Annotated in this window: 45 protein-coding genes and 1 pseudogene (1 of these 46 running past the window's edge); 16 read left to right on the top strand and 30 right to left on the bottom strand. The window is 39.4% G+C overall.

Going from position 1 to position 57,671, the window contains the following annotated elements; translation table 11 throughout:
• The 6 genes from metG to G504_RS0112175 all read left to right on the top strand — a co-directional run.
• Positions 1-1,625 carry the 3' portion of a methionine--tRNA ligase gene (metG, locus tag G504_RS0112205; protein WP_019670468.1) on the top strand. It extends 475 nt beyond the left edge of the window, so the window shows 1,625 of its 2,100 coding nt (coding positions 476-2,100); the start codon falls outside the window, past its left edge; the stop codon is at positions 1,623-1,625.
• Positions 1,626-1,629: 4 nt separating this feature from the next.
• The gene (locus G504_RS0112200) at positions 1,630-2,532 is read left to right on the top strand and encodes a histone deacetylase family protein (RefSeq protein ID WP_026348552.1); all 903 of its coding nucleotides are present in this window, start codon (positions 1,630-1,632) and stop codon (positions 2,530-2,532) included.
• Between the two features lie 191 nt (positions 2,533-2,723).
• Positions 2,724-3,662, top strand: a complete 939-nt coding sequence (locus tag G504_RS0112195) for a nucleoside hydrolase (protein WP_157473331.1) — start codon at positions 2,724-2,726, stop codon at positions 3,660-3,662.
• A 10-nt stretch (positions 3,663-3,672) separates the two neighbouring features.
• Entirely contained in the window at positions 3,673-4,572 is a 900-nt protein-coding gene (gene rbsK / locus G504_RS0112190) for a ribokinase (RefSeq protein ID WP_019670465.1), read from the top strand.
• Positions 4,573-4,583: 11 nt separating this feature from the next.
• A complete protein-coding gene (locus tag G504_RS0112185; protein ID WP_026348551.1) occupies positions 4,584-5,579 on the top strand; it encodes a GRP family sugar transporter in 996 nt (331 codons plus the stop codon).
• Positions 5,580-5,673: 94 nt separating this feature from the next.
• Positions 5,674-6,192, top strand: a complete 519-nt coding sequence (locus G504_RS0112175) for a ferritin (protein ID WP_019670462.1) — start codon at positions 5,674-5,676, stop codon at positions 6,190-6,192.
• A 72-nt stretch (positions 6,193-6,264) separates the two neighbouring features.
• Here G504_RS0112175 and G504_RS0112170 read toward each other — a convergent pair whose 3' ends face one another.
• Together G504_RS0112170 and G504_RS0112165 are read right to left on the bottom strand one after the other, a co-directional pair.
• A complete protein-coding gene (locus G504_RS0112170; protein WP_019670461.1) occupies positions 6,265-6,597 on the bottom strand; it encodes a single-stranded DNA-binding protein in 333 nt (110 codons plus the stop codon).
• 223 nt (positions 6,598-6,820) lie between these two features.
• Positions 6,821-7,402 carry a hypothetical protein gene (locus tag G504_RS0112165; protein WP_157473328.1) on the bottom strand — a complete coding sequence of 194 codons (582 nt, stop codon included), beginning with the start codon at positions 7,400-7,402 and terminating at the stop codon, positions 6,821-6,823.
• A gap of 283 nt (positions 7,403-7,685) precedes the next feature.
• On the opposite strand from G504_RS0112165, the gene G504_RS0112160 reads away from it, so the two are divergent.
• The 5 genes from G504_RS0112160 to G504_RS0112140 all read left to right on the top strand — a co-directional run bounded on the left by G504_RS0112160 (position 7,686) and on the right by G504_RS0112140 (position 15,366).
• The gene (locus G504_RS0112160) at positions 7,686-9,239 is read left to right on the top strand and encodes a M20/M25/M40 family metallo-hydrolase (protein ID WP_019670459.1); all 1,554 of its coding nucleotides are present in this window, start codon (positions 7,686-7,688) and stop codon (positions 9,237-9,239) included.
• A gap of 9 nt (positions 9,240-9,248) precedes the next feature.
• A complete protein-coding gene (locus tag G504_RS0112155; protein ID WP_026348550.1) occupies positions 9,249-10,538 on the top strand; it encodes a serine hydrolase domain-containing protein in 1,290 nt (429 codons plus the stop codon).
• A gap of 43 nt (positions 10,539-10,581) precedes the next feature.
• A complete protein-coding gene (locus tag G504_RS0112150; RefSeq protein ID WP_040444202.1) occupies positions 10,582-11,484 on the top strand; it encodes a DUF6807 family protein in 903 nt (300 codons plus the stop codon).
• A gap of 31 nt (positions 11,485-11,515) precedes the next feature.
• A complete protein-coding gene (locus G504_RS0112145) occupies positions 11,516-14,662 on the top strand; it encodes a VPS10 domain-containing protein (RefSeq protein WP_019670456.1) in 3,147 nt (1,048 codons plus the stop codon).
• Between the two features lie 341 nt (positions 14,663-15,003).
• On the top strand, positions 15,004-15,366 hold the full coding sequence (locus G504_RS0112140) for a hypothetical protein (protein WP_019670455.1): 363 nt from the start codon (positions 15,004-15,006) through the stop codon (positions 15,364-15,366).
• A 68-nt stretch (positions 15,367-15,434) separates the two neighbouring features.
• Here the strand turns inward: G504_RS0112140 and G504_RS0112135 are convergent, their stop codons facing one another.
• Complete coding sequence (locus G504_RS0112135; protein WP_019670454.1) at positions 15,435-15,908, bottom strand: CBS domain-containing protein; 474 nt, start codon at positions 15,906-15,908, stop codon at positions 15,435-15,437.
• A gap of 118 nt (positions 15,909-16,026) precedes the next feature.
• Between G504_RS0112135 and G504_RS0112130 the strand changes: the two genes are divergently transcribed.
• The 3 genes from G504_RS0112130 (at position 16,027) to G504_RS0112120 (ending at position 20,035) form a co-directional block, all read left to right on the top strand.
• Positions 16,027-18,303, top strand: coding sequence for a M28 family peptidase (locus G504_RS0112130; protein ID WP_026348549.1), 2,277 nt, complete (start codon positions 16,027-16,029; stop codon positions 18,301-18,303).
• Positions 18,300-19,109, top strand: coding sequence for an NAD(P)-binding domain-containing protein (locus tag G504_RS0112125; protein ID WP_019670452.1), 810 nt, complete (start codon positions 18,300-18,302; stop codon positions 19,107-19,109). The genes G504_RS0112130 and G504_RS0112125 overlap by 4 nt, the downstream gene beginning before the upstream one ends.
• A 221-nt stretch (positions 19,110-19,330) precedes the next feature.
• On the top strand, positions 19,331-20,035 hold the full coding sequence (locus G504_RS0112120) for a hypothetical protein (protein ID WP_019670451.1): 705 nt from the start codon (positions 19,331-19,333) through the stop codon (positions 20,033-20,035).
• A 90-nt stretch (positions 20,036-20,125) separates the two neighbouring features.
• Here G504_RS0112120 and G504_RS0112115 read toward each other — a convergent pair whose 3' ends face one another.
• The 4 genes from G504_RS0112115 to G504_RS0112100 form a co-directional block, all read right to left on the bottom strand.
• A complete protein-coding gene (locus tag G504_RS0112115; RefSeq protein ID WP_019670450.1) occupies positions 20,126-21,217 on the bottom strand; it encodes a DUF2652 domain-containing protein in 1,092 nt (363 codons plus the stop codon).
• Between the two features lie 142 nt (positions 21,218-21,359).
• Positions 21,360-22,949 carry an alpha,alpha-trehalase TreF gene (gene treF, locus G504_RS0112110; RefSeq protein ID WP_083930763.1) on the bottom strand — a complete coding sequence of 530 codons (1,590 nt, stop codon included), beginning with the start codon at positions 22,947-22,949 and terminating at the stop codon, positions 21,360-21,362.
• Positions 22,950-22,997: 48 nt separating this feature from the next.
• A complete protein-coding gene (locus G504_RS0112105) occupies positions 22,998-23,492 on the bottom strand; it encodes a nuclear transport factor 2 family protein (protein WP_019670448.1) in 495 nt (164 codons plus the stop codon).
• Positions 23,485-23,979 (bottom strand): hypothetical protein, encoded by a 495-nt coding sequence (locus G504_RS0112100; RefSeq protein ID WP_019670447.1) that lies wholly within the window; start codon positions 23,977-23,979, stop codon positions 23,485-23,487. The genes G504_RS0112105 and G504_RS0112100 overlap by 8 nt, the downstream gene beginning before the upstream one ends.
• A gap of 64 nt (positions 23,980-24,043) precedes the next feature.
• Here G504_RS0112100 and G504_RS0112095 point away from each other — a divergent pair, with 64 nt between their 5' ends.
• Positions 24,044-24,994 carry an NAD-dependent epimerase/dehydratase family protein gene (locus tag G504_RS0112095; protein ID WP_019670446.1) on the top strand — a complete coding sequence of 317 codons (951 nt, stop codon included), beginning with the start codon at positions 24,044-24,046 and terminating at the stop codon, positions 24,992-24,994.
• Positions 24,995-25,071: 77 nt separating this feature from the next.
• Positions 25,072-25,770 carry a hypothetical protein gene (locus G504_RS0112090; RefSeq protein WP_019670445.1) on the top strand — a complete coding sequence of 233 codons (699 nt, stop codon included), beginning with the start codon at positions 25,072-25,074 and terminating at the stop codon, positions 25,768-25,770.
• A gap of 5 nt (positions 25,771-25,775) precedes the next feature.
• Here G504_RS0112090 and moaC read toward each other — a convergent pair whose 3' ends face one another.
• The 23 genes and pseudogenes from moaC to G504_RS0111980 form a co-directional block, all read right to left on the bottom strand.
• Positions 25,776-26,225, bottom strand: coding sequence for a cyclic pyranopterin monophosphate synthase MoaC (moaC, locus tag G504_RS0112085; protein ID WP_240473045.1), 450 nt, complete (start codon positions 26,223-26,225; stop codon positions 25,776-25,778).
• Positions 26,207-26,650 (bottom strand): molybdenum cofactor biosynthesis protein MoaE, encoded by a 444-nt coding sequence (locus G504_RS0112080; protein ID WP_019670443.1) that lies wholly within the window; start codon positions 26,648-26,650, stop codon positions 26,207-26,209. The genes moaC and G504_RS0112080 overlap by 19 nt, the downstream gene beginning before the upstream one ends.
• A 96-nt stretch (positions 26,651-26,746) precedes the next feature.
• A complete protein-coding gene (locus tag G504_RS0112075; RefSeq protein ID WP_019670442.1) occupies positions 26,747-27,790 on the bottom strand; it encodes an adenylate/guanylate cyclase domain-containing response regulator in 1,044 nt (347 codons plus the stop codon).
• Complete coding sequence (locus G504_RS0112070) at positions 27,787-28,161, bottom strand: response regulator (protein ID WP_019670441.1); 375 nt, start codon at positions 28,159-28,161, stop codon at positions 27,787-27,789. The genes G504_RS0112075 and G504_RS0112070 overlap by 4 nt, the downstream gene beginning before the upstream one ends.
• A gap of 44 nt (positions 28,162-28,205) precedes the next feature.
• Complete coding sequence (locus G504_RS18650) at positions 28,206-34,031, bottom strand: ATP-binding protein (RefSeq protein ID WP_019670440.1); 5,826 nt, start codon at positions 34,029-34,031, stop codon at positions 28,206-28,208.
• A gap of 146 nt (positions 34,032-34,177) precedes the next feature.
• Positions 34,178-35,305 (bottom strand): DUF1214 domain-containing protein, encoded by a 1,128-nt coding sequence (locus G504_RS0112060; RefSeq protein ID WP_019670439.1) that lies wholly within the window; start codon positions 35,303-35,305, stop codon positions 34,178-34,180.
• Positions 35,306-35,314: 9 nt separating this feature from the next.
• On the bottom strand, positions 35,315-35,470 hold the full coding sequence (locus tag G504_RS19675; RefSeq protein ID WP_157473325.1) for a hypothetical protein: 156 nt from the start codon (positions 35,468-35,470) through the stop codon (positions 35,315-35,317).
• A 27-nt stretch (positions 35,471-35,497) separates the two neighbouring features.
• Positions 35,498-37,351, bottom strand: a complete 1,854-nt coding sequence (locus G504_RS0112055) for an alkyl sulfatase dimerization domain-containing protein (protein WP_205619670.1) — start codon at positions 37,349-37,351, stop codon at positions 35,498-35,500.
• A gap of 354 nt (positions 37,352-37,705) precedes the next feature.
• Complete coding sequence (locus G504_RS0112050; RefSeq protein ID WP_205619669.1) at positions 37,706-39,538, bottom strand: glycoside hydrolase family 3 protein; 1,833 nt, start codon at positions 39,536-39,538, stop codon at positions 37,706-37,708.
• Between the two features lie 289 nt (positions 39,539-39,827).
• Positions 39,828-39,929, bottom strand: a pseudogene (locus G504_RS20140) (hypothetical protein); the annotation flags it as partial.
• Positions 39,930-40,125: 196 nt separating this feature from the next.
• Positions 40,126-40,902 carry a hypothetical protein gene (locus tag G504_RS0112045; protein WP_019670436.1) on the bottom strand — a complete coding sequence of 259 codons (777 nt, stop codon included), beginning with the start codon at positions 40,900-40,902 and terminating at the stop codon, positions 40,126-40,128.
• Positions 40,903-41,319: 417 nt separating this feature from the next.
• Positions 41,320-42,114 (bottom strand): class I SAM-dependent methyltransferase, encoded by a 795-nt coding sequence (locus G504_RS0112040; RefSeq protein ID WP_019670435.1) that lies wholly within the window; start codon positions 42,112-42,114, stop codon positions 41,320-41,322.
• A gap of 231 nt (positions 42,115-42,345) precedes the next feature.
• Positions 42,346-42,966: a hypothetical protein gene (locus G504_RS0112035; protein ID WP_019670434.1), complete on the bottom strand. Its 621-nt coding sequence runs from the start codon at positions 42,964-42,966 to the stop codon at positions 42,346-42,348.
• A gap of 315 nt (positions 42,967-43,281) precedes the next feature.
• Positions 43,282-43,584: a HigA family addiction module antitoxin gene (locus G504_RS0112030; RefSeq protein ID WP_019670433.1), complete on the bottom strand. Its 303-nt coding sequence runs from the start codon at positions 43,582-43,584 to the stop codon at positions 43,282-43,284.
• A gap of 11 nt (positions 43,585-43,595) precedes the next feature.
• On the bottom strand, positions 43,596-43,877 hold the full coding sequence (locus G504_RS0112025) for a type II toxin-antitoxin system RelE/ParE family toxin (protein ID WP_019670432.1): 282 nt from the start codon (positions 43,875-43,877) through the stop codon (positions 43,596-43,598).
• A gap of 187 nt (positions 43,878-44,064) precedes the next feature.
• Positions 44,065-46,035: a serine hydrolase domain-containing protein gene (locus tag G504_RS0112020; RefSeq protein WP_019670431.1), complete on the bottom strand. Its 1,971-nt coding sequence runs from the start codon at positions 46,033-46,035 to the stop codon at positions 44,065-44,067.
• A gap of 136 nt (positions 46,036-46,171) precedes the next feature.
• Positions 46,172-47,869: an N-acyl-D-amino-acid deacylase family protein gene (locus G504_RS0112015; protein ID WP_019670430.1), complete on the bottom strand. Its 1,698-nt coding sequence runs from the start codon at positions 47,867-47,869 to the stop codon at positions 46,172-46,174.
• Positions 47,870-48,571: 702 nt separating this feature from the next.
• On the bottom strand, positions 48,572-49,927 hold the full coding sequence (locus tag G504_RS0112005) for a serine hydrolase domain-containing protein (protein WP_019670429.1): 1,356 nt from the start codon (positions 49,925-49,927) through the stop codon (positions 48,572-48,574).
• Between the two features lie 162 nt (positions 49,928-50,089).
• Positions 50,090-51,286 carry a M23 family metallopeptidase gene (locus tag G504_RS19260; RefSeq protein WP_083930761.1) on the bottom strand — a complete coding sequence of 399 codons (1,197 nt, stop codon included), beginning with the start codon at positions 51,284-51,286 and terminating at the stop codon, positions 50,090-50,092.
• Between the two features lie 125 nt (positions 51,287-51,411).
• On the bottom strand, positions 51,412-54,711 hold the full coding sequence (locus G504_RS0111995; protein ID WP_019670427.1) for a S41 family peptidase: 3,300 nt from the start codon (positions 54,709-54,711) through the stop codon (positions 51,412-51,414).
• 627 nt (positions 54,712-55,338) lie between these two features.
• Entirely contained in the window at positions 55,339-55,830 is a 492-nt protein-coding gene (locus G504_RS0111990) for an N-acetyltransferase (protein WP_019670426.1), read from the bottom strand.
• Between the two features lies 1 nt (position 55,831).
• Positions 55,832-56,113, bottom strand: coding sequence for a type II toxin-antitoxin system TacA family antitoxin (locus tag G504_RS0111985; RefSeq protein WP_019670425.1), 282 nt, complete (start codon positions 56,111-56,113; stop codon positions 55,832-55,834).
• Between the two features lie 268 nt (positions 56,114-56,381).
• Complete coding sequence (locus tag G504_RS0111980; RefSeq protein WP_019670424.1) at positions 56,382-57,179, bottom strand: class I SAM-dependent methyltransferase; 798 nt, start codon at positions 57,177-57,179, stop codon at positions 56,382-56,384.
• Between the last annotated feature and the right edge of the window lie 492 nt (positions 57,180-57,671).

Here is a 57,671-nt window from a genome sequence, read left to right as displayed (position 1 = left end):
ATGGCGATCAATGTGAAAACTGTGGTTCTTCACTTAATGCCACAGACCTGATAAATCCGAAATCAACAATCTCCGGGGCCATTCCAACCCTCAAAAATACAAAACATTGGTTCCTGCCTTTAGACAGATATGAAACATTTTTAAAAGAATGGATCATAGATGGTCATAAAAAAGATTGGAAACCCAATGTTTACGGGCAATGCAAATCATGGATAGATGATGGTCTAAAGCCAAGGGCCGTAACGCGAGATCTGGATTGGGGAATTCCTGTTCCCGTAAAAGGCGGTGAAGGGAAAGTACTTTACGTTTGGTTTGATGCCCCAATAGGATATATTTCATCTACCAAAGAATGGGCCGCCAGAACAGGCAAAGACTGGGAACTATACTGGAAGGCAAAAGACACCAAACTGGTGCACTTTATTGGCAAGGACAATATTGTTTTCCACTGTATTATTTTTCCCAGTATGCTAAAGGCCCACAAGGACTATATTCTGCCTGATAATGTCCCGGCCAATGAATTTCTTAACCTGGAGGGGAATAAATTATCTACATCTAAAAACTGGGCCGTTTGGCTTCACGAGTATTTGGAAGAATTCCCCGATATGCAGGATGTTCTGCGCTATACACTTACGGCAAATGCTCCGGAAACCAAGGACAACGACTTTACATGGAAAGATTTCCAGGCGCGCAATAACAATGAACTGGTCGCTATTTTTGGAAATTTTATAAACAGGGTTGTGGTGCTTACCAACAAATATTTCGATGGTGTGGTTCCTGAACCAAATGAATTTACACAAATTGATAAAGACACTTTAGATAATTTTAAAACATTCCCCGGGATTATTTCAGACTCCATTGAACGCTACCGCTTTCGTGAAGCAAGTCAGGAACTAATGAACCTTGCGCGCCTTGGCAATAAATATCTTGCAGACGAAGAACCGTGGAAGGTTATCAAAGAGGATAAAGAAAGGGTGCAGACTATTATGTATATAGCGCTTCAGATAGCGGCTGCACTTGCCGTTCTTGCCGAGCCTTTCCTGCCTTTTACTTCGTCTAAGCTGAAACGAATTTTAGCCGTAGAAGAAGCTTCAGCTCCTGAGAATTCAACTCTTGTTCAGCTCTCCTGGCCTGATGTATCAAAAAAAGAGAATCTTCTCCCCAATGGCCACCAAATTGGTGAGCCCGAATTGCTGTTCCGAAAAGTAGAAGACAGTGAAATAAATGCACAACTGAGTAAACTGGAAGCAACAAAAAAAGTCAACGAATCTGAAAACAAAAAGATTATGCCACAAAAAGAGACCATAAATTTCGAAGATTTTACCAAAATGGACTTGCGTGTGGGTACAATTCTGGAAGCAGAAAAAATGCCAAAAACTAAAAAGCTTATGGTTCTTAAGGTCGATACGGGAATAGATACGCGGACAATCGTTTCTGGTATTGCTGAAAGTTTTAGCCCCGAGGAAATCATAGGAAGACAAGTAACCGTCTTAGTTAATCTCGCCCCCAGGGCATTAAGAGGAGTAGAAAGTGAAGGCATGATCTTAATGACTGAAAATAAGGAAGGTAAATTAGTTTTTCTCAACTCAGATGAAAAAGGGGTTAAAAACGGAGAGACCATAAATTAAGATAGTGCTGAAGATAGCCTATCACCCCATTTACAATCATCCTTTACCGCAGGGGCATCGCTTTCCGATGATCAAATATGAGCTGTTGCCTCAACAGCTCATTTATGAAGGGACCTGTACTTCGGACAATTTTTTTGAGCCCTGCCTGCCAAACGACAAATACCTTGTTGCCGTACATGACCCGGTGTATTATTACGATCTGCTCAATCTGAAAATACCGTATAAAGAAGCACGAAAAATTGGTTTTCCGCTAAGTGAACAGTTGGTTGAACGGGAACGAATCATAGCAGACGGCACTATGAAAGCCTGCGAGTTTTCCCTTAAGAAAGGTATTGCAATGAATATTGCCGGTGGAACGCATCATGCCTTTTCCAGCAGGGGTGAAGCCTTTTGCATGCTAAATGATCAGGCTATTGGGGCCCGGTACCTTCAATCCAAAAAACTCGCGGATCAAATCTTAATTATTGATTTGGATGTACACCAGGGTAACGGTACTGCTGAGATTTTTAAAGATGATCCCTCGGTCTTTACTTTCTCCATGCACGGCGCCAATAATTATCCATTTAAAAAAGAGTCATCGGACCTGGATATCGCTTTAAAAAAGGGAACAACAGACCTGGAATACCTATCAGTTTTAAAAGATGCACTAACCAACCTTTTCAGGGAGGTCCGTCCGGAATTCGTCTTCTATCTTTGCGGTGTAGATATTCTGGAGACAGACAAATTAGGGACCCTATCCCTGTCTTTGGAAGGTTGTAAAAAGCGTGATGAATTGGTTTTGGAAAGATGCCTTCAATATCAAATACCTGTTCAGTGCAGCATGGGTGGTGGTTATTCCAGTGATATTAAAAAGATTGTGGAAGCCCATGCAAATACATTTCGATTAGCACAGCAGATGTATTTCTGAATCCTGGAAATAGATGACATAATCTTATCATTCCACTTTCAACTTATTTTGTATTTTAACCCCACAAACCAAACAGCACATATATGAAATTGAGGCTAAGTCAAATCACCAACATTACTTTCATTTTAGGCATTCTAATACTTAGCTTTTTCGGCAGCAGTTGTGTGAATAAAAAAAAAGACACAAAAACTATGGCAAAAACGAAAATTACGCCTTCTAAAATAAATGTAATTTTTGACACGGACGCCAATAACGAATTGGATGACCAGCATGCCCTGGCATATTTACTATTTAATGGCGATACTTTTAATGTTAACTCTGTTACTGTGAATGCTACATATAATGGCGGAGATATACAGGGCCATTATGATGAAGCGCTGCGGGTGATAAAATTATGTAATTTAAACCAGGAGATTCCATTGCTTAAAGGTGCTAATGGTAATTTTGCCGAAATAACGAATGCGTGGGATCCGGATAATTTTGATGGCCGGGAAGGAGTAGATGAAATCCTTGAGGCAACAGAACAAGATTCCTTAATTATTGTTGCAGTAGGCAAACTCACAAACATAGCTTTGGCTTTAAAGAAGGATCCCTCCTTTGCGGAACGAACCAAAATAGTTTGGCTTGGGTCTAACTATCCCGAACCGGGAGAATACAACCAGGACAATGATACTATAGCAATGAATTATGTGCTAAACAGCACCATACCCTTTGAAATGGTTACCGTGCGCTATGGCAAACCCTCCGGCACTGATGCCGTTAAGGTTACGAAGGAAGAAATTAATCAAAAAATGCCCGGTCTGGGTCCAATTGCCAAAGAGCCCATTATTGGCAGGCATGGTGGTTCTTTTAGTACTTTCGGAGACTATTCTGTAAGCCTGTTTGAATATATTGACTATCATGGCGATCCGCCCTCAAGACCACTTTTTGATATGGTTGCAGTAGCTATTTTAAAAAACAAAAGCTGGGGGGAGCCTAAACTAATTCCTGCTCCAATTTTTATTAATAATGAATGGATTGAACGCCCGGATAATCAGCGTAAAATTACAGTTTGGGAAAACTTCAAAAAGGAAGAAATCCTGGAAGATTTTTACAATAGCCTTAAGAACCCGGTTTTAGTTTCCAAATAAAAAAACAGAAATGCCAGAAATTGTTGTCGTTGGGAGTTCTAATACAGATATGGTGGTTAAAACGCCACGATTTCCTGAACCGGGAGAAACAATCCTTGGTGGTGATTTTTTTATGTTCCCCGGCGGAAAAGGTGCCAATCAGGCTGTGGCTGCCTCGCGTTTAGGGGGTAAGATAAATTTTATTTGTTGTGTAGGAGATGATATTTTTGGTGAAAATGCCCTTGAAGGATATAAAAAAGAAGGAATAAACATTAAAGGGGCTTTAATTGTAAAAGGTGAACCTTCCGGTGTGGCATTAATTACTGTAAATTCCGAAGGTGAAAACGAGATTGTTGTTGCATCGGGTGCAAATAACCTATTGACAAAAGCACATTTAAAAAGTGTATCTGGTCTACTCAAGGGCGCAGATATCATTTTAACTCAGTTAGAAACTCCTATCCCAATAGTTAGCCAATTGGCAGATCATTGCCGGGAATTTAATCAAAAACTGATCATTAATCCGGCCCCCGCCCGGAATCTGCCCAACGATATTCTGGAAGACTTATATCTTATTACCCCTAATGAAACTGAGACCAGAATTCTTACAGGCATCGAAGTTACAGACGAGTCATCGGCAATCGCGGCCTGCAAGGCCTTTTTTACAAAAAGGGTAAAAAATGTAATAATAACAATGGGCAGTAAGGGTGCTTTTTTTATGAATAGGGAATTACATTTTACAGTTAAATCGCAAAAAGTAAATGCAATAGATACCACAGCGGCAGGTGATGTATTTAACGGGGCTCTGGCAGTCTGTCTTTCACAAAATTTGTCCTGGAAAGAAAGTATCGAATTCGCCAATAAAGCGGCTGCAATATCTGTCACTAAAATGGGCGCTCAGACCTCCGCTCCTTTTGTCAATGAAATCAACTAATCTTAAATAATATGTTCATCATAGAATCGTACCCCATCGCTGTTTTCTTTTGTATTATTACCATGTTGGCCTGGGGTTCATGGGCAAATACGCAAAAACTGGCTTCAGCCGACTGGCGTTTCGAACTTTTTTACTGGGATTATGTTTTTGGGATAGTGCTTTTTTCGTTATTTCTGGCCCTAACTGCAGGAAATAGCGGGGATGCTGGTCGTCCTTTTTTGGAAGACTTGTTGCAGGCAGAGCCCGGGAATTTAGGTTCTGCTTTTTTGGGAGGAATTTTATTTAACGCAGCGAATATCCTGCTCGTTGCAGCAATTACAATCGCCGGCATGTCTGTAGCCTTCCCGGTTGGAATAGGCCTTGCATTAGTCATAGGTGTCGTTGTAAATTATCTGGATATTCCTGTTGGGAATCCGACTATGCTTTTTGGTGGAGTGGCACTTATCGTTATTGCTATGCTGCTTAATGCAAATGCTTATAAAAAACTTTCTGCAAGTCAGGACAAGGTTCCTACTAAAGGACTGGTATTAGCAATTATTGCCGGATTGTTAATGGGTTTCTTTTATAAATACGTGGCCAATTCCATGTTTCCAGAATTTAGTAATCCCATTGATGGAAAATTAAGCCCGTATACTGCTGTATTTATTTTTGCAATCGGAATTCTGGCCAGCAATTTTATTTTTAACACATTCCTGATGCGGAAACCATTCGAAGGAAAACCCGTAAGTTTTAAGGACTATTTTAATGGTGGTGGCAAAAACCACCTAATGGGTGTACTTGGTGGTGCCATTTGGTGTATCGGAATGTCTTTTAGTATTTTGGCATCAGACAAAGCCGGACCTGCCATTTCTTACGGTTTAGGTCAGGGAGCTACTGTCGTAGCGGCCTTATGGGGTATTTTCGTCTGGAAAGAATTTAAAGGCGCCCCAAAAGATGTTCCCAGGCTTCTCAATATAATGCTATTGGTTTATATAATCGGTCTGGCTTTGATTGTCCTGGCGAGATAATTATTTTCATTTATAGCTCTCAGAAATATTAAAATATTGTTGTTTTAAAAGTCCCTCATTACTAGATTTTGTAACTTTGATAAAAACAATTATCATGCTTTCAAAAAAAATGGAAAAAGCCCTGAACGATCAAATCAGGATTGAGGCAGAATCTTCACAGGTTTATTTGTCGATGGCTTCATGGGCAGAAGTAAAAGGGCTCGAAGGAATTTCTTTATTTATGTATAAACATTCCGATGAAGAAAGATTGCATATGTTAAAACTCATTAAATATGTAAATGAACGTGGAGGGAAGTCCACAATATCTGCGTTAAAGGAGCCCAAAGCTGTTTTTGATTCATTTCAAAAGATGTTTGAGGATTTATATGATCATGAAGTTTTTGTCTCCAAAAGCATCAATGAGTTGGTACATGTGGCCCTTGAGGAAAAAGATTATGCAACCCATAATTTTCTTCAATGGTATGTTGCCGAACAAATTGAAGAGGAAGCGCTTGCTCGTACCATTTTAGATAAAATCAACCTTATTGGAAATGATAAAGGGGGGCTATACCTTTTTGACAGGGATGTACAGCAAATTACTGTTGAAAGCGCAGCAGCAGGTGCGCAACAATAAAAAGAGGATCTTTCAGATCCTCTTTTACAGCGGCAATTAAAATTCCGCTTATTAAAATTCAGGGGATGGTAATTATTTTCCCAACATCACCAATTCATTGCATTTTATCTCGGTGATGTATCTTTTTTCACCTTCTTTATTTTCATAAGAGCGATGAACAAGCTTGCCTTCTACAGCCACCTCATTGCCTTTGGCCAGGTAATTTTCCACAATCTCCGCAGTTTTACCCCAGGCCACTACATTGTGCCATTGGGTATCTGTTACCTTTTCGCCTTTGCCGTTCTTGTAAATCTCATTGGTAGCCACTGAAAATTTGGCCAGTTTACCACCATTGTCAAGATTAACGATTTCAGGGTCCTGCCCCAGGTTACCAATCAACTGTACTTTGTTTCTAAGTGCGTTCATAATTTCTAATTTTAAGGATTAAACAGTTAATACTATCGGGTCTTATTCTCCGACACCACAAACATAGAACAGGGGTTTTGCGTTACTCGGTTAGGAAGTATTTATTTTCGTTTGTAAACGTTTGTAGTCGTTTGTAATCTTCTGCCCTGTATTACAACATAAATCGAAGTAAAAAGAAACCCCGCCTGAGGCGGGGTTAAATTGTTATTTAAATAATCCTTGGTCAGTCCAAATCTATACAAACTACTGAGTGAGCGATTAAATATACATCGCCTGATAATCCATCAACAGTATATGAATCCATAGCAACATTGTCCAAATTACCATGCTTATAGGGATATTGACCGGGGGCTACCGTGGGCACCTCTCTATTACCCCGTCTCTGCATTGGAAACTGATCATTTCCAATATAAAGATGTGTTTCCTTAAATACATAGCCATCCTCAGCTATGAAATCAACCTGAGCAACTCCATTGAAATAATTAAGTATTACTTTCCCGGCTACTTCACCTTTCGAGGTGTCACATTGACCTGCTCCGGCATAAATTCTATATGTGTGGTTCCCATTCCAGGATGCAACCGGACCTATTGTCCAGCCCCATCGGTTAAAGCCCTCGTCAAGAAAACATGCGGAGATCTCAGGAGCGCAGATTGCAAAACCCGTTTCACAGCCATCCTTTTCAGCATCCTCTTCAGAATTCTTTAAGTTGGTCGCATCCAATTCATTTTCCCCAAACTGTTCTGTGTCACAAGACACAAAAAATAACACCAGCCCAATTGTAAATAATAATCCAAGTTTTTTCATGATGTTTTTATTTTTAGTACCGTGCAAATTAGAATGGAAGTATTTCAATACCAAAAAAGTCCTTTCAATGGTTAAAAACATCCTTGATGAGCAGTTTTTAATGGCCTCCAACTTTCAATTTTCATTAAAAAACTCAGTTGGCCCACAATATAACAGCTGCCTATTTCGTAGGTCGAGATTGAAGTTTACACCGGGAAGCATAGTTTGATTTCGGAGAATGCCTGTCCTTATAAATGCAATTATTCCTATATTAGACTACTTTTCCAGAAATACACTTTGTAATATGTTAAGAATACCCCATCTGTTTATTTGTTTCTTACTATTAAACGTTACTCTTTTAATTGGCCAGTCCACAGAAGAAATCGTGGATCAAATAAAAAAAGAGGCCATTGAAAATTCCAGGCTGGAACAACTAGCTCATGAACTAATGGATGTTATAGGGCCCCGCCTGGTGGGTACACCCCAGATGGCTAAAGCCCACGACTGGGCCGTAGCTACTTTTGAGAAATGGGGAATAGATGCCCGTAATGAGGAGTGGGGTACCTGGAGAGGCTGGGAAAGGGGTATTACACATATAGATTTGGTTTCTCCCAGGGTAGCTTCCCTTCGGGGTATGCAGCTTGCTTGGAGTCCCGGCACTGCAGATTCAGGGATAACTGCTGAAGTAATTAACCTCCCGGCAGTGGAAGATTCACTGGCCTTTGCAAATTGGCTCCCTAATGTCAAAGGAAAATTTGTGACTGTTTCCATGAATCAACCCACCGGTCGTCCGGACTACAACTGGGAAGAGTTTGCTACCGAAGAATCTTTTGAAAAAATGAAAACCGAAAGGAAAGCACAGACCAGGGCCTGGTATCAACAAATAAGAAATACCGGATATAACACGGTTACACTAAACGGTGCTCTGGAACAGGCAGGTGCGGCAGGAATTATTGAATCCTATTGGTCCGAAGGTTTTGGTGCCAACAAAATATTTAATGCAAATACCAAAAATATTCCTGTAATAGACCTTTCGGTTGAGGATTACGGAATGATATACAGGATGGCTGAGAGTGGCAACAAGCCGGTATTAAAAGTAGTGGCCAAATCAAAAGAATTGGGCAGGGTCCCTACATTTAATACCATCGCCACTATCCCCGGAACTGAATTCCCTAAGGAGTACGTAGTTCTTTCTGCTCATTTTGATTCGTGGGATGGCGCAACCGGTGCTACCGATAATGGCACCGGTACCATTACGATGATGGAAGCTGCCCGTATACTCAAAGAAATATATCCTAACCCCAAACGTACAATTATAGTGGGGCTTTGGGGCGGTGAAGAACAAGGCCTGAATGGATCTCGTGCTTTCGTTGAAGACCGGCCCGAAGTTGTAAAAGGGTTACAGGCACTATTTAATCAGGATAACGGAACAGGCCGTGTTGTACAAATTTCCGGACAAGGATTCCTTGATGCCTACGATTATCTGGAGCATTGGCTTCAGGCTGTACCTCATGACATTCGAAAGCATATAGAAACTACATTTCCCGGATCTCCGGGTAGTGGAGGATCTGATTATGCCTCATTTGTTGCTATGGGGGTTCCCGCATTTTCCTTAAGCTCGCTAAGCTGGAGCTATGGAGATTATACCTGGCACACTAATTTAGATACTTACGATAAGATTGTTTTCGATGATGTACGGAACAATGCTATTCTAACCGCTATCCTTGCTTATATGGCTTCTGAAGACCCTGATAAAACCTCAAGGAAAAAGGCTACACTTCCAACAAATCTGAAAACAGGAATACAAAGAGAATGGCCCAAACCCCGATCTCCTGACAGGGCAGGCGGGCAAAATTAAAATTGAATTATGAGAAATATTAATGTCCTTTTTTGTTTGATGTTTACGGCAATGGTTTTTGCCCAAACCCCCTCTGTTAAAATTTCACCGGATCTTAGTCCGGCACCCCCGGCAACTGTTGGAATTTCTGATACACGGCTGAAGCGGATAGATGACATGCTCAAAAAAGCTGTTACGGATGGTGATATTCCCGGAGCCGTAGCTTTAATTGCAAGGGATGGAAAAATAGTTTTCCACAGCGCCTACGGCCTGGCCGATAATTCGGCAGGAATTAAGATTTATAATGATGCTATCTTCCGAATCGCTTCACAGACTAAGGCCATAACTTCAACTGCGGTAATGATGCTATGGGAAGAGGGCAAATTTAAACTGGATGATCCTGTTTCCAAATACATTCCCGAATTTAAAAATGCCCGGATTCTGGACACCTTTAATGAACAGGATACGACATATACCAGTGTGCCCTCAGAAAAAGAAATAACGATAAGACATTTGATTACCCATACCTCCGGAATTGGCTATGGGGTTATTGACAGTGATCCAAGATTCAAAGCAATTTATCATAAGGCCGGTATTACGGATCTCTTTACAACGGAAGATATTTCAATAGAGGAAAGTGTTAAGAAACTTGCCAGCCTTCCTTTACACCATACACCGGGCGAGAAATTTACATATAGCGAAGGCCTTGATGTGCTGGGCTACTTTATTGAAGTAGTATCGGGTTTACCCTTTGATCAGTTTCTCAAAACACGCATATTTGATCCATTAGGCATGACGGACACCTGGTTCTATTTGCCAGAATCAAAACATGATCGTCTGGTGAAAGTTCAGCACAAAGTAGACGGGGAATGGAAAAAATATCCGGTTACCTTCTATGATACAGATTACCCGATTAAAGGTGCCAAAAGATTTTTTTCCGGTGGAGCGGGTCTTTCCAGTACCGCAAAAGATTATGCAACTTTCCTTCAAATGTATTTGAATAAGGGAGAATTAAACGGCGTCAGGCTGTTGAGCCGAACCACCGTTAGAAGTATTATGGCTAACCAAATTGGTGATATCTGGAAAGACGGACCCAATCATTACGGATTGGCGTTTGGTGTGGTAAACCAAAAAGGAGAAGGTTCCGGTGGCATAGGCAGTGAGGGCACCTTTGACTGGGGTGGTTATTTTAACACTCAGTATTTCGCGGATCCTGAGGAGCAGGTCATTGGAATCCTCATGAAACAAACCCAGGGCACAACAAACGATAATACAGCCTGGAAATTCCGTCAGATGGTTTTTAGTGCTATCGATGACTAAACGGACGCAACCTTATAAGTTAGGATTTTACTGCCTCTGTTTTTTGGGCTTTTTGTTAGTGCCTTTATATGGAACTGCCCAATTAACCTATACCGAATCTGAGGCCGGCATACAAATAAAAGAAGGTGCTGAAAACGTACTTTTTTATCAAACACAAGCAAAATCACTCGACGGAGAATTTTCACGAAATAATTATATACATCCGCTCTATGCAATTGATGGATCTGTAATAACTGAAGATTTTCCTGAGGATCACCCCCACCACAGAGGTGTTTTTTGGGCATGGCATCAGGTGGTCATCGGAGATAAAAATATAGGAGATTCCTGGGAATGTAGAGATTTTATATGGAATATAGAGGAGTTTGAAATATCCAGGTCCGGCGAAAATCTTAACCTTATGGTTTCCACACATTGGGAATCTCCGCAATGGATAAACCCGGAGGGAGCTCAAAAACCCTTCTTGTTAGAAAATACGAAGATCAGTATATACCCAAGGAAAGAAAATTATAGGATAGTACGGTTTGAAATAGCACTATTAGCTCTTGAAAAGAATTTAAAAATAGGGGGCTCAGAGGATGAAAAAGGTTATGGCGGTTTTTCTGTGCGGCTGAAACTTCCGGAAGATATAAGGTTTTCATCCATCGAGGGTGTTGTTACCCCTCAAAACAGCGCAGTTGAAGCAGGAAGATGGATGAATATTTTTGGATCATTTACCAATAAAAATGCCCCTTCGGGAATTGCCATATTCTCTCACCAGGAATCTCCCGGGGATAAAGAAAACTGGATCTTAAGAGAAAAAGAAAGCATGCAGAATTGTGTGTATCCCGGAAGAAAAAGTGTCGCTGTGTCTACAATAAATCCTACTATTCTAAAGTATAGCCTCCTTATGTATGAAGGACAAATGTCAGGACGGGAGATACAGAAAATCTATAAAGAATTGAAGTAAACATTTATTATCTTACCACTTATTTTTTAATATGAAAACCATCCAACTATTTCTTGTCAGTCTGCTTCTGGTTCCTTTTGGCGTTCAGGCACAAAAACGTAAAACCAAAACGACTAACACTCATTTCGAGGTTCAGGATTCTCTTTATCATGGTCTGAAGTGGCGAAATATTGGACCATTCAGAGGTGGTCGTAGCGTAGCAAGCAGTGGTGTGGTTGGTCAACCCATGACCTACTATATGGGAGCCACCGGCGGTGGAATCTGGAAAACCACAGATGACGGTATTAGCTGGAAGAATATTTCCGACAAGTTTTTAAAAACCGGAACCGTTGGTGCCATTGCAGTTTCAGAAAGCAATCCAAATATTGTACTGGCAGGTATGGGAGAACACGCTGCCCGGGGAGTAATGACCTCCATGGGTGATGGGGTCTATAAATCTACTGATGCCGGAAAGACATGGAGGCATATTGGCCTGGATAAAACCCGCCATATTTCAGATGTGATAATACATCCGACAAATCCTGATATTGTTTTTATTGGAGCCCAGGGAGCGCAATATGGCCCTTCTGAAGACCGGGGAATCTACAGGTCAAAAGACGGGGGCACTAACTGGGAAAAAGTTTTATTTGTAAACAACACAACAGGGGCTTCTTCCCTGTCTATGGACATGAAGAACCCATTAATTCTATATGCGGCTTTCTGGGAACACAGCCGATATCCCTGGACCATGCAATCAGGCGGGAAAAATTCCGGTCTCTATAAATCCACAGATGGAGGTTCCACCTGGAATAAATTAAAGGACGGGCTGCCTGAAGAATTTGGAAAAGCCGGAATATCTGTTTCCCGGGCAAATCCGGAACGGGTATTTGCCGTGTTGGAAGCAGAAGGAAAAAAAGGCGGTGTTTACAGGTCTGATAATGCAGGTGAAAAATGGTCGCAGGTTAATAAAGACCGCATAAATATTGCGCGCTCCTGGTATTATATGGAAATATTTGCGGATCCTCAGGATGAAAATCTGGTTTATGTTTGCAATGCACCGGTAACCAAATCTATTGACGGCGGGAAAACATTTAGTTCGGTACCAACTCCTCATGGAGACAACCATCACCTATGGATAAACCCTCTGGATAATCAAAAAATGATCAATTCGAACGATGGAGGTGCCAATGTTTCCAATAATGGTGGCAAAAGCTGGAGCACACAGCAAAATCAGCCTACATCCCAGTTTTACAGGGTAATAACAGACAAGCTGGTGCCTTATAATGTATATGGTGGACAACAGGATAATTCTGCCATTGCAATTGCCAGCAGAACCAATGATGCGGGTATAGACTGGAAAGACTGGTACTCCGTTGCCGGATGCGAAAGCGCCTATCTGGCTTTTGATCCTGATAATCCTGAAATTGTTTTCGGCGGTTGTTATCAGGGGATTATAGAAAAATGGGTAAGAGCCTCAAGGGAAGGTAAACCCATTAAGGAATACCCGGAATTGGCTCTTGGAAATGCCCCGGAAAGCTTTAAATTTCGCTATAACTGGAATGCCCCGATAATAAGTTCCCCACATGACAGAAATACTATTTATCACGCTGGAAATGTAGTTTTTAAAACCACAGATGCAGGTATTAATTGGTCCGTAATTAGTCCTGATCTCACCCGAAATGACAAAAGCAGGCAAGGCCCCGGGGGTGGCCCTTACACCAATGAAGCAGCAGGAGGGGAAAATTATAACACCCTGATGTACCTGGTAGAATCGCCCCATGAAGAAGGAGTGCTGTGGGCCGGTAGTGATGACGGACTTATCCATATAACTAAAAATAGCGGAGAAAATTGGGAAAACGTTACTCCTGAAGGCCTGGAAGAAGGTATTATTAATAGCATAGAGGTATCTCCACACAATGCTGCCACAGCATATGCAGTGGTAATGCGTTATAAGTTTATGGATTTAAAACCATACATATTTAAAACTACTGATTATGGCAAAACCTGGTCTAAAATAGTACAAGGAATAACAGACGAACATACTTTTGTGCGCGTTGTTCGCGAAGATCCTAAGCGCCAGGGGCTTTTATATGCCGGTACAGAAACCGGATTGTATATTTCGTTCAATGATGGTTTAAACTGGCAGCATTTTCAGCTAAATTTACCTGTAGTCCCAATAAATGACCTTACAATTCAGGATAATGATCTCGTAGCCGCTACAGCAGGCAGATCATTTTGGATTTTAGATGATCTTGGGGCAATCCAGAATAGTTCAATGGATAATACTGCACTGTCTATCTTTAAACCTAAAGACACTTATTTGTTTTTTGGTGGAAGTTCGGACAAACCGGTTCCGGGCCTGGGTCAAAACCCTAAACAAGGGGTTACTTTTGATTATTATCTGAATGAGGACTCGGATAGCCTGAATCTTGAATTGCATGTACTTCATAATGGAAAGTTAATCAGGACCGTTACCAACAAAAACCAAAAAGAATTTAAGTCTTGGGCGGGCGGACCATCTAAACCGGCAGTCTTACCTTCAAAAAAAGGGTACAACAGATTTACATGGGATTTTCGAAAAGAAACACTCCCTGCAGTGGATAATGTATTTGTTTATGGAAATTATTCGGGTTCCCATGTAGCTCCGGGCAACTATGTCCTTCGATTGTCTTTAGAAGGCAAGGTGGTGGAGACGGAAGTAAGCATTCTGCCCAATCCAAAAGTAAAGACTTCCAAAGCTGATTTTGATGAACAACAGCTTGTATTGGATCAGATTGAAAATACAATTAAAAACATTCATGAATCCGTGGCAGTAATGCGTTCGGCAAAAAAACAATTGAAAACTTATGAAGAGCTGCTCAAGGAAAATGAAATTGCAACAGATCTCCTGGAAAAAGGAAAGGGACTAATTAAACGTATAGACAGCTGGGAACAAAACCTTATTCAGCCCAATCAGAAAACCTATCAGGATGTCATTAACTATAACAACCAACTCAATGCCCAATTAATGCATCTGAAAGGTTTTGTAGACAGTTCAGATCCAAAAGTAACGCAAGGTGCCAAACAAAGGCTGGCCGATCTTTTGGATGACTGGAAAACCTATGAGAATGAGAAGAAAGCCATAGTGAATACCGAAATGGCGTCCTATAACAAGATGTATACAGATTTGGGGTTACCTGCAATCATCCTCGAGGAGTAAAGCCTGTGGCCCTTTCATACAAAGGCGTAAATTTTACAGTTACCGCTTAAAATTATTCGCTTATAAGAGAACAAATTATTTGAAGTCAACTTTACAGAAGTTAACCAGAGCAATGCATAATTGGAATCATGGAATTTAAATGTATTCATTTTTGAGGAAACCAATCTGGTGCAGGCGTAATTTGATATAGTCCTCAATTTTAAAATTGAGCCTGATCAAAATCAACTTAAGAAGGCTAAATTCTTAAAAGAAGGAGTTGTGAGGTTGCCTGGAAAATACGATAATGTAGTAGTCCGGCTTACTCCAAACATTTATGGGAGTAGCCGTTTCTTATACCGAACATGGAACATCAGCAAGAAAAAAAATGTCTTGAATGCGGGGAAAAAATTAAAGGCCGGGTAGATAAAAAATTCTGCTCGGACTACTGCCGAAATGCGTATAATAATAAACTCAATAAGGATAGCAAAAACCTTGTAAGAAATATAAATAACCGACTTCGAAAAAACTATAGAGTCCTGGATAGTTTTACCCTAAAAGATGGTAAAACCCGCACTACTAAGACACGTCTAATGGATAAAGGTTTCGATTTTGAATATATAACCAATCTGTATACAACAAAAAAAGGCACTACCTATTACTTTGTTTACGACCTTGGTTACCTCCCTTTGGATAATGATTATTACATGATTGTTAAACGAGAATAGACAGAATACTCTAAGATATCCAAATCCCGATAAGGAAAAAGTCTTTCAGCCTTCTAAATTTAAAAGGGTTATTTCCAGTTTTCACCACTGAGTTTGAGCGCAGCAATTACGATGTCTTTTCTACTAATCTGACCTACAAGCAAACCATCTTTCATAACCGGTAATCTTCTTCGATTGTGTCTGTCAAAGATTCCTGCAGCATCAAAAATGCTCATATCGTGTGGTATGGTCTCCACATTCTTTGTCATAAAACGCTCAACGCTTTTATCCAGGATGGGTTGGTTAAAATAACGGCTCTCAGAAATCTGCTTCATACAATCTGCTTCAGATATAATCCCAACCAGAAAACCATTATCATCCATTACCGGGCCTCCCGAAATATGGTGTTTTGCGAAGGATTCCATTACCTCAAGTATGGATTGATCGGGACTAAAAGTCACTAACTTCCTGGTCATATAATCCTCCACTAAGATAGGAGCATCATATTCCTTTTTTTTGGATCTTTCATTGGCTCTACGGCCCATAAAACTCTTTATTCCCATGCCTTTTCAGAATTTGCTTAATATTAAATATACGTATTTCCTGAATAAGTATTAAATATATTCGGTAAAATGAGCCAAAGCATCAGAATTTTATACTTTTATCTATCAATTCCGAATTATGAAGACATATGTCCGGCCAATCTCCTTTCTCCTTATTCTATTGGCTATTTACCTGAGTTTTGACACTGTAATGCCTACATATAAGTCGGATTTGGACAAGCCTGATATCACTTTTTCTACTGACCGGGCATTAGAACATGTTGAAGCCATATCTATAAAGCCACATGCCGTGGGCTTTGATGCCCATGAAACGGTAAAAAAATATATTATTGATCAATTAACTCAAATGGGGTTAGAACCCTCAACTCAAAAAGGATATACTGCCGGAGATTGGGGTAATTTTAGTAAGGCGGAAAATATAATTGCCAGAATAAATGGCTCTCAGCCGGGAAAAACCCTTGTGCTGCTCTCGCATTATGACAGTAACCCGCACTCTTCTATGGGGGCAAGTGATGCAGCGAGCGGAGTTGCAACCATACTGGAAGGTGTCCGGGCTTATTTAGCAAGTGATACGATTCCTAAAAATGATATACTTATTCTCTTTTCTGACGCCGAAGAATTAGGTTTAAATGGTGCCGACTTATTTGTAAACAGGCATCCCCGGGCAAAAGACGTAGGTTTGGTTTTGAATTTCGAAGCGCGCGGTAGCGGCGGCCAATCCTATATGCTTATTGAAACAAACCGGGGAAATGAAAAATTAATAGAAGAGTTTACCAAAGCAGATCCTGATTATCCGGTAGCAAATTCACTGGTATATAGTGTATATAAATTACTCCCGAATGATACAGATCTTACTGTTTTCAGGGAAGATAGGGATATTGAAGGTTTTAATTTTGCCTTTATTGATGACCATTATGACTACCATACCGCGCTAGATAACTATGACCGCCTGGATAAGAATTCCCTGGCGCATCAGGGAAGTTATTTAATGCCTCTCCTGCACCATTTCAGCCAGTCGGACCTTACCGACTTAAAGAGCTTAAACGACTCTATATATTTTAATGTGCCCTTATTCAAATTTATTTCATACCCTTTTGACTGGATTTGGCCCATGTTCTATTTGGCTTTGGTCTTGCTGGTTGCGCTCCTTTTCTACGGTTTTAAAATAAAGCGTCTTAATCTGAAAGAAATTGGCAGGGGGTTCTTGCCCCTATTGCTTACATTGGCTATAAACGGAATCGCTGGCTGGTATGCTTGGTCTGCATTAAAGTGGATTTACCCTCAGTATAATGATATTTTGCATGGCTTTACGTACAACGGACATATGTATATTATTGCCTTTGTACTTTTCTCCCTTGGTGTTTGTTTCCGGGTCTATCACCATTACAGGGAAATACCAATTTCAAATCTACTGGTAGCTCCGCTAATCATTTGGTTAATCATAAGTTGGGGGTTAACATCCTACTTGCCTGGCGCAAGTTATTTTATATTACCCCTTTATGCACTTTTAGGGTCATTAATGATAAGCGTTCAAGAGGAAAAATCAAATCTGTATTTTTTAGTGGTTCTGGCGTTTCCGGCCATTTGGATATATACCCCTTTTATTCAAATGTTTCCTGTAGGGTTGGGTTTAAAAATGTTGGTAGCATCTACCGTTCTTACAACCCTTACCTTCTTTCTGCTCCTACCGGTTTTTGAAGCTTATAAACATAAGAAACGAATCGCCTCTTTGTCTTTTCTTTTATTCCTGGGGTTTATGGTATCGGCCCATATAAACTCAGGTAATAAAAGTGAAAATCCAAAGCCCACAAGTCTCTTGTATATTCTTAATACAGATAAAAACAAAGCGCAATGGGCTACTTATGAAAATGACCTATCTTCCTGGACTTCCCAATATCTGGGGGAAAACAAAACCATTCCCGAAGGTCTTGCCACCATTAGCAGTAAATACGATACCGATTTTACCTATGTGGCAGATGCTCCAATAAAAGAACTATTGCCGCCCAAAGTTGAAGTCACTATAGATACGCTAATTGGGGAGCACCGCGTATTGGAATTCCGTATTAGCCCGCAACGAGATGTAAATAGATTGGATGTCTTTACAAATGAAACAAGAATTTTGGAAGCCAAAATAAATAGTGTTGCACTATCCGATTATTATCTGGACAACAGGAAAGGAAGAAAGCTAATTACGCATTTCATAAGCAATAATGATTATACCGAAATACAGCTGAGGATCCCTAAAGAAGAATCATTAGAACTAACATTATACGAAGCTTCCAACGATCTGCTGAATAATCCTGTATTTTCAGTTCCTGAAAGAGGAAAAGAATTCATTCCGATGCCCTTTGTTCTTAATGATGCCGTTTTATTGATTAAAACAATTAAATTTTGAAAAATACTGTTGGAATTATTGGATGTGGATGGCTCGGGTTACCCCTGGCCAAATCTCTGATACAAGATGGCTATCATTTACGTGGAAGCACTACCAATAACTCAAAACTGTCCATTTTGGCAGAGGAAGGAATAATGTCCTATCTGATTATTTTGGGACAGGGTGGGATAAAAGGGCCTATTAAAGAATTTCTGGACGGACTCGATGTCCTTATTGTAAATGTGCCGCCCAGGCTAAGGGGCAACAACATTGAGAATTACGTGCTGAAGATGAAATTTTTTCACGATGAAATAGGAAAATCAAGTGTTAAAAAAATACTATTTGTGAGCAGTACTTCGGTATATGGCGATGCAGAAGGGGAGGTAACAGAAGATTCATCGCCCATGCCTGTGACTGAATCCGGCAAACAACTGCTTGAAGTTGAAAAGATTTTTCAAAAAGACAAATCCATTCAAACTACCATTATACGATTTGGAGGTCTTATTGGGCCAAAAAGACATCCTGTTACAATGCTTTCCGGCAAGAAAAACCTAAGTAATGGAAATGATCCTGTAAACCTGATACACTTGAATGATTGTATTCATCTGATTAAATCGGTCATAGAAAACAAGTGGTGGGATCAAATCTTTAACGGTGTCTATCCCGAACACCCATTGAAAAAAGATTATTATTCACAAATGGCAGATAAAAATAAGCTTCCGAGACCCCAGTATCTGAACTCTGAATCCAATAAAAGTGGAAAAATAATTATTAGCAGGAATTTCCTCAATAAAAATATCCGCTTTTATACAGAAATCAATGAATAATTCTGCTCAATAATCCCATTACTAAAAGGATGCCATGCGGCGACCTTTTTTGTTATCCCTGCAAATACTGAAACCGGTCATACCAAAAATAAATTAACAGAGACCGGTCGAATAGTAATTGCCAGACCCTAAAAAGGGCCGACGAACCTATTTTTTAAGAGTTTCCTTATATAAAGACCAAAAAAAATGTATTAGTTTTGCCGCACAAAATTTATGGGATAATGAAAAAACTTTTATTTGTTATTATTGTTTGTCTGGGATATTCTTACACCGGATATTCGCAAACATCCACAGAGCTGCAGAAGCATTTTGAGGCATATTATACCGAAATGAAAAAACAGTCTGATATATCCGGTATTATCAATGCGCTGACTCACCTGAATGTGATTTCACCTTCAATTGAAAGGAGAGATACCCTTGCATATGTATATGCCAATAACAATCAGCATCTGCAGGCATTAAATACTATTGGAATTGAAAAGAACGATACAGATTCAGATCTTGCGGTCCAGGTAAAGGCAATTTCATTGAAAGCGCTGAATCAGCCTAAAAGAGCCCTTGAACAGTTTGAGGTATTATATTCCAGGCAGCCAAACGCCTATTTGGCTTATGAACTGGCAGATCTCAAGATTCAGGTTGGGGATAACGCAGGTGCCAGCGTCAATATTGAATATGGCATCCTTAACGCTGCAGATGAAATGAAATATGCATTTTATGAAAGACAGCAGCCGTATGAAGTCCCACTTAGGGCCGCCTTCTTACATTTAAAAGGTCTTATCCAATACAATATGAATAAGGATGATATTGACGTGGCAATTGCCACTATTGATGAAGCCTTAAAACTTGATCCTAACTTTAATCTGGCAAGTCTTAGTAAACAGGCACTCGAATCCAGGAAAGCCGAATCTACCGAAAAACAGAATTAGGTTTTCTTTCAAACATAACAAAAAGGCGGGCAAATATTGCCCGCCTTTTTTATTACAATAAATGAATTGATTTAAAATGTCATTCCTCTATCAGGTGGGCTTAGTACCCCTTTCTTCGCTGAATTTAAACAATAAATCCAAGCTATTTTTAGTGTTTTTCACTAATACCCTTTTGCCAAAAAGAGTCATTAGTATTTTTTTTAGTAAAGATCTTGTTTCCCAATAAAGTTCTACTTTTAAATGACTGGAATCTTCTGAAATAGGGCTAAAAGTATAAAATTGATAGAAGGTATCCGCGACAGGAATATTGGTAGTTTTTTCTCCATAAACATATTTTCCGGACTTGACTTTTTTCTTAACGGCTTCAAAGTTAAAATGTTTATTATTTATTACGCATACGTGTTCTGTGCCCAATCTCGTAACTTCATTTTCGTTGTAATCAAATCTATCAACGCCTTTTACCCAAAAATTTCTATAGGTAAGATTGGTAACATATTCTAAAAGTGTTTCGGCCGGAATATAAAAATTCCTTTCCAAAACAAAGTCGGGTGGTGTATCAAATACAACCTCTTTAGCACGGGAATATTCTATTATATTTAATTTGCTACTATCAATTAACGAATAAATATATTCAACTACTTCCTGGTCATAAATATCTTTCCCCTGCCTAAATCTGAAAACCTTGCTATAATAATAAATTGGCAGCTCAATGCAGGAAGAGAGTTCCTTGCTTATTAGCACGTAATTATTACTTTCAACAGAATTCTTAAGTAACCTGTGTGCTTCTATAACCTGTTTTCCAAATGGCTTTCTGTTTCCCTGTACTTCCAGAAATTCAATCTCACCACAATGAGCAACAATTTTTAACTCCAGTTTAGGAGCAGAGGCACAGGCATTGCACGGACAAATTCTATTCTCTTCCAAAAGTTTCAGATGCCCTGCAAATGCAGTAAACATGGTTTCTATCTGGGCAAGCAATTTTTCCTGTGAAAGCAATTCCCCTTCCTTATAAAAAAAAAGGGCGTCTCCTTCAACCTCTGCCAGCTGTAGCTCCTCCGTATTTGCTTCTATGAGTACTTCCAGCAATTCGGCAATAACATGCTGGCTATGTGTTACTTCTGTGGTCTGAACAAATTTAGTGAAACCCGAAATGTCCGGTATAAAAAGCAGTGACCTTGCCATAGTTGTATATAATAGTCCAATTAAGATTACTATCCAATACGTCCTGAATTAACCTTAAACTTTCACCAAACCTTAAAATTTTTTCAGAATGAAAAGGGTTGTTATTTAAATGTTGCCATCTATTAGCGACCTGTTTAATGTGTCAGTCAGTCTCCATTTGTTCTACCAGGGCCTTAAACCCTAATGCTACGCCATTGGTCCAGCCAAATCCATCCTGGGTCTCGTATTCACCTCCCCCGGATAGCAAGCTCGTATCCTCTACATTATACTTTTCCATCATCTTTCCGGTGTTTCTGTAAACCCTTTCATTGATTGCCAGCCATCTTTTCATTATATCCAACGCTTCTTCTTCATACCCATAGTTGAGCAAGCCGTGCACAGCCATCCATTGCAAAGGAGCCCATCCGTTTGGGGCATCCCATTGTTGCCCTGTGTTTTTTAGCGTAGTGAGAAGACCTCCGCCTTTTAAAAAATCAGCGATTAATTTTTCCTTAACCGCTGCTGCCTGTTCCTTTGTGGCAATGTTGAAGAACAAAGGATAAACAGCCGCCAGTGTAAATTCATCTGTATTGCTTTTCGTTCTAAATTCATAATCCATAAAGAATTGTACATCTTCATCCCAAAAGGTTTTTTGAATCAACTCCTTACGCTTCAATGCCTTTTTACCGTATTGCAATTCAGATTCCTTATCCCCTTTTAAACTATATCCATAAGCTATTTGCTTCTCCATAAAATAAAGCAGGCAGTTCAGGTCTACCGGTAATATATTTGCTGTATTTGTAGATCTAAAAGAATCTTCCTCAGCGAACCATCGGCTGCTAAAATCCCAGCCGGAAGTTGCACCGGCCCTTAAATTAACATACAGATCTGTTTTTTCCTTCTCCGTCGCCAGGTCCGCAGCCAAATGATAATCTTCCTTGTAGCTTTCAGGGCGTGGTGTAAGGCTGCTGTCCCAATAGCGATTAAGGAAGGAATCATCTCCTACTTTAACCACATACTTGTTAGCCTCATACTGGCTTTCAATTAAATCCTTACCCGCCATCCAAAAATCATATTCCTTCGCTATCCGTGGTAAATACTCAACTAAAACCATACTGTCTTTGCGAGCTAATGCGGAAGCCATGAGCGTAAAAAAGGGTGGTTGTGAACGACTTAAATAATAATTCCTGGTGCCATTTGGGATAAATCCCAGGGTGTCTATTAAATAAGCGAAATTATCAACCATGTTCCTGGCAATGTGCTCCTGATTATCTACCAACAAACCTTCTATGGTAAAATAACTGTCCCAATAATAAATTTCCTTAAATCTACCTCCGGGTACAACGTATTCATAAGGAAGGGATATTCTGGAAGAATATGGGACTAAAGAATCCGGCCCTCTGGTTAATTTGCCCCAGATGCTGCTAATATGCTCATACATCGTATGGGTTGTGTCTGTTTCAAAGGTCAATGTTGCCGTAGACTTATCGCTGAAATTTTCCGCGACAAAAGCTTTAAGATCAAAATTCTCATCTTGTCTTTCTTTCTCATATTTATTGTTTAGCGCATAATAAGAATCCTTAGGGACAAGATCTACGAAAGTCTTGGAATCTTCAAAGATTGCTTCCATTTGCACATCCATAAATAATGGAGAGGAATAATAATCTATTTGCTGCTCTTTGGGTTCCGTTTTGCAACCCACTGATAAGATAAATAGAAAAATAAAAGAGAGGAAGATTCTGTCGATTTTCATAATATCATAATTTTCTGACTGATCTGGCCATATGAAATATCATATGTTCTAGCGGAGTTTTTTGTTTAGTATGAATAGGCTATCCTTTTCCTTTTTCAGCTGAGTAACCTGATCCACATCCTCGTTTGGAATAGTAATGGAAAGCACATAGTGTTTTATTCTCCATTTACCATTTTCTTTGGCAAGCACACCAGATCCCCGGCAAATTTCCATTTGGGTATCCAATAATTCATCAAACCAGGCAAAATTTCCTGATTTATCAATATAAATATTTCGTTCAATAGTTGTAAAACTCCAGGCTTTACCCCTATCAAAATAGGGTTTTGAAAATGTCCTGAAATCCTCATTTTGCCAATTTTCTGAGGCATCCGTCCCTATAAACACGCCGTCATCCGCCAGTATCCCAAAATAAGTCTCATAATCGGCTTTGGATGCTGCCTCATGCCATTCATTAATCAGTTCATTCAATTCCTTTTGGCTATTTTCCTGGGCAATCAAATGCCCTGCAAATAACATTAGGATAATCATTAATAACCTATTCATCTAAAATCATTTTTGTGTCCAAATTATAATTTACCATTACATTAAACTGATTGCGCAGTCCGTTAAAAGCATTGACCATTTCAATGGTTGGTTCCATAGGGTCCTTGCGGTATTCGAGGGTTGCCCTTACTTTTAGAATATACGTTTTAAAAACTTTTTGCCTGCTTTTTACCTGTGGTTTATCAAAAAGTTCCGGGTAGTTGGAAACAGCAAGTGCATTTTGTTTCTCTATAAACTCATCAATAAGGAGAATGAGTTCTTCATTATTTTCAACGGCGTAAAGTCCGTCAAAAGCCATATCCAAATCTTTAAATTCGGCCCAGGTATCCACAATTGCGGTGGCCCCGCTATTTAAAGTTGATTTTTTTGGCAGGTTCTGAACATCAAATTCCAACTCATCTGCCTCAACACTTTGTTCAGAACTTTGCTTATTGCCACAGGAGAACACGAGCAACGAAATTAACCCAATGACAAACAATTTTCTCATAAGACGAATGTACAAATTTTAATAAAAGCTATCTTTACCAAGGAATTTTATTTACCCTTCAACTATGCATAAATCCATCCTTATTTTGGGAGCTTGCGGGCAGATTGGCACAGAACTTACCTTTGCCTTAAGAGAATTATACGGAAATGACCAGGTGGTTGCCAGTGATATTCGTGAAGGCAGTGAGAGTTTAATGAACTCGGGGCCGTTTGAATTACTCGATGCTACCAATTACGCAGCTATTGAGGATGTTGTAATGTATCATGAAATTGAAGAAGTTTACCTAATGGCTGCTATGTTAAGTGCAACTGCTGAGAAATTTCCTGAAAGGGCATGGAATTTAAATATGAATTCACTTTTCAACGTATTAAACCTCGCAAAAGAAAGGAAAATTGAAAAAGTCTTCTGGCCTTCCAGCATAGCGGTATTTGGCCCAAATACCCCAAAAGACAATACGCCTCAAAGCACCCTGATGGAACCAAGCACTGTTTACGGCATAAGCAAACAATCCGGTGAAAGATGGTGCTCCTATTACTACCATAAATTTGGGGTGGACGTAAGAAGTGTAAGGTACCCGGGATTAATTAGCTGGAAAACCCTCCCCGGGGGAGGTACGACAGACTATGCAATTGAAATATATCACGAAGCTCTGAACAAGGGAAGCTATACTTGTTTTCTGAACGAGGACGCAAAACTTCCCATGATGTTTATGGATGATGCTATCAGGGCTACTATTAAACTCATGGATTGCAATTCTGATCAGCTAACGGTGAGGTCTTCCTATAACCTGTCAGCCATGAGTTTATCTCCGGCTGATATCAGCGCCAGCATAAAGAAACGCATTCCGGATTTCAAAATATCCTATGATCCGGATTTCAGACAAACAATTGCAGAAACCTGGCCCCGGAGCATTGATGATACCAAAGCTAAAGAAGATTGGGGGTGGGAACCGCAGTTTAACCTTGAAAATACAACTACAGAAATGCTGAAGAACCTGCCTTCCCAAAGTTTTTAAATCTTTTTTATTCTTAGAATCCAATAGCAGATTTCAATGGAATTATCTGTATTTTTAAGTCTATAAAAACATGAATTATGAAATGGTCTATTCTCTTCTTATCGGTATTTTCTGTCATAACTTTGCAGGCCCAGATCCAGGCCGGGGTTTATCATGCGCAGGATAGTGTTAACGGACTTACCCATGAACTAAAAATTGACAACTCGTATTTTATTCATACGATTTACTCGGAATCGCCCGCAGCTTTTATAAAGACCATAGGTGGTTTTTACAATTTAGAGAACGGAGTCTTAAAGGTGGAGCTTGAATTTAATTCTAATTATGAAGAGGATACTACCACATCTGTTGCATTGCCTTTAGAAGTAGTTGAAAATGGTTTGATGTTAGCTGGGGAAAACAACTTATTTTTTAAGAAAGACCCGGAATTTAATCAGCCATTGGATGGCAAGTGGCTTTTTGCAACACGCGGGCCGGATGAAGGTCAGGAAAGACGGGGAGAAAGTAATTCGCGTAAAACAATGAAGTTTTTATCGGATGGCCATTTTCAATGGATTGCCTATGATTCGGAAACTTTTAAATTTTCCGGAACCGGAGGCGGTACTTACACTTCAAAGGATGGGATTTATTCTGAAAGCATTCAATATTTTTCCAGAGATAATGCCAGGGTAGGTGCAAAACTCAGTTTCACTTATGAAATAAAAGGCAATGACTGGCACCATAAGGGAAAAAACAGCAAGGGAGGGCCCATGTATGAGATCTGGGCAGTGAGAAACTAATTTTTTCAGGTATTCCTGATATCAGATTTACCCCCTGTTTTTTCCAATAGTTTTATAGAACTTATTTCAATTCCTTTGTCTATTGGCTTTAGCATGTCATACATATTCAGGGCTACAATACTTGCTCCGTGCATGGCTTCAACCTCAACACCGGTTTTATAATTGGTTTTTACGGTAATTAATATTTTGATCTGAAGCCCTTCCACTTCGTAATCTATTTCTGTATACTCAATAGGTAATGGATGGCAGTCTGGCAAAAGGTCTGACGTCTTTTTTACCCCCAACAATCCTGCTGCTTTGCTCATGGCAAATACATCACCCTTTGGTACTGTTTTGTTCAGAATGGCTTCAATGGTATCTTTAGAACTCACATGAACAATTGCCTGGGCAATTGCCGTTCTGAGTGTGATTTTTTTATGTGTAATATCTACCATCTTTAAGTGTTTACTTTCCATTGGTAGGAATCATCCTCAAACAATTCTTTTCCAAAAACCGGAACCTGCTCTTTAATTTCCTCCACAACTTCATGCAAAGCTTCAAACACCTCTTTTCGGTGAGGTGAGGAAACAAATACAAACAAGCAAATTTCACCTGTTTTAACAATCCCCTTGCTGTGGTATATGTGCATGCAACTCAGGTCAAAACGTTTAAATGCTGCCTCCCTGATCTCGTGAAATTTGAGGTTGGCCATTTCTTCATAGGCAGAATACTCAATTGCCTCAACCTTTTTTCCATCAATTTGGTCTGCCCTTACCTGTCCTAAAAAAATATCGTGGGCGCCAATCTGGGTCTTAGACTGGTGATGCGCAATGGATTTAGCAATAAAATCAGGTGTTATAGCCCCCTGTACAAACACGTTTTTAACCTTTTGTTTTTCCATAAGGCATTTTAGTTTTGTGCTAAGGTAAAGAAGATTTCGGAAATTTAAATCAATGGCATTATCTGCTGTTTAAGCCTGTAGTTTTAAATTAATTTGTTATTCCAAAACTTCATATACAGTGATTGGAGCCGCTTTATTTTTTATGTTAATACTACCCACTTTTTTGCAATGGAAAGATTCCTTTACTCCCTCATAACAGCTCTCTGAAATAATGATTTGGTTTTCACCGGCAGAAGCCTGCAAGCGGGCTGCAGTATTTACTGTATCCCCTATTACCGTATAGTCCAATCTTTTTAAACTCGATGAACCAATGTTCCCGGACACCATCTCACCGCTTTTGATGCCGATAGATACTTTAGGCGTATAATTTGGGATGCCTTCAGGTTTAGGAAGCTTGTTGGTTTGCTGTCGTACCCCCAATGCCGCATCAATGGCCCTGTCCAGGTGATATTCTCCTCTGAATACGGCCATAACAGCATCACCGATAAACTTATCTACATAGCCCTGCTGCGCAATAATTTCTTTTACCATCATATCAAAATAGGTGTTCAGCATATTCACCACTACATCGGCCGGGGTGCTCTCACTAATAGCAGTAAAACCGCAAACATCAATGAACATTACAGTGGCCTCAATATTTTCATTGGCCATAATGGTAGATTCGTACTCCTTGCTACCCATAAAGTTTAGTACGTTTTCATCCACATACATTTTTAGAATATTGTTTTCCTTAATTGCTTTTAAGGTCTCTTTAATTTGTCTTACGTGTTTTAATGTTTTTTCCACCGTAATAGTAAGGTCTTCAAAATTGATTGGCTTGGTAATAAAATCGAAAGCCCCGCGGTTCATCGCCGTACGGATATTTTCCATGTCGCCATAGGCAGATACCATAACTGATTTTAACAGGGGGTTTAGCTCGTTTAGTTTTGTGAGCAAGGTAAGGCCGTCCATTTCCGGCATATTAATATCACTCAAGACCAGATCCATGTTGGGATGGCTGTCTAGTTTCTCCAGGGCATCAATGCCATTGATCGCAAATACAAATTCATATTCGTTCTGCCGTATTTGCTTTCGGAATTTTTGTTTGATGAGTACTTCCAGATCCGTCTCATCATCCACTACCAGTATTTTTGAGGTCATAATATTGCTTTCAATTTTTCTTTTAAGATACCAAATTCCAAAGGTTTGGTCAAAAAATCGTCTGCCCCCAACCTTTTGGACGATTCATAATTGTCCCTATCCCCATAGGCCGTGATCATCATTACTATTGGGGGTGGCTTAATGTACTTTGTCTTGATATACTCCAGCAATTCCAGTCCGCTCATCCCCGGCATATTTATATCCGATAAGATCAGTACAGCCTCCTGTTCCATGGTTCCCAGAATTTTTACAGCTTCTTCTCCTGAAAAAGCAAATACAAAGAACATATCTCCGTTGCGGATTTCCTTTCGGAATCGTTGCTCAAAAAGAGTTTTTATATCTCTTTCATCGTCTACTACCAGTATTTTCATCTATGTTATACTATTTTATCCATATTTTTTTACTCTGCTCCTATTCACACCATCGGCAACTGTACCTTAAAGGTAGTCCCCTGTCCTTCTTTAGTCTCCACTCTTAGTTCACCCCCATGTGCTTTTACAATATCATAAGATAAGGATAATCCTAATCCTGTTCCCTGCCCGGTGGGTTTGGTCGTAAAAAAGGGCTGAAATATTTTTTTTAGTGCCGAATCGGGGATGCCATTGCCATTATCTTTTACCGAAATAAAAATCTGATCCCCTTTCTTTTTTGTACTTACTGAAACTGTTGGTTCAAATCCATTTGGCTGTTGTTTTTTTCTCTCGGAAACAGCATAAAATGCGTTGGTAATTAAATTGAGTATCACCCTTCCAATATCCTGAGAAATAACATTGATCGTAACCATCCTTTCGTCAAAATCGGTTTTTATGGTAGCGTTGAAGGTTTTGTCCTTGGCCCTTAAACCATGATATGCCAGCCGCAGATATTCATCTGCCAGGACATTGATATCTGTAGGTTCTTTCTGGCCACTGCTACTACGGCTATGTTGCAACATGCCTTTTACGATTCCATCGGCCCGTTTACCGTGGTGTGTTATCTTATCCAGGTTTTGTTTGACGTCTTCAGCTATGGCCAGGGCTTCCTTCAGGTCGCCTTTCTGCAATTCCTCATGCATCTCCTCAATGAGTTCAGCACTTACCTCTGAGAAGTTATTGACAAAGTTCAATGGGTTTTGGATCTCATGCGCTATCCCTGCCGTTAGTTCTCCGAGTGATGCCATTTTTTCAGATTGCACCAACTGTGTCTGGGTGGCTTTTAATTCGGACAAAGTGGTTTCCACACTTAGTTTCGCTTTTTCTAATTTTGTGAAATCCTCATACCGGGCATAAGCAATCGAAAATGCTTCTGCCAATGATTGTACCAATTCAATCTGCTCGTTATTCAAGGGGTCCTCGCTACCAACATATAGCATCCCCTGCGTGAAAGGAATAAAATGAAGATTTAATGACTCTGGTGGATTTGCTGCTCCCTGATAGGTACTTTTATCCGAGATTTGTCCCTCTTGCATCAAAGACCCTGTCCAGCTTATAAATTCTTCCCGGTTCCAATGTTCTTTAAAAATATTTCCTTTCCGCCAATTGGCAACCATATTCGCAATCAGAGTATTTGCCCTAAATTGGAGGTGCAAAACGCCAAGTGAATGGCCGTCTGGTGCCGACAGATAGACCTCGACCATTTTAGTTTTTTCGTCAATAATAAAAACCCCGCATCGAATAAATGGCACCCCGAGTACTTTGAGTTCATTCCAGACCAGAGGGGTAATGCGTTCCAGATCGGCTGCTGTACGCATACTTGCAATTTGACCTCGGACCCTATCGAGCGAAGCCTGCTTAAGGGCATCTTTTGCCCTTTTTTCCGCCTGTTGCAAATCCAGGAAACGCTGGTACAAACGCCCAAATTCTTTTGCAAAACGAACGACGATATCCTTTTCCTCTTCCGTAGCCCTTCTGGAATGGTTAAAGCCAATGAAACCATATTTGCAGTGTCCCTGGGTAGTATAGAAACCATTCGGAAAATCCTCAGGAACTATTTTGTGTTCTTCCGGAAGGGCACTCATAACTTCATCGAGCAACTCCCACACGGCAGGCAATATTTCCGGGGGGTAATCAATACAATCCACGGCATGCAGGTCACTTTTTTTCCAGTTGTCAAAGGACGTCTTCCAGCTTTCCACTGCATTCACATCTATCAATTGCTCTGCAATAACGCGATTCTTTCCCCCGGTTGTGATCCGCAAAGTGAAGGTCTCATTGGCTTCATCGAATAAGGTGAGATGGGTAAGCACCGGGTTGATCCCTAAAAAATCGAACTGGTCAAACAAAACACCCAATACATCCGTAAGTTCATCGGTATGGTGCATCGCCATAGCCCGAGACCTCACCCTTTCCAGGGCCACCTCTATCTGTGCCTCCCTGGCCTGTGCTTCGGCATTTTGAAGATCGAGAAAACGGGTATAGGTTTGTTCGAAAACTTTGGAAAAGCGCTTTAATATAATTCGATCATTATCTGTGATATCATTATTCTTTGCCATTGCCAAAACACCATATTTATGATTGGAGTCAACAATTTCCATACGATCCATTCTCTTCTTTTTCTGGATTCTAATAAAACTTTCATGACCAGTCATTTCACTAAGAGATTTCGAAATTTCATCTACTTCCTTCAGACCTCTCCAGGATAGGTATGAAAATTCTTCTCCTGCTCTCCAGCTCATTATGGAAGATTCTTCAAAAGGTGCAAGCGGTATTCTGGCTGTATAAACTTCTTCTATAACCCCTTCTACGGGAGAAAACCAGCAATTTGAATACCCCTCTTCAATAAAAAATATATTGATCCAAACTTGATAGAAATCCAGTTCCAATTCAGAAAATTGCTGAAAAAGAACCAATACCACCTGAGCAAGTTCATCAGTTTTATGCATTGCCATAGATGCTGCACGCACCCTTTCCAAAGCAGCTTCTATCTGGGCCTCCCTGGCCTGAGCCTCCGCTTTTTGAAGGTCCAGAAAGCGCCTATAGGTCTGGTCAAATACCCTGGCAAAACGGATCAATAACTGCATGATCTCATCTGCAACAGGTTCATTTGTTGTGAAAAGAAGAAATCCTTCCGAGAAAAAAGCTGCCTGCTGTACCCTTCTCCCCTTAATATTGGAAAGGTCTATAGGCAACTTCACCTGTTGCTTAATATAGTTTAGCCATTTTTTCAGGCTTTGGCCCGACAGGTCAATTACAACAGAATCTTTACCTTCTTTCCATGCTTTATATGTTTTAGAAACGGTCGTAGCCTCATCCATCTTAAGTACATATCGATGGTTTAGTTGGCCTCCAATTTGATCCGTAACCCATAAATCCAGCAGGTTTTTTTCTTCCTTATAGATGCCAATGCTCATTCGGTCGGGGATATTGCCCAATAATGCAAATTGTTCAAATAGAACCTCAGCGGTTTCAGGAAGGTCTTCACTTCTATGCATAGCCATAGAACTTGCCCGTACTCTTTCTAAAGCACTCTCAATAGTAGCTTCCCGAGCCTGTTCCTCAGCTTTTTGCAGATCTAAGTACCTCCTGTAGGTCTGTCCAAAAACCTTAGCAAATCTATTTAATACTTTAGCCCCTTCTTTTGAAATAGGGTTCTCGGTAAAGGCAAAAAGAATACCTGAAGAATAGAAGAAACTATTGTGATATACTTTATCCGGCAGTGTTTTTAAATCTGCATTAAATGGATATTCGGGTTCTTTATTAAGTGCCGTATAATATTTAATAACATCCTTACCAATAAAATCGTAAGAATAGCTTTTCTTTTTACTTTTCCATGCTTTTTTAAGCCCTACTAACATGGGATGTATGGTCATATTTAGCATCCCTGTTTTTAAATCAATTTTACCACTGGGCGAATAATTTGCAGACCATGTTTCCATTCGCTCATTTCCTTCAAGAATCCCTATTCCACAACGAATAGATTGGTCAATACCCAGCTTCATCACTTCATCAAACAAAGTAACAACCGTTTCTCCTACTTCCTGGCTATTATGCATAGCCATGGTCTTAGATCTTACCCTCTCCAGTGCGGCTTCAATTTGTGCTTCCCGTGCCTGAGCTTCTGCTTTCTGCAGGTCAAGGAAGCGGCGATAAGCTAAATCAAACACTGATGCAGCCCTACGTTGAAGATTCTTTGCTTCATTGGATGGTTCTATGCCGGACGTCATACAAAGCGACCCTCCGGAAAAATCTGAAAAATGATAATACATTGTTTCAGGGGTGGAATCTTCCTGATTCATGTACTGGACAATTTCAGGGGATCCCTGGATTAATACATTTATCCACTCCTCTAACTTTTCCCCTGAAGCCGTCAATGTATATTCATTTAAGGATGAATGATACATCTCTAACATTTCGCTAAGCAATAAGCACGCTCCTTTAGGAAAATACGATGTTCCTGAAATTATATTTCCAGCCAAATTACTGACCGGCCGAAAAGAGTACCATGATTCGATAAGCTGATCATCAACTTCGTAGAGTTCGATCACAGAGGCTTCTAATTCGGGCTGACCAAGCATACCCATTTGTTCCCGCAAAACATTGGCCACATCGATAAGCTCTTCAGAAGTATGCATAGCAAGCGCCCGTGCCCTTATGCGTTCCAGGGCCGTCTCAATCTGCGCCTCCCTGGCCTGCGCTTCTGCTTTTTGAATGTCGAGAAAACGACGATAGGTCAATTTAAAAACCTTTGCAAAACGAATTAACACATTGATCTCATGGTCGGTTATGGGTTCGGGAGTGAGCACATACATCATGCCGTATTCAAAATAAAAGCTATTTGTGTATTCAGAAGTTACTTTTGTCAACACTTTCCTTTTCACTGCTTTACTGATAGACTCTTGAGAAGTAACCGCCTTGTAATATTTCTGAAGGTCTTTACCATGTATACCACCTATAAAATATGGCTCACCTTTGCGCCATGTCTCTGCCACTTCTGAAATCAATGGATGCTGGTTAAAACCAAGTGTTCCTGTCACGATGGTTGACTTTCCATGTTCGTCTACATTTGCACTCCAGTCTTCCATAATTTCATGTTCATCATCCATGATCAGAAAGCCACAACTTCGAAGGACAATTCCCAGTTCTGTTACCTGTTCAAATAGCAACATAGCTGTATCTGCCAATTCATTTGCTTCATACATTGCCATTGATCTGGACCTGACTCTTTCCAAGCTTGCTTCTATCTGTGCTTCTCTGGCTTGGGCTTCTGCTTGTTTCAGATCATTAAATCTGGTATAGGTGAGGTCGAACACTTTTCCAAAACGACTTAGAATATCAAGGCTCTCATCGGACAATGGTTCTTCGCCAACAGTTTGTAATCCTCCAAAATTGCTGAATGTAAAAGAAGCAACATATTGTTTTGTTGCACGCATTTCTTTCTGTACCGGTTTAGGTACTCTTCTGAATTCTGTTTGGGTGAATAAATAATCATCATAGGTTTCTTTTTCATTACCTTTTAAAACAAAAACCCATTTATCCTTCTTTTCTTTCCACGCCCTAAACATTTCGTGATGAAAGCGATAGTCCTCAAACAACATATGATACGACTCAGGTGCTTTCCCTATCTCCGGATTTGCCCCCCAAACCATATTAGACATCGAAGGTTCATCAATAATATTGATCATACACCACGAAAGCGCCAAATCCAATTTTGTCAATTCTTTAAAAACAGTATCCACCAATTCGGATAACTCATCAGAGTTCTGCATAGCCATAGCACGGGCCCTTACCCTTTCCAGTGATGCCTCTACAGCTAGTTCCTTGTTTTTTTGCTCCAATTCTACAGTGCGTCTTTTTACTGCCTCGCGCAATTCCCTGTTCTCTTCAGCTATTTTATCAATGGCCACATTCTGGCCTTCCTCGGTTTTTGAATCAGGGAAAGAAGAATGCTGATGTATAATTTTCCATCCATCTTTTCTTTCAGTCAATAGGGTCGTGGCTCTGAATTTGGAATAGAAGACCCATTGCTGCCCATCAAATACATAGAGATCGCAGCGCTCATGGACTATCACTATTGCATCTTGCTGCTCCTTTTGTATGCTGCGGTTGCGCATTTCGAGCTTTCCGGCTACTTCATCGATGGTATCCTTTAAAAATTGAACAGCTTGTTTTTTTGTTGTAAATACCTCACTTTCTGCACTACCAACCTGCGTATAGGATTCATCGAGTAAAACTTCCATGGCCTGAACATTGCCTTTCAAATACTGGGCCCAATAAGTTTCGTAAACCAGGTTTAATTGTTGTTCTTGTTCAGACGTTAGTTTCATATATAAGTAAGCGATAAAAGCCTTTAATGAAGTCTGTTCTAAGGCAAAAAGATAGTGTTACAATAAGTGTCTGCCACAGAATACTCCCTGCTTACTAATATACTTAAGATTTTGGAAACAAAGAGCTAATAAAGTAGATAGTAGCCTCACCAGGAGATAGCTTCGCTGTTCCTGAGAACGGCTCGCACTGAAAATACAATACCACCCTCTTCATTCAGCTTCATTCCCGTGTTTTCGCTGACGTTGTACTTCTTGCGCTCATTGGGCAGGAAAAACCCATTTTCGGTATCATACAAGGTAAACGACCAAAAGGCGTTGGCCGGAGGCATTTCTTCCTTGCTCATACTGATCACATAGTCGTTTTGGGCATTCATTGACTCGCCATCGGCGGATGCAACTGCCGGATAGACCGCTTCTTGTGCGGGTTGACCAATAGGGCCAAAAACGGATTGGAAGAGAAGCAAATCTAAGCTGATTTCACCTTTTGGCTGGAATAGGCCAGTACTGGCGGCCAGTTTATCGGCTTTGGCCATCTCCTCGTCGGTAATGCGTTGGGCGATATCGCGGAATTTCTCACTGTCCAGCTTTACCACCTTATTTGTGTCGAAGGCCTGACCGGGAACCACTCCGAGCGGTTCGTACAATGCAAGTAGTTTCTGGTCGAGTTCATTTTCCGGATCAAAGATGGTGTGGTTAAAAATGAACTGCATCACCTCCAGGAGGTTGTTGGCATAAACATCCACATCGGTTTTTCCAACTTGTGGAAGTTCGACATCTTCCTTTGGGGTTGGTTCCCCTGTTTGGTAGGCTGAAAGGGTATACATTTTAAAGTCATTCATTTGGCCTGTGATACGGTGATAGCGTTCAGGATCATTAATGTGGGGCATGACGCGGAATACAGCGGATATAAAATCCCCTGTAACTTCGAAATAACGGTCAACACCTTCAATCTTTTCTCCTTCCTTGTAGCCTCCAGTTCGTTCCGAATAAACGAGCATTTTTTCAGCTTTCTGGAAATCTCCAAGACGGGTAGACATCGGAATGTTCACATAATGGTCGTACCCGGTGATCATCAGTGACACATAATTTGAATCGAAGGCCGGCATGTCCAGAATAACTGCATCCTTTCTTACATCGATAATTCCGGTGATGTAGTAGGTGTCATTGTTGGGTCGTGCGATCACCTGGAAGGTGTGGTCCTTGGGCTGGTCATCGAAATCCGTTACATTCCAACCACCATACTGCATGGAGTCTTTGTTGTTTACATTGAACATGGCAACATACTAGTAGGAGCGCTTTACGATCTCCTCGACTTGTTCGTCGCTTAAAATGGCCACACCGTTTTCGTCGGTTTCAAGGGCGGATTGTTTTTCAGCCTGGCCGCAGCTGGTGATCGCGAATCCTATCAGGATTGCTATCCAGAATTTGATATGCTTCATTTTATTGATTTTCTATTTTTGTTTTAACTACATATGATCCTGCCTAATAGTGGGAGGCACCACCACCGCTTTAGCCGGATCGTAGCGATCAAAAAGTTCCAATATCCTTGCGGCCTCCTGGGCATCCCCTTTGGTCACCTTGATCTCCCCGTTTTGGATCAAATCACGGATAGGTTCCGCACTTAGGTAGACCTTAGCCCAGGCTTCTTCGGATAGTTCCATCAAGATATCTGGTTCACGCAGGTATTCACTGGGTGCTTCGATAAATTCGGCTATGGCGCGGCGCACGTGCAAGCCTGCACTGGCTCCTTCTTCAAAATCGAAACGTAGTACCTTATCCGTCTCCCCGCTTTTTTTCGGATCGAGACGTACCCGCATATAGTCCACAAAGGTATCCGGAAAGGCTGCTATGGTCTCGGGGGCGGGAGGTATTACTGTTGGCAGGGTCACCTTGCCTTCTAAAGCCAGCGCCTGGGACATTAGGTGGGCCCGGTTATTCGCCCCGGTAGACACATAAGCCATCTGCCGGAGGGCCTCTGCCTTGATTTTACGGGCTTCTTCGTCTTCCGGGTTTAGTCGGTACAGGTAATTGACCAGCTGGGCGGCCCAGGAATATTCATTTTTATTCATGGCCTCGGAGGCGGCTGCCAATACCTTGCTACGACCTCCCATCAGAGGAACAATACGTTTGGCCTCTTCCAGAGGTGGGACGGGAGCCAGGTTAAGGGCATCGTTATCATACCAGCCAACAGATTGGTAATAAATGGCCGGCGGATAGGAGGATACTTCGCCATAACTTTCCAGGTTGTTAGGGACTTCCCTCAGATATTCGGGCAAACTTACCAGGTGGCGCAGTTCATCAGGGGTCTTTCCTCCCAGTATACCACGGAGGCTTTGGTCTAGTACGAAACTCGCCCCGTCCAGATAGCCTTCTAATCGCTTACGAATTTCTTCTTTCCCTATAACCGGTTTTGCTGCAGCCGAAATCAATACTTCCGGTTCAAGATCTCGATTAAACTTAAGACCTTTAATCCATTCTCTGGGATCGCGAAAAACATCCCCTCGCACAGAGTAAAGCTGTGGCGGGCTAGACCAAAGTAAAGTGGTGAAAAGAATTTCTCGTTCGGGCAACCATACCGTGGTGTGTACCTTGTCATCCGATCCGTATTTGGTAAAAAATTGCATTTTCTGTCCCAGCACAGTCAGTTCCTGCCCGTCCTCGACCGGAGTATTTACAGGCATGTATGCCAGCTCGAAATCTTCCGGGAAGGTTGTCGGCACCACCCAGGCGTCCGGGCCTTCCTTGGGCATAAAGGCGTTGAACTGGATTAACCCCCGAGCCGTTAGGTAGGGCCCGATTTCAGGGAAGTAGGCAGGAAAACCTGCTGCCTTTGCGTTCGCCTCCACCACCGCATTGAGATTTGGGTGGCCGATAACCTGAACGTCCTCCTGACCTTCAGCCAGCACCCCGGCTCCGAAGGCCGTATGCGAGTGTCCGTAGATGATGGCCCTGATCGGCTTATCGGTCACCGTACGAATCGCCTCAAGCAGGATTTCACCGTCATGTTTTGTGTCGCCTGTATCGAATGCAATCAAGCCTTCATCTGTATCTATAATAGAAATTGGCGCCAGGCCATAGCCGCCAAATACCCAGATTCCCTCGGCAGGCTGCTCGATAGTCGGTTCGAGCCAGGACACTTTATCAACTCCATCGAGGATTTGCTTGTTGGCAATCGCCCCATTAGGAGCTTCTACCAGTTCTACCTCTCCGCCCATATAGGGTGATACTTCCTGTGCTACGAGCGATTCAAAGCATGCGGACAGAACAAAACAAATAAGAACGCTTTTAACTAAACGGTTTATGATTTTAGTTGGATACATTTGTTTACTTTTTATTGATTATATGACACTGTTTTCTATTCTTTGAAGTATTTAAAATGCAGCTTATTCAATGTACCTTCAAATTTAAATGGTGCTTTCTCGAAGTAGTCGTTCGTAACGGGCGAAGCCGTGTCCATGCCGACATCAAAGGTCTCGGATCCCGTGAAGGCAGCGGGCACAGTGCGCTGAACCTTACCAATTAGCCGATAATACTAACCCAAAAATAAAGGTACTCGTTTTTATTGCATGATGGCATGATATTTATCATGTGATAAACTTCGAATTGGCTGCAAAGGTTCGGCTAAATCCAATATGGGCGATTAGCCCGCATTGACATTTTAGCTATAGTTAAAGTCAGTTATTGTTCTTTTGATATTCCAATCCAAAACCAAATTGATATAAAGGATCTTTCGAATCATGAGGGACGTCTTCCAATTGATCTTCTACTGCTTTCACACTAGAAGGCATTTCAATAGGCAATTTTCCTGTAGGATTGAATTTGCCAAATATCAATTCTGCTAAAATATCATCCTGGCATTCGAAATCAACAATTAAAGCGCTGCTGCCAGTATTAATTTCCGGGATTACAGCGGGACGGTTCATGGTAAATATGGAAATGGTGGGTTTGGTCTTAATCAATTTCAGCATCTCACGCTTTTTGGCTTCCGGAAAATCTAACCGGCCTTGATGAAAGATTCGCTCTAAAAAGAATTTTGGGTCTTCAACCGGGGTGAAGGGCGTTCCAAATTTTAGAACGATGACATCAGCTTCTTCAGGAGTTGCAGCAATAGTGGCATATTTGCTTATTGCTTTGGCATCTATCCCACTAGGATAAACTTTGATATTTTGGTCGAGGGGCAGAATGCTCCCTTCATTTTTTAAAAGCACTAATGATTTCCGCTGCGCCTCCTTTCCTTTTTCCTTAAAAGACTCATTTTTAAAAACCTTTAAATCCTCTTTGTTCAAATAGGGGTTGTCAAAAAGCCCTAAAACAAATTTATCGTGTAATATCCTACGGATAGATTCATCCAATCTGGCTTCTGTAATGCTGCCTTCTTGGACCACTTCGACTACCAACTCTGCACAAGACTCCCCACCTAACATATCCACCCCGGCATCGATAATTTTTTTGACGCGTTCTTTTGGGCTTAGATGTTCCACACCCCAGGCCGAAGCCGGTTTCGCCGGATTATCAGTTACCAAAGCCCAATCTGTACATACAACACCCTTAAATCCCAATGAATCCCTTAACAAATCGGTAACTATTTCCTTGTTATATCCGAAGGCGACTTGTTCTTCCGTGATGTCAACGGGTACCCCATAATAGAGCATTAGTTGCGCAGTACCGGCTGGTAAGGCCCCTTCGGTGAATGGTTTTAAGTGGTAGTCGAACATACCTCCGGGATACACCTGCTCTTTACCTGACGGAAAATGCGCATCCATTCCATCCTTTTGAGGCCCGGCACCGGGAAAGTGTTTGGTTTGGCAAAGTACGCTGTGTTTGCCAAGTTGTTCACCTTGAAAACCTTCAATATAGGCTTTGGTAAGTTTTGCGGATAAGTTGGCATCTTCCCCAAACGTAGTATATGTACGAAACCATCGGGGCTCGGTGGCCAAATCTGCCATAGGGTGCAGGGCCAATCGTATGCCCAATGCCAAATACTCCTGGCGTTCTATATCCCCAAATTCCTTAACCAATGCTTCGTCTCCAATGGCACCAAAACCTAGTTCCGAAGGCCACCAGGAATGAAAACGGTTTTCACCCGTCATTTCATTTTTTCGAATACCATGTCTGGGGTCCGAATAAAACGTAATCGGAATACCCAGCCTTGTATTTTCGGCAATCTTTTGCAATTTGTTGTTGTGTTCTAAAACTTGTTCCGCCCTTGCCATTCCGGGCATGTCCAAATGATTGATGTTGACTTTCGCAATTAAGGAGTCTACCCTTTGAGTTCCTTCTCCCATTCCCACCCCGGAAATGGCGTTGAACATCAACCCTGCCTTTTCTTCCAGAGTCATTTGCGAAAGTAAATCATCAATTCTTGCTTCAATAGATTGTGTGGAGTCTTCGTAAACATCCAATCTGTCATTTTTGTTTAAATCCCTGAAGGCAACTTTTTCTTTACTTGAATTATCACATGACATCAAAATGACAACTCCAAGTAGACTTAAGACTATTTTGTTCATTATGCTGGTTATTAATTGACTGTAACGTTTAGTATAAGAGCAGTAGCAGAATTAATACTCTTGCTTTTAGGATAGAAAGATACTTAATTTAACAGAAAACGGTCTGAGTTGGCACCCAAACCGCTATTGCTTTTCATAGGAGCCGTTGTTACCTGCTGGCTTTTTTCTGTTTTACTTTTCTTTAATTTAACATTTTTTCCACCTTCGAAATAAAACTATCAGTTGTTCCATTTGCTATAAGACGTATTAAAAAAAGATAACCAATTCTAGATGTCAGTAAAATAATGAATTAAGTTTTATCAAATTCATTATAACGATTTAACCATTTTCGAATTGCAAGTCTTGAGATACCACATTTTAAACATAGAACTTTAGCATTATACTTTGCTTTATATAACTTAACCTAATTTATCACAATCATTCGTAATGAATTAATTAGCAATCTATTAAAAGCATCTTTACGAATCAAGCATTATAATTACGTTGTTATTTTAGATAAAATTCTTGTTGTTTTTTAATCACTTTAAAAGACTTAGAATAATTTCATCTGCAGTGCACTGTGAGTTTTGTCTAACCTAACTATTGTGCTAATGACTGTTACTCAATTTATTCATTTTGAACTCTGCCCATTCTTTTTGATTCATCTGTAATGTCTCTTTTAACTCTAATTTACCTGATTCATAACCAGGTTCATCAGGTTTTTCTATCTCAAAAGCCACTAGCACGCTATCCGACTTACCAAACCATATATAGCCTCCCCGATTATCAAGACCTGGTCCATCGATTCCATATTTTAATACTTGTCTAGACAATTTTTCCTCCTCTCCGAGAAATGTCATTTCTACAGAACCGAAATCTTTTAAATTGTATGGAGTTTGATTTAATTCAATGTCAAGAATATTAAATGAAATGGGTTGATTCTTATTGCGAATATAACGGTAGGCATAGCCTAGACTTGAAAAATCAAAGTCATAACTATGCCACTGTGCAGGAGCCGATTTAAATACTTGGTTCTGATCCCCTAATTGTATGTTGACGGTTCTGTCTTGAGTAACCTCTAAGACGGCGTTTAGCTTTTCATTTCCCAAATGATTTGTTCTCAGAGCTTCAAATCGCCTTACTGTATAATCGTCCTGATTAACCCAAGCTCTCACAACGGTAGCTTGTTGATGTCCCTCATGCCATTTAAAAGCCTCTATTTTACCTTCCTTTTCGTAGTAAACTGCGATTTGCCCTTTGTTACTGCCATCTAGATTAGACTTTTCATATATAAATACTTTCTGAACCAATGGTTTAGGCTTAATTTCAGAACACCCTGATAGAATTAGGAATGTTATTACTAAGTATCTTGATAAATGTTTCATTTTTTCTAGAATTTTGGTTTATGAATGATTAATACCTTATGACGATCAAAATAGTGATTACGTTACAAAATTTTTTTCATTTTTTTTGGCGAGTTGTAAAGACACTGTCCTTAAAAGAATTCCACTGTTATTTAGTCATTTTTTCGTATTCTCCTGCAGTATGCATGTCGCAATTTGGTGGACTTCAGCCATTTTTTTAGCGCATTGATCAATTCCTGATTGAACTCTACTTTTTCTTCAATTTCTTTTTTTATTAGATGTTTTTACTTTACACCCAAAAAGCAAAAATCCAATGTTTAATATTATGTGGCCTTTATTCAGGATGGGGAAAGCTTGCAGGTAACGGCTCGCATAAATTGCGTGAGGGCGAATAGCCCTCATGAACATTTTATGCTTTGTTATGCTCAGTATTTCTATTTATTCGATTGTTACAATATGTGCAGACATATTAAATCTAACTTTTTGATCTTCTGTCAAATATTTATTAAGATCCAACCTAGCCTTTTTTAGTAATTCGGAATATTGTTGATCCGAAATTTCTTCTGCTATTGGTGAGGCTTTAACATCGCAATCTATCCAATGATCAATTGATCGAAATTCAACTTTTGTTCTTATTGTCTCAATCTTGTAATTTGAAATTTCACTTGACTTGACAATTTCATTAATTTCATCTTTGTCGCCTAAATTGAACGGTGATCTTAGAATTTGCCCCAAATCTCGACCTCCAATATTTTCGATCATTTGCAACAGGTCAAAATATCCTTCGTTCGCTTCAATTTTATCCCAAATTCCAATAATAGTTTTTCCCTTCCTTTTTCTAATTCGTTTCATTTCATTCAACGATTTCACTTGATCCTCAAAAAACATAAATCCAAATTGGCAGCTTATTTTTTCGAATGATTGATCATCAAACGGCAAATTTTGAGCACTCCCTCTTATCCAATCAATTTCAGGCTCAATTCCTTTCGCCACTTCTAGCATTGCTTCATTGATATCAATTCCAGTTATTCTCAATTCACCAATTTTACTAGCTTTTGCAATTCTAGCTACTATTCCGGTTCCACATGCGATATCTAATAAATGGTCTCCATCAGATAAACTTAGCTTTTCAACTGTTCTTTTTGCCCAATTTTCAAATAATGATGGGACAAAATTCTCCTCATAGAATCTTGCGCCTTCTAACTCTAATTGATATCCTTCTTTTTTTGCCATTTATGTCTGATATTTTATTGAGCATAACGGCTTTGGCTATGATTACGGCACGGCATAGGGCGAAGCTCAGCGTAGGATCTAACACGGTTAGTGTTAGAAATTCGATCAGGCAAAGCGAGCCCTGGCCTTTCAACCATTCAAGCCAGTTTTAGTTTTATTTAAATGTAGGAAATTTCAATTAAGCAGGAAAGCAGCGATGAATTATAGCCGTGCTTAGTTTTAAACAAGTATTCAACTTGATTTAATTAATTCAAGCCCTATTAAGAAAAATCCTATTCCAAGTACTATACCTCCAATAATGCCACCTATTATTGGTGTAAATATTCCTGAAAATAGAGGAATAATAAAAAATCCTGCAAGTACTAAAATAGGTCCTAAACGTTTTAATTTTCTGCTTATCAAAAGTGATATGCTAAACAAGATCCAGCCTAATGAAAACGTTACTAATGCAATCATAAATCCAATTGCATAACGACTGGATTGATCTGAAGTACCTAATTTATCTACGGAATCAGGGTTTAAATTGGCAATCTCTGGAAGAACAAATATTTGATGCCACTCATTAGCCATCATAAAGGCACTCCCGAAAAAAGCTATTATGAAAGTAACGTCCCTGAATAATTTTGCACGTTCTATTTTACTATGATGTAAATAAATTCCAAAAACTCCAAATTGAAGAAATGCTACAGTTAAAGCAGCGAAAATCATTCTGTAAAAAAAAGAAGTAGATGTCAATAATTTACTAAAAGGTGACCCGAAGTCTACAAAAGGTAAAATAACCGTGTTAGGTATTGCAAAGAAAATTCCAGCCATAACTAGAGCTACTCCACTGTATTTAATTAATTTTTTCATACTTTCTTAGATTTTAATTATGTACAACGCGTTCATATTAATTCATATGACGATATTTTTACAATATTAGGTTACAAAAAAATTGTTTAATTTTTAGTCAACCTATTTTAAGGATAATATGTTACAGGAATTAAGCACAACGGTTTGGCTATGAACAGTACGGGGGCAAATTGGTGTTTGCTTTCCGCCAAGCACATAGCGAAATCTAGTTGTTTTGATTTATTTTTTCTTGTCCAGAGCAAAATCCATAAGATTTTGCGGACCTGCCTGCCAGTAGGCAGGTAAACCCTAAGCCCGTATTGTTCATAGGTTTTGTTAGGCAACGTTTTTATTTCCGTACTGTTTTATCTCGTCAAGTTCGGCTTTTTTTTCGTCACGTTCTTCTTCGATATCATAATCATCTTGAAGTCCGAGCCAGAACTTGGCGGAATTCCCGAAATATTTGCTCAATCGCAAAGCTGTGTCGGCCGTTATTCTACGATTACCTTTTACGATTTCCGAAATCCGTGTTTGAGGTATCTTCAAATCTTTTGAAAGTCGATACGCTGTAATTTCAAGAGGTTCGAGAAACTCGTGAAACAAAATTTCGCCAGGATGCACATTAGCTAACTTTTCCATTTTTCTACTTTTTAATGATAATCTATTATCTCCACTTCGCTTGCGTTTCCTTTGTTCCACACGAAGATTATCCGCCATTGTTTGTTAATCCGTATACTATAAAATTTGCCCAATTTTCCAGTCAGTTTTTCAAGTCGGTTTGAGGGGGGAATTCGCAAATCATTAATATCCTGAGAGTTGTTCAACATTCTCAATTTCCGACGCCCAACGTTCTGAATTTCAATCGGCATTTTCTTTACACGGATTCCACTCCATATTTTTTCGGTCTCTTTCGAGCCAAAGGAAACAATCATGCTTTTGTTTTACGTTACTAACGTCAAAGATAAGTATTTTTCACGAGCTTGGCAAATGTTGCCTAACGCTCAACTAAAATGAGTATGCGGCCCATTTGCTGGAAGCACGGAAATTTCTATTTCGCATTGTCATATCAAAGTGCTCAGCTCGCATATTCATTTTAGTGTTTGTTAGAAGGACTATTTCTTACTGACGTTTAAAAAGTATACCCTTTGTTCTACCATTCGAAACGGTGAATGCATCAATGACTCCCTCATCATTTCTTTGAAATGCCATTTCACCTATAAAGAAAACACTTCCGCTAAAACTATCAACGTTAGCTGGAGTCAGTTTGATGTTTTCCATATTCCGATGGAGAGCAGTCAGTGTGCTATCTTCCACAGCAATTCTGTAAAATGTTTCTAATTCTTCACTAAAATATGTACCAGTATATTCAACTAATTCTTCTAAAGATGGATTAAACGGAGGAAGCTTAGCCAACTCAATATCAGAGCCGCCCTGAGTATAAGTAGCTGATTTAAATTCCCCTTCATCATCAGAATTAAATTGAATGGTAGCCTCAACCCCGATATAATCGAATGAGTTTTCTGAAGTAGGCTTTAATTTTAATGAGGACTGTCCTGTTGGGTAAGCCACTAGCTGACCTTTTTCTAATTTATATTCGATAATCAATCCAATCCCGTCAGCTCTGTATTTGCCAACATATTTTTTAAGTGTCTCTTCAGGTAAAGTGATCTCTTCTTTATTGCCTTCCTCTTTTTTCTCATCTTCGGCCTTTAAATTGTCCTTAAAAAATGCATCTGCAATTCGATATGCAGTGCTACCTGAAAAGCTTGCATTATTACTGAGTGCGATTACTCCAGATCTTATTTCAGGAAAATATACTAACATGGCTCGATGAGCAATATCAGCCCCACTATGCGCATATCGCTGAAGTCCTTTGTATTCGCCAACCCCTATCCCAAGGGCATAAGTCATGGTATCACCATTGTTCAGAAATCCAGGGGTAATGAGCTTTTCAATTACATCGGGGCCACCTATTGTCGCATTTTCAAAGTTATTGAGCCATTTGGAGAGGTCCTCAGGAGTAGTGTATATAGCTCCTGCTCCATAGGCTGCATAGAGATCACCGGATTCAATGTATCCAAATTCACTATTTGAGTAACCTTGTGTACTTCTAGGAATAATCGTAGTAGGGTCGCGCCTCACGTGCGAGTTATTCATAGCAAGAGGTTGGAAAATATTTTCTTTGAGGAAGGTAGGAAAGTCCAGTCCCGAAACTCGTTCAACGATCAGAGCAGCCATGATATATGCGGAGTTATTATAGTTGAATTCCTCTCCGGGAGCTGTTTGAAATTCAGTCTGCTTTTGTAGCATTCTAAGCACTACTTCTCTTAAAAGTTTGTCCTCACCATTCCATCCGGTTATTGCCATTAGATTATAAACTTCTCTCCACCCATTGGTGTGATTTAGTACGTTTTGAATCTTAACTACTTCACCCAGGTCAGGTAATTCTGGAATATGCTTTCTGACATCATCATCAAGAGAAAGTTTACCCTGTTTTTCAAGTAACAAAATTGCCATTGCCGTGAACTGCTTGGAAACAGACCCGATGTTTGTTGGCATATCTACTTGAAAATCCAAATTATGAGTCAGATTGGCCTTACCGTAGGCTTTTGAAAAAATCAAATTACCATCTTTCAGCACACCAATACTCCCCCCGGGATTATCATCTGAGTAAAATGTCATCAATTGATCTACACGTTTTTCAGGATCTTTGGCGATTGGATCAACATCCAATAAAATTACTTTGTAAGACCCTGACTCTTCTTCAAATGGCTTGATTTCGAGTGCGTAAGTACCCGATTTATTAATTTCAAAACTGAAATTTTCGGGTCCTTTTGCAGGACCATCAAAGGAATCAACTGTTTCTTGTTGGTCATTCTTTAATTCAACAATTACATCTACAGTTATTTGATTCACATATCCATATATGTAAGTCCCTGAATCTAGCTCCAAAGTGTAGGATTTGACTTCTTTTTGAGAGAGACTATCAGATTGCTCGACACCAATTTTCAAATCTCCTGAATAATTGATGCTTTGTTTGTTTTCGCATGAAATGACGACAACTAAAATAAGTAGATAAAATGCTCTCATAGTCCTAGATTAATTTGATTTGTATTCCTTCTAACGTCTCGGCTATGAGTAGTTGCGTGGTTTAGCACTTAACTTTGCAAGTACGCACCAAGTTGGAAATTCCGCAGGAATTTCCAAAGTAGGCGAGAACAAGCAATTACTTATAGCCATTGTTATGGGCTTTTTTTATCCATCCTGGCCCTCTTACCACCTTTCCAGGCAGGGCTCCAGTATGTTCGCCATATTTTAACACCTGTTCACCATTTATTATAACATGTTCCATCCCAGTTGAAAACTGATGAGGCTCGGCAAAGGTTGAATGATCTTTTATTGTTTCAGGATTAAAAATGGCTATGTCGGCAAAATAGCCTTCAGCTAAACTTCCTCTGTTTTTAATTTTTAAGTTTGATGCCGGTAGTGATGTTAATTTTCTTATTGCTTCTTCTAATGAAATTATTTTTTCATCACGAACATATTTACCAAGTAGTCTAGAAAAATTACCATAAGCTCTCGGGTGAGTGTTAGATTCTAAAAACACACCTTCAGGAGCTAATGAACCTGCATCGGAACCAAAACTCATGTATGGTAATGCTATTTGCTTTTTTAAATTTTCTTCGGACATTAAAAAATAAGTTGTTCCAACACGGCTACCATCAGCAATTACTAAATCCATTGCAGTTTCTTCAGGACTTTTACCGTGAATTTTTGCAACTTCAGCAAGGGTTTTACCTGTATAATGACGCAAGCTGTCATTTTTAAAACTAACTAATAACAAATTATCAGCTGTTCCGGCTGCATACATTAAATTTTCCCACTCATCAGTATCTGTTGTCATTTCTTTATAAACACGTCTTCTAATTTTAGGGTCTTTTAGTCGTTCAGCCCATTTGTCATATCCGCCTTCTTGTACCCACGGGGGCATAGATGCATTTAAACCAGTGGATCCAGCTGTATAGGTATACATATCTGCTGTGATGTCTAATCCATCTGATCTGGCAGAATCAATTTTTTTAACCACATCATCAAATTTGTACCAGTTGTCTTTACCAGCCATTTTTAAATGATATATTTCTGCTCTAATATTTGCTTTGTCTGCAATCTGTATTAATTCATCTATGCTTTGTAATAGTCGATTGCCTTCACTTCTCATGTGAGATATATACATACCATCGTATTCTGAAGCCGCCTTGCATAATTCGATGAGTTCTTCTGTACTCGAATAAAAGGCAGGAGCATAAATTAAGGAAGAACCAACACCTAGTGCACCTTCTTCCATGGCTTGTTTAACCATGGCTTTCATTGATTCCATTTCTTCATTAGTTGGCTCACGATCTTCATAACCAATATGATTAATCCTAACTGTTGTTGCTCCAATAAATGACGCTACATTAGGAGAAATTCCACGTTTAACTAAAGACTCTAAATATTCATCTAAGGTGGTCCAATCTATATCGTATTTTATATTGCCCTGAGATGTTGACCTTTCTTGTTTTAATGCTTCATTCAATGGCCCCATAGACCAGCCTTCTCCAAATACTTCTAAGGTTATTCCTTGTCTAATATCGCTTTGTGATTTCCCATCTTCAATTAAAGATTCAGTTGCCCAAGAGAGCATATTAATGAACCCAGGAGCAACTACTAATCCAGTCGCATCAATTTCGAGTTTTCCTGTCATATTTTTAAGAACTCCGATTGCTGCAATAGTATCAGCATTAATTCCAACATCACCTATGTATGATGGATTTCCAGAACCGTCTATGATCTGTCCATTTTTAATTAGAACATCAAAAGATTCTGGCGCCTTGCACCCACTTAAAATGACAAATAGTAAAATTCCTTTTATTGTTAATTTCATTTTTCATTTTTTAATTGCCCATAACGCTTGATGTAAAAACCGTATTAACGTTTATTCATTGCCTTAAGATAATAATTTATATTTTACCTACTAAGCTTTCTCTGCCAATTTGATAATCATCTGTACGTGGCTTAATAAAATATGAATTATGGCAGTTACCCCCTGCCGCTTTATTTGAAACTTGTACAATATGGTTTTTACATTTTGTTTGGTTGCGTTGGTCTTTTAAATTTTAAGCCCCATTAATTGGTCGGGAATACGAAGCATTAAGAATGATCGGCACCAACAAGTTTACATTGAAAGTGCAGGGAAGCCGTGCGGGAGTGATCGCCAGTGTAAGGGGATTTTTGCGCGCAAGCCGGGCCGGGCGAAAACAGAGAGAAGCCCTTAACGGGTGCGACTGTGTAGTAGAACTACTGGGTGCGTAGGCCGAGACGGGCGAAGTCAACAGTGAGAGGGGCTTGTGGGCGGACGTGTAGGGCGAGATCAGTGAGAGGGGTAATATCAAGCCGACCACGTTTATTAGCATGAGCCTTGCAATGAAACTTTTAGCTTTAAATTACCTGCTTAAAATTTAGCCGCGCTAAGTTGGTTTAGAATGATAAGCTTAAACTACCCTTTACCGTTATGAGTAAACCAATGCAATTTAACGTTTCGTATAAGCGGTCGTTTTAATGCCGCTTATACATTGTTAGCCTTTCGTTATTCTATCTCCTTTTTAAGAATATAGTAGGAGCTTGGATTCACAAATCGATACTCATTATTTTTTATAATTATTCTAGTATTATCATCAGCCCAAGTATTGTTACCGATATATGTTTTTAGAGTATCTGCCTTATCATCCCTTTCCGATTTAACTGTGAGACCATTTACTGTTGATTTAACTTCTATTGTAAAATTATCAGAACCTCTTACTGCTCCTCTGTATTTTCCTTCCAAAAGTTTAGTGTTAATATCTATTTTTTTACCTTGAGGTGATTCCTTTTCGAGTAACTCCCATGTAATTGCATCTGCAAAGAAACTGGCGCCTTTGGGCCCAGTAGTATTTACTAGACAAATCATGTATAAATCTTCCTCTGGATAATATCTAGTGTCGGTTAAGAAGCCATTTATACCGCCTCCATGACCAATTCTGTGATTTCCAAAATCAGAGTAGTTAACCAAAGCCTTTGCATATAATATATTGGAGCCATCTTTTAATTGGTCTGGAGTAATTAGAGATTGATATAAGGTTTCAGATAATACTTTCCCTCGGTGTAAAGCAGTCATCCATGTGAGTAAATCTTCAGTAGTACTACAAAGTGAACCCGCTGCATATGGCCATGTATGATTCAAATACCCTTTTTGTTTAAGACCTTCAGGAGTGTAGCCATAACCATAAACTTTATTTTTTGTAATCTCTGATGTTGAACAATAGGAAGTATTGTCCATTCCTAAGGGTTCAAAAAATGTATCTTCTAAATACTCTGCATATGTCTGTCCAGTTACTTTTTCAATAATTAATCCCAGAAAAAAATAAGCTGAATTATTATATATCAAGGCTTCGCCTGGTTCAAACATAAAGGGCTTTGATTCTACTAATCGTACTAATGAATCTCTTGGATGATCTTGAATCATCAATTCTCCGAATTCTTCAAAACTTGTATAGCTTGGAATCCCTGAAGTATGATTAAGTAAATTATCAATAGTAACTTTTCTGCCTTTGGTATCAAAATCTAAGTATTGAGTAAAATCATCATCTAATGAGACCTTGTTGGCTTCTACTAATTTAAGTATAGCTGCTGCTGTAAACTGCTTGGTCACCGAACCAATTTCAAAAACTCCGCTTTCAGGTATAGATACAGAAAGCTCTAAACTTGCATATCCGTAGGTTTTTTTTAAAAGAGTGTTTCCATTTTGATAAACCAAAACTGATGCTCCTGCTATTTGTGAACTATCAACGCTTATCTGAAATAAAGAATCAATAAACGACTCTAATTGGGTTGTTTCTGGAATTTTAGATTTTTCTTGGCAGCTGATTGCAAGAAATACTATTGCTACTAATATTATTTTTTTCATAATTAATTATTTTCTCAATGAAGGCTAACGGTATCGTATAAAAATAGTAGCGGATTTACAATCACTAATTTTTAGGTTAAACACAGACCTTTTTATATTTACTTACTTCCGTTTTAGCGATAAACCGCTATTATTTTTTATACAATGTTACCAACAGATTATTTAATCATTAGTCACTATTATCTGACCATAATGAATATGACGAATATTTTTATTGTCATCTGGATAAAGGGAAATATTATCGAAAGAGACAGGAATACTTCTTGAGTAAGCCATATCTGGGCCATCTGTCACATGAAAGTGTAAATGAGGTTCAGTGCTATTACCACTATGTCCTAATGCTGCAATTTGATCTCCAATTTTGACATAATCTCCCTCTTTTACTTTTAGACTTCCGTTCTGAAGGTGCAAATAGTGAGAGTATTCTCCATTTTCATGTTCTATGATAATATGATTGCCCATAACATATGAAAACCCTTTGGCTAAAAGCTTTTGTTGAAGCACTGCGGATCTTTCAAGATATTCTTCGGCTGTTTCATTTTGTTGCTTTAAGTTTTCGTTTGATTCGGTTGCACCATCATATATGGAGACTATTTTTCCTGAACCGATAGCGTAAATAGGCTCTCCATAGGCATAATAATCGGTTAGTTTACTACCAGTTCCGCTGTGCGTGGTTCCATTTGTTCCAATTTTCACAAAGTCATATGCAAACTCTTGAATGCTTCCCCATCTATGGTGACTTATCAAAGAAGGAGCTCCATATGCTGCCCATGTCCCCTTAAGCGGAAAATCATACTGGTTCTTTGATACGTGATTAACAACTTTTAGTGCAGCTTCTCCTAGTAGATAGTTGCCATTGCTGTCACCGGCTTTAACTCTAACCGTAACTAAATCAGGTAATGTTTGAAAAAGTAGGGTGCGGTGTGTTATTACCACTGCTTCTTCTTTAGCCAATGTTGGGTTTCTTGAGAAGGTTATTCCTTTTAAGTACTTGCTCGTTTGGAATTGAAAATCATAATATTGCAAAATTCCTTGTTCTTGATAGGTCTTAAACTTTTCTGCAGATTGCAGCAGGATTTCTTCTGGCACTTTAAATCTCTGTATTTCAACGTCTCCTTGAGTTGCTATAATTTCAATTTCCTCTATACTTACACTATCTTCAGCGTGGTTGACTATGGCTATATTTTGAATTACCGCACTGTATAAGTCTCCAGGTGTTCCAATTCCCTTAGTTTCATAAACATACATGTATTCAGTTGGTTGAAATTTTACTTCCAAAGATGACTGTGCAAATAAGTGCCCTTGACAGGAAAAGACTATTAGTAAGAGTTGAACTGAAAAAGGTAATATGGTTTTCATCTTAAATGACCATTATGTTATTAATTTGTTGGTAACGGTTTGGGTATGGTGCGTGTCCCGAACGGCATGCACTATACCCGTTGTTGTGTACTGTTTTTATTTGTAAATAATAAATTTCTATATAACTAGTTATATTTTTTATTTAATCCCTTTGCGGTACGGTCTTGCTTAGCAGGTGGCGGTGTGGCAACACCTGGTTTGATTTTTAATAAGTCCATAACTTCTTTTACCACTTTTTCCATTTGTGGATCACGCCCTTGCATGATTAAATTTGGATCATCCCAGATGGCAAAATCAGGTTTAACCCCAACGCCTTCATCAAACCAATTGCCGTTATTATAGTATAGTCTTGCTCCTGGTACTGTAATGCCACCACCATCAATAAGCTGATGTCCTGTTGCGGGTCCTACTAAAATACCTATGGTTCTCTCACCTACAATCGGTCCGGCATCCAATTCTCTAAAGGCCCAAGGAAGTCCGTCACCTCCTGAACCTGCCCAGCCATTAATTAACATACCCATAGGCCCTGTGTTAGTTTTTGAAGGAACAGTAGTTCCTTTACCATGGCGCCAGTATAAATTATAAATTACAGGTCGGGTCATTAATTCCAGAAAGCGATCCGCAAGTTGGCCACCACCATTAAAACGTTCGTCAATGATAAACCCTTCTTTATCAAGTTGACCATAATACATTTTTACTAAGTCAAGTTGCCCTCGGGTACTTGTGTTGGTCATATAAACATAGCCTAGTTTTCCATCGGAGAGTTTTTCAGTCATTAATCTATTTTGTTCAATCCAGTCTAAGTACCGGATATTACTTTCCTGGTCATCCGTCAGGCAAGTGACAATAACTTCTTTAGCATCACTTACATTACCTGTTTTACTAATTTTTAAAGCCACTGTTTTGCCATCCAGTCCTTCAAAAGCTGCAAATGGTTCTTTGTCTAATGGAAGTACCATGCCATTCACGGAATGAATGTAGTCACCTTCAGAAACCCCAACACCCGGACGATCAAAGGGTGACCTGTTTTCGACATCCCATGGTGCGGGTTTAACAATTCTTTTGATTTTATAGCTTTTGGCATCCAAATCCCAATCAACCCCTAAATAACCTGTACCAACGTTTTCTGTACTTTGATTATCACCACCACGTGTATAGGTGTGACCTGCACTCAATTCAGCTAAGAGGTTTGATTGAATATAGGTTACATCCCAGCGTGATCGGGCATCTTCAATCAAGGCACCATATTGTGTTCGTAGAGCTTGCCAATTGACTTGTTGCATGTCCTCGTCATAAAAAAAGTCTCGATAGCGTCTCCAAGTATCATTAAAAATTTCCCGCCACTCTTCTCTCGGGTTCAGTTCCATGACTAAACCATCAGTTGGGATGGCATCTTTAATCTTCTGATCTGCTTCTGGTTTGATAATGCCAAATTGTGGACCACTTTTTACCAGTAAAGACTTTCCATCGCCTGATTTAACCACACCGCTGATTTTTGTCATGATGGATTTTTCTTCTCTCTCTTTTAAGTCGTAGAACATGAGCTCTGGGTCACCTCCAGCAGTCCCTGTATTTGGATAACGCATGTAAACAACCTTGCCTTCAAATGCCATGAGGTCTGACAGATTGCCCGGTTTTACAGGAAGAATCGCAAGTCGACTTTCTAAATCATTCCAATCAATCTTGATGGGATCCAATTTAACTGCCGGTTCTTTTGTTTTTTCTTCTTTGCCTTTTTTCTTGTCTTTGTTATCGGCAGGCTCTTCTTTCTTTTCGTCTTTTAAATCATCATTTTTTGCGAGCAGTAGATAGGGAGAATCCTTACTAAGACTTATACCGGCCAGCTGTGTGGTGTTGGGATAAATCCAGGTGCCATCCTGCAAACCACTATACACAGCATTAAAGTTTCTGTCCGTTAGAAACATTAAATATTTGCCGTCCTCACTGAAAATGGAATGATGATCATTGTAAAAACCACTGGTTACTTTCCGGGCTTTTTTGTTTGTAAAATCGTAAATAAAAATGGCTTCATTTCCATTTTCCATACCAATTGAGTATGTTAAATATTTAGAGTCATGAGACCAATTGATTGGATAGTTATAACGGCCGCCATGACCATAATTCCAATTATAGTTTTCTACAATCTCAATGTTGCCAGAAGTCACATCCACAACATTGATATTATTTTTTTCATCAATAAAAGCTAACTTTTTACTATCTGGTGACCAATAAAGTGTATATCCGTAGCCTTTATTTCTTGACGTAATTTTTCTAGCTTCCTGGTCTGTGCGCATAGCTTGTACATAAATCTCATATTCTCCTGATTTATCACTCCAATAGGCCACATAATCACCATTTGGAGACCAAGTTGGACTGTGGTCAAAGGCTCCAGAGCTACCAGTAATATTTTGCAAAAAACCTTCTTTTACCGGTACATTGAATAATTCACCTCGAGCTTCGAAAACAATTCGGTTGGCACCTGGTGAGGCCGTCATATTATTGATTTTCTTATCCACGCTAACCCTTCGGGACATTTCTAAAGTCAGATCACTTACTACGGATACCTTTACTTCTTTTGATTGTTCTGTAGCCAGGTCCATAAGGAGGAGTGTGCCTCCTACTTCAAAAACCAAGTCTTTTGGTCCGGCTGATAAATAAGTGATGTCAAAGTCATTGAAGTGTGTTACTTGTTTGAGTGATTCTATGCTGACCTCATAACTCCATACATTCAAACGCATATTGTCGGCACGATCTGACAAAAAATAGATCTTATTGTTGGCCCATGCAGGTTTGCCATCGTTAGCCACATTATCAGTAATGTTTTTGGCTGTTTTATTTTCTAAGTCAAATAAGATAACATCAGAAGTCAACCCCCCACGATATCTTTTAAAAGGAAAGGTTTCTGTAATTTTTGTGATGTAAGCTAACTGCTTTCCATCGGCTGAATAAGTTGCAATTTCACCATAGGGGATAGGTAATTTTTCAGGCATTCCACCTGTTTTAGGAATAAGAAAGAGCTGATTTACCCTTCCTGAAGGAATACCAGTTTCTCGGCGTGACGCAAAAAGAATTTTATCACCAGAGGGATGCCATTCTACCATTCTGTCAGAATGAGAACCATAAGTAATTCTATGCGGAACTCCTCCTAAAGTGGGCATGACATAAACATCTGGATTTCCTCTATAACTAGCAGTGAAGGCTATTTCGTTGCCATCTGGAGAAAATTTTGGATAGGACTCTTCACCAGGGGAATTGGTCAATTGGACTGCCATGCCTCCGTTTTTATCAACCACCCAAATATCGCCTCCATAGACAAAGCAAATTTGAGTTTCAGAAACATCAACATACCGCATAAGTTTAGCGTTAATTTGGCAAAAGGAATTTAAACTGGCTAGAGTTAATAGCAGGGTAATTATTTTTTTCATGTCATTTTTATTTTGATTAATTTATTTTGGATAAAAATTTATTGTTGATTATAGAATTACCATGTAATAGTACACAACGTTTAAGCTATGATTTCGGCCCGTTAGGGCGAAATCAAATTATGGTTTTGATTTGTTTGTCTAATGTAGGAAATATTTCAAATAGAGTAGGGAGCAGGGCTGAATTATAGGTATTGTTAGCGGCAGTGGTGTTGCTGGGACCATGGGAAAGGTTTTGCTTTTAAATGGTTTCCCCAAGTCCTTTTTACAAATTGTTTTTTATTTCGAGCTATGACTTTGGCTAATGATATGCTGTCTTTGAAATAAGAAAGATGATGGCAAAGTAGCAATTGGTCCAACTGCGCTACCCTTGCGCACTGCTTGGCAAACAATTTGAAAAAGGAAGAAATAGTACCTGGCCAAACTTTTTAATTTTCTATCCGTAGCCCTCCGTAAGAGTAAGTATTTTAAAAGACACTATTGACGCTAACGGTCCCGTATATGGCTTGTTGCGGTTATCGAAGCACTTTCTTGCCCACCTGAACCGAACTTGGCTAAGAGGTGAAATCCTTGAATTTAGAGTTTTATCCGCCATAAGCAATATGCAATGTTGTGGTGCGTTTTTTTATCTCAAATTATCTGTTTTATTGTTTTCATTGGAAGGAACATCTTTTCACTATCAGGTAGCTTTTCAAAACCATACTTTTTATAAAACTTCACTGCATAATCGTTGATTGGGTCGACTACAACAGCCATAGCTCCAATACTTTCTTCCGATAAAGTAAAAGCTCTAAATAATGCATCTAAAAGAAGGTGTTCTTCAAGACCTGTTCCTTTTTCTTTTATGTCTCTGGCTAGTCGACCGAGTAGGATTACTGGAGCATTATAATTCTTGGGAACTTTATTGATATACTTTTCGGGTATTAGTTCTCTTCCCAGACTTTCACTCGTAAGAGTATAATAGCCAATTACATTTTTGTCTTTGTCCGTTGCAACGAAACATACTGCAAGTTTTTTCTTAACGTCTTGACTAACTTGTTTTTGAATATAGTCTGTTAATGGAGGCTCTTCGCATTCAAACCCCTTTCTATTGTGAGTTTTATCTAATATTGAAATATTCAATTCAAGATCTTTTTGATTTGTGCCTCTTAGCAGCTTCTACCAAATTTTGATTTGGTTTTGTATTGCCAAATACAGCATCAAAAAATACTTGACGATCTTTCTCTGTAGCAATTATTCTGTCGTTTTTAGCAACAATTTCTTCAGCTTGTTTTTTAACTACACGAACAATAAAGCTGGTAAATGACTTGTCTCCGCTGAGCTTTTGAGCTTTTCTAAAAATTCTTTTGTCAGTAGAGGAGACTCTTAGCTCTATACGTTCATTTTTACTTACTGGTCCTTCCATGATAAACTTGTTTTACACAAATGTACGGCAAATAACCGTACAAAACAAATTTTATTCAAATGCACCACAACGGCTTTGTGTATGAAACGTAGCGTGTAAAAAGACGCTAACTTTTCGGTTTAACACAGAGCCGAATTTTTACATTTTGTTTTTACCTTTTCTATTTTAAAAGCCAAATTTAAAAATTTGGCGGTCTTCGCAAATAAGCACGAACCTTTCAATTTAGCAATCATTAGCTATGTTTTATACACGTTGTTACCAAAAGTTTTTATTTTTCAGCATATCCAATCATAGCAGAATGTGGAAAGGAATATCCATTCTCTGTTTTAAAGGATTCACAATTTTTAATTACATCAATTTTTATGTCATTTTGCTTATTTTCAGGAAATAAGTTTAAATTTCCCCAATCCCAACATCCGTTAATTAGTGGGTCAAGTGATTGCATATTCCACTTTGTATCTAGCTTTTCTAATTTGAAATTTTTTAAACTAGCATTGGATACAAATGTATTATAAGTATCAAAATCTGTGACACCAAATAATGGTCCGTGAGGTAGTTCAGATAATTCGTGGTGGTTTCCAAAGGCTTGAAAAAAAGCTCCTAATGAACTTTGTTCTTGCTTTGCTCCCCAAACTGCAAAAGCAAATTTCCCTTCAGGTTTTAAAACCCTGTTAATTTCCTTAAAAACTTTATTTGGTTCAGGTAAATGATGAACTATAAAATTTGCTATTACAACATCTATTGAGTTATCTTTTAATGGAATATTTTCAGCATCGGATTGTTTGAATATAATACCACTATGTGCCGATTTAGCCTCATTTATCATTTTTTCAGAGAAATCAATTCCGATTACATTCGCTCCAGTTTCACTAATTTTCTTTGTAGAATTTCCAGCACCACAACCAATATCTAAAACAGAATAATTAGAATTGACATTTGTTTTGCTTATTAATAATGGAAGTGTTTCATTAGTTAAAGTAGCCCAAGTTTCATTGTAACTTGACGAGCATCTTGTCCAAGTATCTAATTCATATTCACGAATAGCTTGATGTTTTGATTTTTCCATAATGTTAATTTTAGTGGTTAGTTTTAAATTTTTGGTAACGGTCTCGGCTATGAGTAGTTGCGTGGTTTAGCACTTAGCTTAGCAAGTACACACCAAGCTAAAAATCCGGGCGGATTTTTAGAAGTAGGTGAGAACAAGCAATTACTTATAGCCATCTTAAGTTTGTAATATCTTTATTTCATTAATTAATTAGAAAGAACAAAAGAGAGGATTAAGGTTAATATAGCCGTAGAGACTGAGATCTCGTCAACAATGATAATCCCCTCTCTTTTTCTACTTCAATTTCGTTCAGTTCTGTGAGACTTTTAGATCTCGATTTCAAGTTGTTGAAAGCAAAGTAGATTGTCCTTTCAAAAAACATTTTCTTATGTTTAAATATAATCAAATCTTTGGTGTTGATATCAGCAAAGATGTATTCGATGTTATGAGCTCCCAAGGGAAACATTTTAAGTTTAAAAACAGCTCAAAAGGTTTTAATCAGTTGACCAAACA

Origin of the sequence: Eudoraea adriatica DSM 19308, assembly GCF_000382125.1 — a bacterium.
Classification (GTDB): domain Bacteria; phylum Bacteroidota; class Bacteroidia; order Flavobacteriales; family Flavobacteriaceae; genus Eudoraea; species Eudoraea adriatica.
Note: the sequence above shows the minus strand (reverse complement) of the source record. Positions and strands in the feature narration are given on the sequence as shown.

Bases quoted from the DNA above. Each gene is read 5' to 3' on its own strand.
- G504_RS0112035 (WP_019670434.1), bottom strand. From the start codon at position 42,966: ATGAAAAAATTAATTAAATACAGTGGAGTAGCTCTAGTTATGGCTGGA.
- G504_RS0112050 (WP_205619669.1), bottom strand. From the start codon at position 39,538: ATGAACAAAATAGTCTTAAGTCTACTTGGAGTTGTCATTTTGATGTCA.
- rbsK (WP_019670465.1), top strand. From the start codon at position 3,673: ATGCCAGAAATTGTTGTCGTTGGGAGTTCTAATACAGATATGGTGGTT.
- G504_RS0112160 (WP_019670459.1), top strand. From the start codon at position 7,686: ATGTTAAGAATACCCCATCTGTTTATTTGTTTCTTACTATTAAACGTT.
- G504_RS0112055 (WP_205619670.1), bottom strand. From the start codon at position 37,351: ATGTATCCAACTAAAATCATAAACCGTTTAGTTAAAAGCGTTCTTATT.
- G504_RS19260 (WP_083930761.1), bottom strand. From the start codon at position 51,286: ATGAAAACCATATTACCTTTTTCAGTTCAACTCTTACTAATAGTCTTT.
- G504_RS0112095 (WP_019670446.1), top strand. From the start codon at position 24,044: ATGCATAAATCCATCCTTATTTTGGGAGCTTGCGGGCAGATTGGCACA.
- G504_RS0112155 (WP_026348550.1), top strand. From the start codon at position 9,249: ATGAGAAATATTAATGTCCTTTTTTGTTTGATGTTTACGGCAATGGTT.
- G504_RS0112145 (WP_019670456.1), top strand. From the start codon at position 11,516: ATGAAAACCATCCAACTATTTCTTGTCAGTCTGCTTCTGGTTCCTTTT.
- G504_RS0112130 (WP_026348549.1), top strand. From the start codon at position 16,027: ATGAAGACATATGTCCGGCCAATCTCCTTTCTCCTTATTCTATTGGCT.
- G504_RS0112135 (WP_019670454.1), bottom strand. From the start codon at position 15,908: ATGGGAATAAAGAGTTTTATGGGCCGTAGAGCCAATGAAAGATCCAAA.
- G504_RS0112175 (WP_019670462.1), top strand. From the start codon at position 5,674: ATGCTTTCAAAAAAAATGGAAAAAGCCCTGAACGATCAAATCAGGATT.
- G504_RS0112070 (WP_019670441.1), bottom strand. From the start codon at position 28,161: ATGAAAATACTGGTAGTAGACGATGAAAGAGATATAAAAACTCTTTTT.
- moaC (WP_240473045.1), bottom strand. From the start codon at position 26,225: ATGGAAAGTAAACACTTAAAGATGGTAGATATTACACATAAAAAAATC.
- G504_RS0112075 (WP_019670442.1), bottom strand. From the start codon at position 27,790: ATGACCTCAAAAATACTGGTAGTGGATGATGAGACGGATCTGGAAGTA.
- G504_RS0112165 (WP_157473328.1), bottom strand. From the start codon at position 7,402: ATGAAAAAACTTGGATTATTATTTACAATTGGGCTGGTGTTATTTTTT.
- G504_RS18650 (WP_019670440.1), bottom strand. From the start codon at position 34,031: ATGAAACTAACGTCTGAACAAGAACAACAATTAAACCTGGTTTACGAA.
- G504_RS0112115 (WP_019670450.1), bottom strand. From the start codon at position 21,217: ATGGCAAGGTCACTGCTTTTTATACCGGACATTTCGGGTTTCACTAAA.
- G504_RS0112020 (WP_019670431.1), bottom strand. From the start codon at position 46,035: ATGAGAGCATTTTATCTACTTATTTTAGTTGTCGTCATTTCATGCGAA.
- G504_RS0112170 (WP_019670461.1), bottom strand. From the start codon at position 6,597: ATGAACGCACTTAGAAACAAAGTACAGTTGATTGGTAACCTGGGGCAG.
- G504_RS0112060 (WP_019670439.1), bottom strand. From the start codon at position 35,305: ATGTTCAATGTAAACAACAAAGACTCCATGCAGTATGGTGGTTGGAAT.
- G504_RS0111985 (WP_019670425.1), bottom strand. From the start codon at position 56,113: ATGGAAGGACCAGTAAGTAAAAATGAACGTATAGAGCTAAGAGTCTCC.
- G504_RS0111980 (WP_019670424.1), bottom strand. From the start codon at position 57,179: ATGGAAAAATCAAAACATCAAGCTATTCGTGAATATGAATTAGATACT.
- G504_RS0112185 (WP_026348551.1), top strand. From the start codon at position 4,584: ATGTTCATCATAGAATCGTACCCCATCGCTGTTTTCTTTTGTATTATT.
- treF (WP_083930763.1), bottom strand. From the start codon at position 22,949: ATGAAAATCGACAGAATCTTCCTCTCTTTTATTTTTCTATTTATCTTA.
- G504_RS0112195 (WP_157473331.1), top strand. From the start codon at position 2,724: ATGGCAAAAACGAAAATTACGCCTTCTAAAATAAATGTAATTTTTGAC.
- G504_RS0112100 (WP_019670447.1), bottom strand. From the start codon at position 23,979: ATGAGAAAATTGTTTGTCATTGGGTTAATTTCGTTGCTCGTGTTCTCC.
- G504_RS0112025 (WP_019670432.1), bottom strand. From the start codon at position 43,877: ATGATTGTTTCCTTTGGCTCGAAAGAGACCGAAAAAATATGGAGTGGA.
- G504_RS0112005 (WP_019670429.1), bottom strand. From the start codon at position 49,927: ATGAAAAAAATAATATTAGTAGCAATAGTATTTCTTGCAATCAGCTGC.
- G504_RS0112080 (WP_019670443.1), bottom strand. From the start codon at position 26,650: ATGGAAAAACAAAAGGTTAAAAACGTGTTTGTACAGGGGGCTATAACA.
- G504_RS0112140 (WP_019670455.1), top strand. From the start codon at position 15,004: ATGGAACATCAGCAAGAAAAAAAATGTCTTGAATGCGGGGAAAAAATT.
- G504_RS0111995 (WP_019670427.1), bottom strand. From the start codon at position 54,711: ATGAAAAAAATAATTACCCTGCTATTAACTCTAGCCAGTTTAAATTCC.
- G504_RS0112090 (WP_019670445.1), top strand. From the start codon at position 25,072: ATGAAATGGTCTATTCTCTTCTTATCGGTATTTTCTGTCATAACTTTG.
- G504_RS19675 (WP_157473325.1), bottom strand. From the start codon at position 35,470: ATGAAGCATATCAAATTCTGGATAGCAATCCTGATAGGATTCGCGATC.
- G504_RS0112120 (WP_019670451.1), top strand. From the start codon at position 19,331: ATGAAAAAACTTTTATTTGTTATTATTGTTTGTCTGGGATATTCTTAC.
- G504_RS0112040 (WP_019670435.1), bottom strand. From the start codon at position 42,114: ATGGCAAAAAAAGAAGGATATCAATTAGAGTTAGAAGGCGCAAGATTC.
- G504_RS0112045 (WP_019670436.1), bottom strand. From the start codon at position 40,902: ATGAAACATTTATCAAGATACTTAGTAATAACATTCCTAATTCTATCA.
- G504_RS0112105 (WP_019670448.1), bottom strand. From the start codon at position 23,492: ATGAATAGGTTATTAATGATTATCCTAATGTTATTTGCAGGGCATTTG.
- G504_RS0112030 (WP_019670433.1), bottom strand. From the start codon at position 43,584: ATGGAAAAGTTAGCTAATGTGCATCCTGGCGAAATTTTGTTTCACGAG.
- G504_RS0112015 (WP_019670430.1), bottom strand. From the start codon at position 47,869: ATGAAATTAACAATAAAAGGAATTTTACTATTTGTCATTTTAAGTGGG.